Raw genomic sequence first — 57,671 nt, forward strand, 5'->3', positions numbered from 1 at the left:
GTCTGACAGGAAAACCCGCGAGCCGACGGAAGTCGATGAAAAATTCCGCCTGTGGACAGTGCTGTGGATAACTCCGCCGTCGGCGGAGAAGTCGCGTCCCATTCAGATTCGAAGCGTCCGGTACTGGCCACGATGGCAACGACACCGGGACCGCAATGTGCGCCGATGGCGGCACCGACTTCCACAATGTCGACCGTGCTCACCTGTTCGGAGTAATGTTTCCTCCACCATTCGGCTAGGGCGTGCGCATTCCGTGGCGACGCCAAGTGGTGGATGGTCAACTCGGTCGGTTTTCCATCGATCGCCTTTTCCGTCAACGCCGCCAACCGCTGCAATCCACGCGACGGAGTGCGAACCTTTTCGCGCATGTAGATCGTCCCATCGGACAGTTCGAGGATGGGTTTGACCGACAGCGCCGTTCCCATCAGGGCTCGGGCCGTACCGATCCGCCCGCCTCGACGGAGATGCTCCAATGTGCTGAGATAGAAGTAGGTGTGCAGACCGGGAATCGTCTGCAGCGCGGCCCGTTCCACCTCCGCTTGACTACCGCCCTGAGCCGCTTCGGTGGCCGCGGCACGAGCGGGATATCCTTGCGCCATCGCCGCGCCCTGCGAATCGACGACGGTGACCCGGCCGTTGAAATCGGCGGCCGCCGTACGCGCCGCCGATACCGTCCCGGACAGCTTCCCCGACAGGTGCACCGACACGATTCCATCCGCACCCTCCGATAGCAGCCGGTCGAAAGTGCGCCGGAAGACCTCGGTGGGAACCTGCGAGGTGGTGACCTTCTCGCCGGACCGCATCGCCTCGGCGATATCGTCCGCACCGACCTCCAGTCCCTCGCGGTACTCACGGTCTCCGATACGAACGGTCAGAGGCAGCACCACCAGTTCGGTATCGCCGTCTGCCAGAGCGGAACCGGAATCTGTCACAACACGAATAGCCACGTCATCACGTTACCTTGAACGCCTGTACCTCTCGCACCGGTTGACGATGGTGCGAACGGTTCCCGTCGCGACAAAGAAGCGGCCCGCACTACAACGAGTCGGGCCGCTTCCTACAGTCGGTCTTACTTGTTCTCGGCGTCGGTGATCACGAAGGGCGTCCCTTGCTGACACGTTCCGAAGATGCCCTTGTCGACGTGCCCAGAGAGCGTCACTTCCGCACCGGCGTAAACGACTGATTCGTCCTTCTCGCCGTAGAGGCCGTAGGTCGTGCCGTCGTGGGTCAGCACGAGGCAACCGGCTTCGACTCCTTCTTCGACCGTGCCGCTGATGACCATGGTGGAAGACTTGTCGCCGTCGTCGATACCGTTGGACGGATCAACTTCCGGCGCGTCACTTTCGTTCACGGATTCCTCCTCAGGCTCGTCGCCGTCGTCCTCGTCCTCTTCCCCGTCCGTAGGACTGGACATGTCGGACGTGGTTTCTTCTTCCGACGACGTCGAGGATGTGGCGTCGTCGTCACTGTCGTTGTCGCAGGCGCTCAAAGCGCCCAGCAACAGAGCCAGTGACGCCAGCATAGTCACCAAAAGACTTTTACGATAGACCTGACTGAATGTGTTCATGTCCAGTAAGACGACTCTGACACCGGTACGGTTCCTTCTCCCATAATCAAATTATTTCTGCTGTTCACGAACAATTCGGCTCATTCCCAGTTGGGAGGTGTCTTTAATACCGAGGTTGTAGCCGAACAGCCTCCAACGGCCGGACTTCATTTCCCGTATGTCCGCCCAGTGCACGTTGTCAAGCCCGGCCAGGGTTCCGGTATCCTCCTGACTCCAGTCGAGAGCTGCACCGACAATCTGTCGAGCCGTTCCGCCGTGGGTAAAGATCAGGGTCACGCCGTCACCCGACTTGAGTTCGTCGACGAGGCCGCCGGACCTCTTCCGCAAGGCCTCCCAGGTTTCGATATCGGGGTGTTTCAGTGGTTTACCGGAACGCCAACGTTCATGATCCTCGGGGTAGCGCTGCGAAATCTCAGACATTCGCAGTCCCTCCCACGGACCATAGGAGCGTTCCCGCAGGCGCTCGTCCAACTCGACTTCCACTCCGGTCACTTCCGCGACCCGTTTGGCCGTGTCGGAAGCACGTACCAGGTCACTGGAGATTATCCGGTCCGGTTGATAGGACGCCAGGGCATCGGCGGCACGAGCCGCCTGCTCCACCCCGACGTCGTCGAGGGCGATGTCCGACGCTCCTTGGATCCGACCGGTATCGTTCCATTCAGTGCGTCCGTGCCGCACGACAATCAACTGGGTCACACTGCCACCGCCTATTCCGTGGGTTTGGAATCAGTCGGAATCTCAATCTCGGGGCAGTCCTTCCACAGGCTGTCCAAGCCGTAGAACTCACGCGCCTCATGATCAAAGACGTGTACGACGATGTCGCCGTAGTCCAAAAGCACCCACTGCTCACTGGAGCCCTTGCCTTCCCGACGGCGCGGGCGCAGGTCCATACGTTTGATCAGCTCAGCCTCGACATTGTCGATGATGGCGTTGACCTGACGTTCGTTGGAGGCCGATGCGATCACAAACGCCTCGGTAATGGCCATTTGGTCGGTTACATCGCGTACGTTGACATTCTCCGCTTTACGGTCAAGCGCCGCTGCGGCGGCGATACCGGCAATGTCAATGGCATATTGATCAGCAGCCACAAAACTTCCTTTAATCACATTTCGACAATCGGCACGTGTGACCGGTACACAGCGGATCCACTTCAGGTCACCATCGCCGAGCGGCGAAGAAATCTGAATCGGATCGATTCCACCGGCACTGGAAACACGCCGTCACACACCACCCAAGTGTGCCATGCTCAGTTACGAACTCGCATCAGATATCGCCCACGGCACTATCCGGCAAGTAGAGCCCGGCGGATTCAATGAATCCTCGAACCGGTTCGGGAACCAGGTAACGAAGTGTATATCCGGCCCGCACCCGTTCCCGACAATCGCTCGACGAAATGGCGATTGCCGGCATATCCACGTAGGTAACGTCCGCGTCGCGCGGAAGCCGGGCCTCACGTCGATGCGAGCCCGGACGGTTCAAAGCGATGAGGCGAACCGCGTCCACCAGCTGCTCTACCTTGTGCCAGGTGTACAGGTTTTCAAGCGAATCGGCTCCGATAATGAAGAAAAGCTCGACGGATTCCCGATATTCGGCGGCGACGTCGGCAACCGTATCGACCGCGTATGTGGGGCCCTCTCGATCGATGTCGACGAGGCTCAGCCGAAAACGCGTGTCGCAGTTGATGGCCAATCGCGCCATTTCACCGCGCATAGCGGCCGGACTGACGTCCTGGGCCGACTTCTGCCACGGGTCACCGGTCGGCACGAAAACCACCTCGTCCAACTCGGCACGAATGTAGGCTTCGCTCGCCGCGACCAAATGCCCGAAATGGACGGGATCAAACGTTCCTCCAAGTATCCCCACGCGCTTCGAAAAACCAACAGTCACAATATGTAATACTACCGCCATCGTCGTACGAAACCCCGGCAACGGTCCTCACCTTACCGTCCGCCTTCGACCGGGTGCGAGTCCAGAGCAATCGGAGAACAGATCACATTGCTACCGACCGCGATACGGCCGGTAGCAATGGCTACGGCGTCATTGAGGTTCAACGGTACAGCACCGTAACGGTGTTCAGCGGACACATCGGACTCGCACTCCGATAACGCGACCACGTCTTGCCTCGGCGCACTACGCTCATCAACCGGAGGTGGAGGCCTGTTCCGGTTCCTTCTCTTTCTTCCATTTCTGGCGTGGTACCGACGACGAGGGCGCACTTACACCGGAGCGGCGTTTGTTCCATACATCGAATACGACCGCCGCCAGCAATACCAGACCCAGAATGTACTGCACCTGGTCTTGCCCGACACCGAGAATGGACATTCCCTGGCGCATCACACCCATCACGATTCCACCGATGACCGCGCCGATGACCGTACCGATTCCGCCGCTCATCGAAGCGCCTCCGATGAAGGCGGAGGCGATCGCATCCAGTTCGAACATCTCGCCCGCCTGCGGATTGGCATTGGCCAGACGTGCGGTGAAGACCACCGATGCCAGTCCCGCCAAGGCCCCCATGTTCACAAAGACCCAGAAACTGGTGGCTTTGGTATTGACCCCGCTCAGAGCCGCGGCCTCCCGGTTACCTCCGCCCGCATAGATATGGCGTCCGAACCGCGTCCGGTTGGTTACGAAGGTGTACACGAGCACCAGCCCGAGCAAGAGCAGCCCCACGACGGGGATGCCATGGTGCAGCGCCAACATCGTTGCGAAGGTGACGATGACCCCGGCGATGAGGACGTTCTTTATCACGAACCAGGCGATTGAGTCGACATCGAGACTGTTTCGACCCAGCTCACGACGTTGGAGTACGGCTCCGATCACCACTGCGAGCGCGGAGACGAGCCCGATCGCAATGCTGGGAAGATGTATTTCCGTTCCCGCCAGTTCGGTGCTCTGGCCCCAATACCCGGAGCCGAACATACGGTAGGTTTCATCCTGGACGGCGATACTTTTGGCATCGGTCACGGCCAGGGTCAGACCACGGAAGATCAACATGCCGGCGAGTGTCACGATGAAGGCGGGCACACCCACGTACGCGACCCACAGCCCCTGCCAGGCTCCGATCACGGCTCCGGTCACGATGGCCACCAGAACGGCGGCCCACCAAGGGAACCCCCAGGAGGCCATGGAAATGGCCGATACCGCTCCGCAGAAGGCGAGCACGCTTCCTACGGAGAGGTCGATGTGCCCGTTGATGATCACCAGCATCATACCGATGGCCAGGATAAGGATGTACGAGGTTTGGGTGATCACATTGGTCAGGTTGATGGGGGTGATGAAATTGCTGTTCTGGATGGCGACTTGCAGGATCTGGAACAGCAGTACGATACACGCGAGCGCGATGACCATTCCGTACTGGCGCAAGTCGATACGCGCGAGGGCGGTGCGGAACCCGTTCATACGGCTGAAGCCTCCTGCCGAGTCATTTGAGTCATGAGTTTTTCCTGTGTGGCATCTGAAATGTCGGATTCTCCGGTGATGCGGCCGTTTCCGACGGTGTAAATCCGGTCGCAGATTCCCAGCAGTTCGGGAAGTTCGGAGGAAATGACGAGGATGCCCTTTCCGTTTTCCGCCAATGTGAAGATGTGTTCGTAGATTTCGTACTTGGCGCCGACGTCGACTCCTCGGGTCGGTTCGTCGAGAATAAAGACGTCGGGCTCGGTGTACATCCATTTGCCCAGCAGGACTTTCTGTTGATTGCCGCCGGAAAGGTTGCCCACCGTCTGGTCGACCGAGGAGGCGACGATGCCGAGTTTTTCCCGGATTCCTTCGGATTCCAGCGCCTGTTTACCCGGTGACAGGCCGCTGGGGGTCATGATTTTCTCCAGTGCGGAGAGGGTGAGGTTCTCCTTGATGCTGTCGTCGAGATGTAGGCCGTACTTCTTGCGGTCTTCGGTGAGATAGGCGATTCCCGCGTCGATGGCCGCTTTCGTGGTTTTGGTATCCACTTCACGCCCGTCGAGGTATACCTGTCCGTCAAGATAGCGTCCCCAGTGGCGCCCAAAGAGACTCATGGCGAATTCGGTCCGCCCGGCTCCCATGAGTCCCGCCATCCCGACCACTTCGCCGGAGCGAACGTGGAGTGATATGTCGTCGATGGCATGGTGTCCTTGCCGGTGCCGATCTTCGACCGTCCAATTCGTGACTTCAAACCGGATCTCCCCCGGAACGTGAGTCCGGGGCGGATAGAGGTTGTTGAGTTCGCGGCCGACCATGTGCGTGATCATCTGCGCACTGGTGATGTCCTCACCGTGCAGCGTGGCGACGGACCGCCCGTCTCGAATGACGGTGACACTGTCACAGACGGCGCGGATCTCGTCAAGCTTGTGGGAGATGAGTACACAGGTGACGCCCTCGTCCCGCAGACCGCGCAGAAGTTGGAGCAGGCGTTGCGATTCGATCTCGTTGAGCGCGGCGGTCGGTTCGTCCAAGATGAGGAGCTTGACGTTTTTGGACAGAGCCTTGGCGATTTCCACCAACTGCTGGTGTGCTACCCCGATGTTGTCCACCGGTGTATCGGGATGGAGCGACAGACCGACGCGTTCGAGGAGTTCGGCGGCTCCGCGTTTCGTGCCGATCCAGTCCATCAGGCCCTTCCGGGTCCGTTCATTGCCCAGGAAGATGTTTTCCGCAACCGACAGTTCACCGACGAGTGCCAGTTCTTGGTGAATGATGACGATTCCGGACGTTTCCGACTGCCTGATGTTGCGGAACCGTACCGCCTCACCGTTGAATTCGATGCTGCCGTGGAATCGTCCATGCGGGTGGACACCGGAAATGATCTTCATCAGCGTCGATTTACCCGCTCCGTTTTCACCGACGACTCCGTGAATGGAGCCGGGCGCTATGTCGACGTCGACCCCGTCGAGCGCCTTCACTCCGGGGAATTCCTTGGTGATTCCCTGGAGTCGTAGTATGTTTTCCACCATGGACCGTCCTTTAATACTGACTGGGTCGGGAAGGGCGGCTTACCGCCGCCTTCCCGCGCTCGGTCGTCACGGGGCGGCACCGATGACGGAACCCGTCGACTGGGACGGGAGGTTCGGTGCGTTTGCTGTAAGCCCCCGATGCGACGAACCGACGTCATTACTCGCCCTCGAAGGTTCCTTCCGCGTAATATCCGGACTCCTCGATAAGAACCTCTTTCCAGTTGGAGGCGTCCACGCTTACCGGTTCCAGCAGGAAGGAGGGCACGACCTTGGCGCCGTTATCGTACGTTTCGGTGTCGTTGACCTCCACTTCCTCTTCGTCGAGGACGCTGGTGGTCATGTCGAACGCCTGTGACGCCAGTGCCCGTGTGTCCTTAAAGACCGTTGCCGTCTGTCGGCCGTCAATGATGTATTGAATGGAGGTCTCTTCCGCGTCCTGGCCGGTGATGACCGGGAGATCGTCGGTGGAGTAACCGGAGGACTCCAATGAGGCGATGATCCCCTGGCTGATGCCGTCGAACGGGCTCAGGATGGCGTGCACCTTGTCGTCGGTGTAGAACGTGGCGAGAAGGTCGTCCATGCGGTCTTGGGCGTTCTCGGCCAGCCAGGAGTCGGTGGCCGTCTGCTCAATGTCGACCTGTTCGGACCGGACAACCAACTTGCCGTCATCGATATACGGCTGCAGGGCGTCGATGGCGCCGTCCCAGAAATAAAAGGCGTTGTTGTCGTCAAGGCTTCCGGCGAACAGCTCGATGTTGAACGGGCCGGTTTCGTTGTCGAGATCGAGGGCGTCGACGATGTATCCGCCTTGCAGCTGCCCGACTTGATAGTTGTCAAAGGTAACGTAGTAGTCCACGTCCTTCGTGTCGCGAATGAGACGATCGTAGGAAATGACGACGATGTCTTCCTGTTTCGCCGTAGCGAGCACTCCCGACAGGGTCGATCCGTCTTTCGCGGCGATGATGAGAGTGTTGACGCCTTGGGCGATCATGTTCTCAATCTGGCTGATCTGCCTGTCGACCTTGTCTTCGGCGAAGTTGAGGATGGTGTCGAATCCAGCGTCTTCGAACTGTTTTTCGAGGTTCTCGCCGTCGGCGATCCACCGTTCCGAAGTCTTGGTCGGCATGGAAATCCCGACCTTGCCCTTGGCGCTGTCGTCACCGCCGGTCGCACAGGCGGTGAGAAATGGGGCGGAGGTCGCGGCGAGTGCACCAACGGCCATGAGGTGGCGTCGTTTCATAGTCTTCGCATCCCTGTCTTCGTCGACTTGTGGTGACCTACCAGTTGTCACCGACGGACGTCACCGAACGCGTTTCGTCAGTGTTCGACTCTGTGGCCGTCATCGTGGTACGTCTGGCAGAACGCGCTCAGTTGATCTGGTGATTTCACTATCGCTCACATTTAAACGATTATCAACATCCACTGCATGTTGTAATAAAATCTCCATGTTCTCGATATTAATATGAAATGCGCCGCAATTATCGCAAGGCCGCATCATTTTATATTAAGTGTCAATCTTTCTATATGACTATTTGCAGTGTTACAGCGGCAAATAAGCACGAAGGCCAGTCGCTAGATTCATAAACTTCCCACTCACAATGAGGGTAGTATAGAGCGGCTTGTGCGCCGCACCATCATGTCTTCTCTTGAGTGATTTTGTTTGTTAATGTGTGATAACGTGTAGTGAATTCGGATGGAGTGGCATCTGCGCCGACTGGGTTCGGCCATGGCGAGCCCTCTGCCCCTACCCTCGGAGAAGGAATATGATCGTCATGATCGCAGTATCGATCGCACCGCACCCCACATCGGTCGATACTCATGCGAACCACGGCACGCCACCGGTTCCACCGAGAGCCTGGAAAGCAGAACGAACAGACCATGTTGGCTAAACAACGACAAGCACGCATTCTAGAAATCCTTGCCGAGCAAGGCGCCATACGTGTCACCGAACTCGTGGAACGGTTCGGAGTCTCCGATATGACCATCCGACGCGACCTCGACTACCTCAGTGAACTCGGCAAACTCAATAAAGTACACGGTGGAGCCACTCGTATCGATCTGAGTTCCGCCTCTGAACCGGGATTCGAAGCCAAACAGGTTCGCGAGCTGGAGGAGAAGAGCGCCATCGCCAAGCGTGCGGCCTCGTTCGTTCATCCCGGCCAAGCCATTGCCATCTCGGCGGGCACCACCACCTGGATGATGGCACAAATGATCGCCGACCTCCCCGGGCTGACCGTAGTGACCAACTCCGTCCCCGTCGCCGACGTCTTCTATCGCCAAGGCCGTCCCGATCAGACGGTCATCCTCACCGGAGGAATCCGCACTCCTTCCGACGCCCTGGTGGGGCCCTTCGCTATACAATCCCTCCGCACCATTAACGTAGACGCGGTTTTCCTCGGGGTCCACGGTTTCAGCGCTGAGTCCGGATTTACCACCCCGAACCTCATGGAATCCGAAACCGTATCCGCCTTCGCCCACAAAGGACGCAAACTGATCGTTCTCGCCGACCACACCAAATGGGGCATCATCGGGCTCGCTTCCATCGCTGACCTGTCGGCCGCCGATACCGTCATCACCGACTCCGGAATCGACCCCGAGGCCCTGACAAGTCTTAAGGAACACGTCACCAACGTCGTCGTCGCCGAACGCAACCAGGCGGGCAGCGACTAGACGACTCAACCAGAAGGGCGGCAGCCATGCCAGATCTTCAGGAGGAAACCGCAACCCTCTTTGACGGAAGAATCCTGCGCTACTTCGACGTCGTCAACAGCGGTCGAGCGGCCGCCACCGACCAACGTCGGGCTGACAGTGGTCCCGCCCAAGGACAACAACGCTGGGATCCGCTCCGGCAAGAGTGGGTCACCGTGTCAGCGGCCCGTAACGGTCGACCACTGCTACCCGTAGACTGTCCGCTCTGTCCCACCACAACAGGGAACCCCACCGAAATACCGGCACAGGACTATTACATTGCCGTCTTCGACAATCGGTTCCCCAGTTTCACCGGCACACCGACTCGATCCGATCAATCCGCCGAACTGGGCGCCGAACGCCCCGCCAACGGCCACTGCGAGGTGGTTTGTTTCTCCGCTGACCACGCCAGCGCCTACCATCAACTCGACACAAAACGTATCGCCGACATTCTGTCCGTACAGGCCCAACGCACTGCGGAGCTGTTCGAACGCCCCGATGTGCGCGAAGTGACCTGTTTTGAAAACCGGGGAGTCGACATTGGAGTCACACTCCACCACCCGCACGGCCAAATCTACGCCTACCCAGACGTCACCCCCACCACTGCACTGCAGTACACCAATGCCCTCCGACACCGGAGAGACACCGGCAAGGACCTGTTTCAAGAGATCCTCGACTTTGAAGTCAGAGCAGGTGAACGGATCATCGCGGAAACCGACCACTGGGTCGCGTTCGTCCCGCATTCGGCCCGTTGGCCTTGTGAAATACACATATACCCCACCACGGGCCTCCGCGACCTCACCGAACTCGATGAACCCCGCATTCACGGCTTCGCACCCCTGGTGAAGTCGATCCTCGCTGCCATGACGACCGACCTGAGCGACGACGTCCCCTACATGACCGCCTGGAGGCAAGCGCCCCGCACCGCCGACGGTCGCTTCGACGGTGTCGGACGGCTGCGATTCGAGATCGTGTCGCCCCGCCGATCGGCCGGTAAACTCAAATACCTCGCCTCCTCCGAGGCGCTCATGGGCGCCTTCGTCAACGACGTGGCACCGGAATCCCTAGCGGAACACCTTCGTACCCACCTCAACACCCGGGAATCGGCATGACGACATCCCAACCGCACCACGAATACGTGTCCGAGCTCCATCGCCGGATCTATGGTTCCGAGGCAAAGACTCTAGCAGCGGCTCCAGGACGAGCCAACCTCATTGGAGAACACGTCGACTACTGCGACGGTCTGGTCATGCCATTCGCCATCGACCGCTACAGCCACGTGACCGCCTCAGCCTCACCACAATGGCACATCTATTCCACCGCCCACGCCGACGACGGAGTCATCTCCGGAAACGATCACCCCGACTGGACCCGGTACGTTCATGGAGTCCAATCGTCCCTCGCTGATTGGGGCTACCACTGCGGCGCAGCTCAAGTGGTCATCGATTCGCACGTCCCGCCGGGAGCCGGACTATCGTCGTCAGCCGCATTGACGTGCTCCGTATTGCGCGCATTGATCGCACTGTACGACCTCGACGTACCGGTCAACGAACAGATCGAGATAGCCCAACGGGTTGAAACGCATTATGTAGGAATGCCGTGCGGACCTCTCGACCAATCAGCGAGCCTGCTCTCCCGCTTCGGGCATATCCTCCTATACGACTGTCGAGACCGGTCGGTAGACTACATTCCCTTCGACCCACCCTCACACGGTTTGGAACTCATGCTCATCGACACTCGAGCACCGCACCGCCTCGTCGACGCCGAATATGCCGACCGCCGCCACAGTGCCGAAGATGCAGCACGACGATTGGGGATTCCTTCCCTGCGGTCAGCCAGAAGTGAGGCGTGGAAGGACATCGCTGACCCGATCGTCTCCCGACGAGCCCGACACGTCGTCACCGAACTGGAACGAGTTCACGCCACGATCGCAGCCCTCCGGGCGGAGGATTTCTCCACCGTCGGTAGCCTCTTGAACGCCGCCCACGATTCCCTGCGCGACGACTATGAGGTGTCGTCAATCGAGCTGGATTCCGCTCAGGAGGCGGCACATCGAGCCGGCGCACTCGGCGCTCGCATGATCGGCGGCGGATTCGGGGGAAGTGTCATCGCTCTGGTTCCCGCCGATCGCTCCGACCATGTGGCGGCTTCGGTATCCGAAGCCGCCGGCGAGCGAGGGTTGCCCGAACCGGACATCATGACGGCGGCGCCGGCTCACGGCAGCCTCCATCTCTCAACTACCTGACGCCGGCGGAATCCATAGAACGTGGTTCCTCGGAATCCGGTTCCTCTTCATCTCCACCGCGCGTCGTCAAGACCGATGTGGACGATCCGGTTCCCAGTTTAGACAGGAAACGTTGCAACAGAATGAAGGCCAACAACAACGCGCCGATAGCGATCCGCGCCCACCATGAGGAGAGGTTTCCTTGGAAGGCGATGATGGTGTCGATCAGCCCCAGGACGCTCACTCCTGCCATGGTCCCCAGTACAAAACCATATCCACCGGTCAGAAGCGTTCCGCCGATCACGACCGCCGCGATCGCGTCCAGTTCAAAGCCCACTCCCTGTAGAGGGTTGGCGGACTTTATATAAAAGGCCGTTACGACACCGCCGGTAGAGGCACAGATTCCGCTGAACGCGTAGACGCTGATCTTACTTCGCGCCACCGGCAGCCCCATGAGCGCGGCAGAGTTCTCGTTTCCTCCCACGGCATAGACGGTTCGTCCCAGCCGAGTGTAGTGGCCGAAGCAGAACGCAATAAGCACAAACCCAAAGGCAAGAAACGTGATATTGGGGATGCTGACGGAACCAAGGTCGACTCGTTCCATACCCCACTGAAAGAACTCCACGTCCCGCAGAGATATGTCATGGGTGGAAATCTGGAATGTCAGACCACGGTACAGAAACAAGCCCGCCAAGGTGGCAATGAACGGCTGTACATTGAAGTAGTGGATGACCGCACCGGTCAAAGCACCGTTGAGCCCGCCCAGCACGATGACCGCGGGAACGGCGATTTGGGCGGGAATGCCTGCCTCGATCGTCATCCAGCCCACCGCCATCGTGCTGAACGCCATGAGCGATCCGACCGATAGGTCGATTCCACCGGTGAGAATCACAAAGGTCATACCAACGGCTACAATCAACAGTCCAGCGTTGCTGATAAACAGATTCACCAACAACTGCGGGTTCGAGAAGCCGCTGTAGTTGGCGACTCCAATGAAATACAGCGCCACTATCAAACTGAGCGTGGCAACGATCGGTATATATCGTTTAACGTTGGCGTTCACTGAAAGTCTCATGCTGCGACCGCTTTCTTCTGGAAGGGCTTGGTCAGCCAGGTTCTAAATTGAGGAGATTGCAGGAGCGCGACGGCGAATACCACCAGTGCTTTGGCGGTGAACTGCCATTGCGACGACAGCCCTACATTGATAATCGTCACTTCTAGTAGCTTGATGATGACGACTCCGAACACGGTCCCCAGAAGATAAAAACGTCCTCCCGTGAGAGCCGTACCGCCAATCACCACCGCAAGAATGGCGTCGAGCTCGATCCACAGACCGCCGTTATTGGCATCCGCACCTCCGATGTTCGCCGCCGAGATGATCCCCGCCAACCCGGCCAGCAAACCACAGATCAAATACACCAATATCGTCATTTCACGCGCCCGAATTCCCGCCAGACGACTGGCTTTCGGGTTTCCACCGACTGACTCCAGCAGAACCCCGAAGGCGGTTCGTCGCGTCGCCACCATGAGAACCGCACATACCGCGACCCCTATGATGATCGGAAGCGGAATGGACAGAATCTCTCCACGACCCAAATTCACGAACGGAGAGGAGTCCGCCACATTCGGAATTTGGCCCCCGGTGATCAGCTGTGCCACACCGCGCCCGGCGATCATGAAGATGAGGGTGGCAATGATGGGTTGCACCCCAAAGACGCTCACCATCGTCCCGTTCCAAGCGCCGATCACGGCAGCCACACCCAATCCCAGGGCAATGGCCACCAGCACGCTACCGAGCGAATTCTGCGAACCGGTAGCAAGATACTGAACTGCCACTGCGGCACCAATCGCATAGACCGCACCGACCGACAGGTCGATTCCCTTCGTCGCGATCACCAACGTCATTCCGAGAGCGACCATGAGAAGGGGAACGCTGTTGCGAAGAACTGTCACGAAGGGGCCGCTCATTCGCCCATCGACGATTTCCGGCGTCAAGAATCCAAAGCCGGTAAAAGCGATGTTGACGACTATGAGAGCCACCAACACGAGCCCTGGCCACATCAGCCGACGAGCATACGTTCCAGTGAACTGCTTCAGCATGGACGTCCTCCCGCCGCGATCGTGTCTACAATGTCATCCGTCGTGGTATCGGCGGTATTGCGGAACGTGTCTATCATCTTGTGGTCTTTCAGGACCGCGATGCGATGAGACAATCGCACCACCTCCTCCAATTCAGCGGAGATGAACACGACCCCCATACCGTCAGCGGACAGTTCCGTCACCAAACGTTGAATATCGGCCTTCGCTCCCACATCGATGCCGCGGGTGGGTTCGTCGAGGACGAGCAGCCGCGGGTCCATCAAAAGCCACCGCGCCAGAATGACTTTCTGCTGATTACCACCTGACAGGTTGCGCACCGGCATGTCGGGATCGCTCGGGCGGATATCGAGCTTTTCAATGTAGTTACGAACGACTCTGTCCCGTTCGGCAGCCGGGATGCGGCGCACCCAGCCACGTGCTGCTTGCAGAGCAATAACAATGTTCTCCGCCACCGTGAGGTCGGGGATGAGGCCTTCGCCTTTACGGTCCTCCGAACAATAGGCGACGCCTTGCGCAATGGCATCACGCGGGCCGTACCCGTTCTGTTTCTTGCCGTGAACACTCAATTGGCCGTTGTCGGCATGGTCGGCTCCCGTGATGAGTCGAGCCGCTTCGGTACGACCGGCTCCTAGAAGTCCCGCCAAGCCGACGATCTCGCCCTTCTTTACTTCGAGGTCGAACGGTTCAATCGAACCGGTCCGCCCGAGATTGTCTGCCGCGACGACGGCCTCGGGTCCGACCTCATCGTTCCGGCCCTCCACACTCAGCGACGCGAGATCGGATACTTCCCGCCCAAGCATGTGTTCAATCAGTTCGTACTGCGACAGCTCAGAAGTGCCCCACTCCCCTATAAGTTCGCCACCGCGTAGAACCGTCATGCGGTCACAGACGTCATAAACCTGATCGAGAAAATGGGAGATGAACACCAGAGAGACACCCTGGTCGGCCAGGGCTCGCATAACCTTTAGGAGCAATTTAACTTCATCTTTATCCAGAGAGGAGGTCGGCTCGTCAAGGACCAAGACCTGGGCCTCCATGGTTACCGCCCGCGCGATCGCGACCAGCTGTTGCATAGCCAGGGAATAGTGTGACAACGGCGCGGTGACATCAAGGTCAAGCCCAAGATCGCGCAGTACCTGTCGCGCTTGACGCCGCATGTCGCGAAAATTGATAAAGGGACCAAAACGTTTTTCCCGTCCAGCGAAGAGGTTTTCCGCTACCGAGAGATTGTCGGTGAGATTGACTTCCTGATAGACGGTCGCTATTCCGGCGTTCTGTGCTTCACCGGGGCTCTTAAAAGTCACCGGTTTGTCGTGGAGCAGAATCTTTCCCGCGTCGTGCCGGTGCACCCCGGTCAAAGTCTTGATGAGAGTCGATTTGCCGGCTCCGTTCTCTCCCATCACAGCGTGAATTTCACCTTTTCGGAGAGTGAGATCGACGCCTTTGAGCGCATCGACTCCCGGGAAGGACTTTCGGATCCCTCGCATCTGGATAACTGTGGACATGGATCTTCCTCAAGTGCTATTGCGGCCGGGGTATCGGCCCCGGCCACGTTTAGGTCATGGCGAGTTCGACTTAGAAGGCGCGGTTATCGACTTCATCGGCAAAGTCGTCTTCCGAGAAGACCCCTTCCTCAACCGCGGTGAACTTATCCATTTCCTCGCCGTTCACTACGTCAGTGACAACATCCATCAGCTGCGGGCCGAATGCGGGGTTGCATTCCACGATGTAGTTGAGTTTTCCTTCCACCCCGGCTTGGAAACCGGCTTGTGAACCGTCGACGATAATGACTTGAATATCGTCGCCTGGAGCGACGCCGGCCTCTTCCATCGCCTGGATGGCACCCAATCCCATTTCATCGTTGTGGGCATACAGCAGATCGATCTCATCAGCGTCGTATTTTTGGAGGAACGTCTCCATAACCGCTTTACCGTCCTCCGCTTGGAAGTCGCCCGACTGACTGTCGACCAACTGGTAATCGAAGCCTTCGCCGTCCAACACGTTGAAGAAACCTTCGGCGCGGTCATTGGCCGGTGCCGAGCCGACAGACCCCTCCAGCTGCAGCAAGTTCAGACCATTGGCGTCGGCAAACTCGTCCAGAACCCATTCTCCGGCCTTTTCGCCCTCACGAACGAAATCCGAACCCAACCGGGTCACATACAGGTCGGAGTCTTCTTTCTCGATACCGCGGTCGGCGAGGATGACCGGAATGTCGTTGTCCTGCGCTTCCTGCAATACATCAGTCCAACCCGTTTCCACAATCGGCGCAACAACAATCGCGTCGACTCCCTGAGTAATGAGGTTTCGGACCCCTTTAAGCTGTTTCTCCTGCTTCTGTTGTCCATCCACGAACTTCAGCTCGGCAATACGATCATCGTCCGCGGCCGCGTCTTTCACCGATTCTGAATTGGCGGTACGCCAAGCGGATTCAGCTCCAACCTGCACGAATCCGATCGTCAACCCATCACCGTTATCGCCGCCGTCGCCGCATGCGACAGAACCAAACAACAACATGGCGGATCCCAAGCCACCTAGAAGGCGCTGTTTCATCGCGCTCCTCCCCTATGTGTTTGAAAATGTTTGCTTTAGGCCGATTCTAGGAATACAACAAACACAAGTCAACGAATACTTGACATTTATATGTAACAATTACGCCATTTTGTTGTTGCGTATTTATAACAACGAACAGAGCTACGACCCGACCATCCCATCGGCACTATTGAACGAAATGAATCTAATAGGCCATGCAACAGCAAAAATACTGAATCCCGGGATGGAATTCCCCCGAACTACTAGGCACTCCCACCCTGTGAACGGCACACATCCAAACATGAAAAGTCGACATTCGTCGGCACCCCCGCTCTAGACTTGTTTGGTTATGTGGTTTATTGTTCGTTCAGGTGATGAACATGATGAGGCTTCAAGTGTTTCGTGCGTGGTCGCAGACCCCATCTGAAGGAAGGCAAACATGACTCAAGCAGTGATCGGAATCGACTTTGGAACGCTGTCAGGGCGCGTCCTCGTCGTCGACACCACCGGTAAGGAACTTGCCAGTGTCGAACAGGTTTATAAACATGGAAGCATTGAGCAGCACCTACCTGATACCGATATACGACTCGGTTCCTCGTGGGCGCTACAGGACCCCGACGATTGGCGGGACGTCCTCAGACTCGGTGTTCCAAAGGCTCTGAAGCAAGCAGGGATTTCGGCGAATGACATCGTCGGTATCGCAACCGATTTCACCGCGTGCACAGTACTTCCGGTTACCGGTGACGGAACCCCACTGTGTGAATTGGCGGAGTTCCGAGGTCGCCCGCACGCCTGGCCGAAACTGTGGAAACACCATGCGGCGCAAGATCAGGCCGACCGCGTCTCCGAATTGGCACACGCACGCGGGGAAGACTGGATTCGCCGCTATGGCGGCAAGATCTCCTCTGAATGGGAGTTTGCCAAGGCCCTGCAGATCTTGGAGGAAGACCCCGAGATCTACCGGCGCATGGACCGGTGGATCGAAGCGGCCGACTGGATCGTCTGGCAACTGATGGGAAGCGAAAACCGAAACATTTGCACCGCAGGGTATAAGGGCCAATATCAAGACGGAGCTTGGCCCTCCAAGGATTACCTTTCTGCTTTGCATCCCGAGTTCACCGACTTTGCCAAATCCAAACTCGAGTTTCCACTGTCTCCATTGGGAAGCCGTGCCGGTGGAATCACCACGCGCGCTGCGGAATGGACTGGACTCCGCATCGGCACCCCGGTTGCGGTGGGAAACGTCGACGCACATGTTACGGCGTCCGCCGCACAGGCCGTCGACCCAGGACACCTGGTGGCCATCATGGGAACCAGTACCTGCCACGTCGTCAACGCCGAGCTCCTCTCAGAGGTTCCCGGCATGTGCGGTGTCGTTCGTGACGGTATCGTTCCCGGACTATGGGGTTTCGAGGCCGGACAATCCGGCGTCGGTGATATCTTCGCGTGGTTTGTGAAGAACGGTGTGCCCGATTCCTATACCCGCCTGGCCGAGCAACGCGGAATGTCGATACATGACTATCTAAGCAAGTTGGCCGCTGAGGAAAACGTCGGCGAACACGGTTTGATCGCTCTGGACTGGCATTCGGGAAATCGTTCCATTCTGGTCGATCACGATTTGACCGGTGTGCTCGTCGGTCTTTCCCTCCATACTCGACCCGAGCAGATATACCGGGCTCTCTTGGAATCCACTGCATTCGGAACCCGCAAGATCATTGACACCTTGACAACATTCGGTGTCCCCATAAACGAAATCACCGTTGCCGGTGGACTACTGAAGAACAAACTCCTGATGCAAATCTACGCGGACGTATTGAATCGCCCACTTAACGTGCTGACCAGTACGCAAGGGCCGGCCCTCGGTTCGGCGATCCACGCTGCCGTTGCCGCCGATGTCTATCCGGACATTCAAACCGCGTCAGCCGAAATGGGAGATGTCGAACGTGGAGTATACCGCCCTGATCCTGACAACGTGACTCTCTACGACGACCTCTACAACGAATACTGTGACCTGCACGATCACTTTGGCAGGCAGGGAAGCCGAGTTCTGCACCGCCTTCGCGAAATCAGCCGGAAAGCGAGCCAATCGTGACTAAATCAGTAATCGACGCGTACAAGGAACTTGTCTGCGAGCTGCACGCGGAACTTCCACGATGGAGTCTGGTGGCGTGGACCAGTGGCAATGTCTCGGCCCGTCTTCCCGATGAAGACCTCATGGTTATTAAACCGTCCGGAGTATCCTATGATGATCTTTCCCCGGAAAACATGGTGGTCTGTGATCTAAACGGCGTACCACTGGATAAAAACGTGAAGCCGTCATCGGACACTGGGAGTCACGCCTACGTATATCGTCATCGACCCGATGTGGGCGGAGTCGTACATACACACAGTCCTTACGCCACGGCTTGGGCGGCAGCTGGAAAACCGATACCGTGCGCCGTTACCGCTATGGCCGATGAGTTCGGCGGCGAAATCCCCGTTGGCCCGTTCGCTTTGATTGGGGACGAATCGATTGGAAAGGGAATCATCGAAACGCTCGATGCCAGCCGATCGCCGGCTGTCCTCATGCGACAACACGGGGTTTTCACCATCGGAAAGGACCCCAAATCAGCGGTCAAGGCCGCTGTCATGTGTGAGGACGTGGCGCGAACCGTCCATCTGTCACACCAACTCGGTCCAGTGGAATCCATTCCCTCGCAGGACATCGATTCCCTGTTTGACCGGTACCAAAACGCCTACGGACAGAAGAGTTGATCGTACTATGACGATTTCATTTCCTCTCAATGCTCCCAACGAACCGGAAATCTGGTTTCTCACCGGAAGCCAAGACCTCTACGGCGACGAAACCCTGCGCATCGTCGCAGAACAGTCCGCACAAATCGCCGGACACATCAATCACACCAACCCCATCAACGTGGTGTCCAAACCTACGGTTACGTCATCGGACGCCATTCGTCGTATAATCCTGGAAGCCAACGCATCAGATCAATGCATTGGTCTGATCACGTGGATGCACACCTTCAGTCCGGCTAAAATGTGGATATCCGGACTGACCAAGCTACAGAAGCCGCTTCTACATTTCCACACGCAGTTCAACCTCGATCTGCCATGGGACCGGATCGACATGGACTTCATGAACCTTAACCAAGCGGCACATGGCGATCGCGAATTCGCGCATATAGCCACCCGCTTGAACATCCCGCGTAAAACCGTGGTTGGACATTGGGAACAGGAATACGTCACCGATCAGATTGAAACCTGGAGCCGAGCGGCCGCAGGGTTCGCGGCGGCGCAGAACCTAAAAATCGCACGTTTTGGCGATAACATGCGCAATGTTGCCGTGACCGATGGCGATAAGGTCAGTGCCGAGATCGACCTCGGCCCGTCGATTAACGGCTACGGCGTCAATGAAATCGCCGCGCGTGTAGAGGCAATCCCTAATAGCGCTACAGACGATCTCATCGAGATCTACCTCAACAATTACTCCGTCTCCCCGGAGTTGCGCCCACAAGGGAATCGGCATCAGTCCCTTCGGGACGCGGCGAAGATCGAAGTCGCCTTGCGGGAGTTTCTTCGCGACGTCGGTGCGCACGGATTCACCGATACGTTCGAAGACCTTGGGACGCTTCCCCAGCTTCCAGGAATCGCAGTGCAGCGCCTCATGAACGAAGGCTTTGGATTCGGTGCCGAAGGTGATTGGAAAACCGCCATCCTGGTCCGCATCGCTAAAGTAATGGCGGCCGGGCTCGACGGTGGTACTTCGTTCATGGAAGATTACACTTACAACCTTGGAGTTGAGCACCCCCAGATTTTGGGGGCGCACATGCTCGAAGTATGTCCTTCTTTGGCCTCTGACGTACCGACCTGCGAGATCCACCCCTTGGCAATGGGGGCAAAAGCCGATCCGGTTCGACTGGTATTCACCGCACCGACCGGACCCGCGTTCAATATCGGTCTGACTGATCTGGGAGACCGTTTCCGCCTAGTCGGCAATGAAGTCGATGTTGTACCGCCGGAAGCTGAGCTACCAAACCTCCCGGTGGCACGCGCCGTATGGGAACCGAAGCCAAATCTCGCAACATCTGCGGCAGCGTGGATGCACGCAGGAGCTCCCCACCACACATTGCTGTCACAAGCAATCGGACGAGAGGTGTGGGAGGACTTCGCCAATATGGCCGGCATTGAAATGGCCGTCATCGATGAGCGAACAGACCTACGTGAGTTCAAAAAGGAGCTTGCGTGGAACAAGTCCGTATACTAATACGGCTGTAGAGCAGGGGGGCAGGCCGCGTACACACCGCACCTGCCCCCTCTTCTTCTAAACCCAAAAAACACACCCCAAGCACGCCACACCACCACCCACACGGCATCAAAAAAAAGGGGGGAGAGGCGACCGCGACCACGTCACGACCGCCTCTCCCCCACAAAGAAAAACACACAAAAAGGAGAAGGGGGAAAAGCCAGTGGCTTCTCCCCCTTCTCCTATTCACAAATAAAATTAAATTGTTTGGCAGCGACCTACTCTCCCACACCCCCACGAGTGCAGTACCATCAGCGCAGAAAGCCTTAACCACCAGGTTCGGAATGGAACTGAGTGTACCCCTCCCGCACACACCACCAAACAAAAACACACAGGCCAACACACCCAGGAACACAAACCCCAGCATGTTGCCTCAGAATCATATAATGCACGTGAGCATCAAATCTCTACCCCAACCAACCCCCAAAAAAGGGAAAATATTAGTTAAGCTCTCGGCCATTAGTACCGGTCCACTCCACAAGTCACCCTGCTTCCATACCCGGCCTATCAACCCCATCATCTCTAGGGAACCTCACCAACAAACCAATGTTGACGGAGATCTCATCTCGAAGCACGCTTCCCACTTAGATGCTTTCAGCGGTTATCGCTCCCGAACGTAGCCAACCAGCCATGCCCCTGGCGGAACAACTGGCACACCAGCGGTTCGTCCATCCCGGTCCTCTCGTACTAGGGACAGCCCCTCATCAAATCTCCAACGCGCGCGGCGGATAGGGACCGAACTGTCTCACGACGTTCTAAACCCAGCTCGCGTGCCGCTTTAATGGGCGAACAGCCCAACCCTTGGGACCAACTCCAGCCCCAGGATGCGACGAGCCGACATCGAGGTGCCAAACCATCCCGTCGATACGGACTCTTGGGGAAGATCAGCCTGTTATCCCCGGGGTACCTTTTATCCGTTGAGCGACACCACACCCGTACGTTGATGCCGGATCACTAGCCCCAACTTTCGTTCCTGCTCGACCCGTCAGTCTCACAGTCAAGCACCCTTATACGCTTACACTCACCAACTGGTTTCCAACCAGCCCGAGGGCACCATTGAACGCCTCCGTTACCATTTAGGAGGCAACCGCCCCAGTTAAACTACCCACCAGGCACTGTCCCCCAACCCGATCAGGGCCGAAGGTTAGACACACCATCAAACCAGAGCAGTATTTCACCAACGACTCCACCAACACTAGCGTGCCAGCTTCCCAGTCTCCTGCCTATCCTACACAAACCAAACAGTGCACCAATACCAAGCTATAGTAAAGGTCCCGGGGTCTTTCCGTCCTGCCGCGCGAAACGAGCATCTTTACTCGTACTACAATTTCACCGAGCCCCTCGTCGAGACAGCGCCCAAGTCGTTACGCCTTTCGTGCAGGTCGGAACTTACCCGACAAGGAATTTCGCTACCTTAGGATGGTTATAGTTACCACCGCCGTTTACTGGCGCTTCAATTCACCACGACACCCCACAGGGCTAATGGATCCTCTTAACGTTCCAGCACCGGGCAGGCGTCAGTCCATATACCTCACCTCACGGCTTCGCATGGACCTATGTTTTTAGTAAACAGTCGTTCCCCACCAGACTCTGCAACCCCCACCAGCTCACAGTCGCTTGACTACACCAGTAAGGGCCCTCCTTCTCCCGAAGTTACGGAGGCAATTTGCCGAATTCCTTAACCATACATCACTCGAACGCCTCAGTATACTCTACCTGACCACCAGTGTCGGTTTAGGGTACGGGCCGAACAACACTCGCTAGAGGCTTTTCTCGACACCACGGAATCACAGAATTCAACCCAACGGTCTACGCATCAGCGCTCACCCACACCCACTCAAGGGCCATTGCTCGGATTTACCTAAACAACGGGCTACCACCTTNCCCCGCCTCATCCACCAGACGGTACTGCTATCCCCATGCGTCACCCCATCACTACACTACCAACAGAAAGGACCCCAACCAGATCAAAACAGCCAAGAAGCAAAACCCCTCAACCATCCGTCACCAGCCGGTTAGCATAACTGCCTTCGCACAACACGCATCACTCGGGTACCGGAATATCAACCGGTCAACCATCGACTACGCCTCACGGCCTCGCCTTAGGACCCGACTAACCCAGAGCGGAACAACCGTCCTCTGGAACCCTTAGTCAAACGGCGGACTAGATTCTCACTAGCCTTACGCTACTCATGCCTGCATTCTCACTCGCACACACTCCACGGACACACCCCAACGGGCTAGCTCACGCTTCCGCTTCCCCGCATGCACGACGCTCCCCTACCCACACACAACCACCAACGTGGCCACATGCGCTACGGCTTCGGCGGTGCACTTCAGCCCCGCTACATTATCGGCGCTCAACCACTCGACCAGTGAGCTATTACGCACTCTTTCAAGGATGGCTGCTTCTAAGCCAACCTCCTGGCTGTCAACGCGATCAAACATCCTTTTCCACTCAGCACACCCTTAGGGGCCTTAGCCGGTAATCAGGGCTGTTTCCCTCTCGACCCTTGATCTTTTCACCAACAGTCTCACTGCCAACACCACACAACAGCATTCGAAGTTTAACTCGAGTCAGTAACCAACACGGCCCATTCCCGAATCAGAGCCCTACCACCATCACATGAACATGTTGACGCTGTACCTAAATACATTTCGGGGAGAACCAGCTATCACGGAGTTTGATTGGCCTTTCACCCCTACCCACACCTCATCCCCCCAATTTGCAACTTAGGTGGGTTCGGGCCTCCACACGCTCTTACACGCGCTTCACCCTGGACATGGGTAGATCACCCCGCTTCGGGTCTAAAACACACAACTCTACGCCCTCTTCAGACTCGCTTTCGCTCCGGCTACCCCACAACAGGTTAACCTCGCTGCACACCTTAACTCGCAGGCTCATTCTTCAAAAGGCACGCCATCACCCACACCCACCAAAAGACAGGCAACAGGCTCTGACGGCTTACAGGCACACGGTTTCAAGCACTCTTTCACTCCCCTCCCGGGGTACTTTTCACCATTCCCTCACGGTACTCATCCACTATCGGTCACCAAACACGTTTAGGCTTACCAGACGGTCCTGGCAGATTCACACAAGGCTCCACGAACCCCGCACTACTCGAGCATCACACCAACACATGCACACCAGCCTTCACCTACAGGACTCTCACCCACTCCGGTTGACCATCCCAAGCCATTCAGCTAACCAGCACACACACGCACGCCCCCGGTAGAAGACGACCAGCGCAACCTCACAACCCCGCAACCGCAACAGCTACCGCCTCTTCACACGATCACAGTTTAGCCTCCATCCGCTTTCGCTCGCCACTACTCACGAAATCACTATTGTTTTCTCCAACAGGTACTAAGATGTTTCACTTCCCCGCACACCACCAACTGGCCTATACATTCAACCAGCAGCAACCGACCACCAAGCCGGCTAGGTTACCCCATTCGGAAACCCTGGGATCAACGCCCTGTTGACAACTCCCCCAGGAATATCGCAGCCTCACACGTCCTTCATCGGCATCATTCGGCACCAAGGCATCCACCATGCGCCCTACACAACTTAACCAACACACACCCACACACACCACACACGACAAAGCAGCCCGCTCATGCACCACCACGAAGACACAACCCCGCAACAGCCACACCAACACACCACCCACGCGCCACAGCACATGTAGGCACAAGTCAGTCAGGATAGAAACATAAAGACACTCACGCACACTATACAAATCTCAAACAACACACCAGCCAATGCACACGCACACAACACGCACCACACCAACCAACACATCACCACCACACCATCCACAACAGACAACACAGCAGCAATCCGCCAGCCAATGCACACACGCCACACACGCTCAACATCAACCCGCTCCAAGGCCTATCGCCTCAGAACCCAAACAGGGTGCCACACCAACACCAGAACCACCAACACAGCACCCCCAGCACCACCATCAAACAACAGTGACAACAAGAAACACCACACCAGCAAACACCAGCATCAATGCGTAAATAGACAGTCAACGAGTAAACGACACACCATAAAAAACAATCAGTCCACATCCAAAACAGCACAACAACAAACGACACTCGCCGCTCGCGCCAACCAACACCACAATCAACAACCACTAACCAAACCAATGATCACCAATCATCAACTGCACACAGCATCAGCCAGACCATTCCAGACAATAAAGAAACCACCAACTACTCACCACCAGTCAGACTCAACCAACCAGCAGCACACCATCAGACACCCAAAAGCACCCAACAGCAACTTCATCAGCAATCCCTCAACAGACTCCTTAGAAAGGAGGTGATCCAGCCGCACCTTCCGGTACGGCTACCTTGTTACGACTTCGTCCTAATCGCCAGCCCCACCTTCGACCACTCCCCCCAGCAAAAACCGGTTAGGCCGCAGGCTTCGGGTGTTGCCAACTTTCATGACGTGACGGGCGGTGTGTACAAGGCCCGGGAACGCATTCACCGCAGCGTTGCTGATCTGCGATTACTAGCGACTCCACCTTCATCGAGCCGAGTTGCAGACTCGAATCCGAACCACGACCGGCTTTACAGAGATTCGCTCCACCTCACAGCTTCGCTACCCGCTGTACCGGCCAATGTAGCATGCGTGAAGCCCTGGACATAAGGGGCATGATGACTTGACCTCATCCCCACCCTCCTCCGGTTTAACACCGGCAGTCTCCCGCAAGTCCCCAGCCGAACTGCTGGCAATACAGGATAAGGGTTGCGCTCGTTGCGGGACTTAACCCAACATCTCACGACACGAGCTGACGACAGCCATGCACCACCTGTCACCCAGTCCGAAGAAACCCACATCTCTGCAGGCGTCCGGGTGATGTCAAACCCAGGTAAGGTTCTTCGCGTTGCATCGAATTAATCCGCATGCTCCGCCGCTTGTGCGGGCCCCCGTCAATTCCTTTGAGTTTTAGCCTTGCGACCGTACTCCCCAGGCGGGGCGCTTAATGCGTTAGCTACGGCACAGAACCCACAAAAGAGCCCCACACCTAGCGCCCACCGTTTACAGCATGGACTACCAGGGTATCTAATCCTGTTCGCTCCCCACGCTTTCGCTCCTCAGCGTCAGAACAAGCCCAGAGATCCGCCTTCGCCACCGGTGTTCCTCCACATATCTGCGCATTCCACCGCTACACGTAGAATTCCAATCTCCCCTACTTGCCTCAAGCCTGCCCGTATCCACCGCAAAACAATGATTAAGTCACTGCCTTTCACGACAGACGCAACAAGCCGCCTACGAGCCCTTTACGCCCAATAAATCCGGACAACGCTCGCGCCCTACGTCTTACCGCGGCTGCTGGCACGTAGTTAGCCGGCACTTATTCAAACACTACCGTCAACAGACAACAAGCCTGCCTTCGCCATGAATAAAAGGAGTTTACAATCCGAAAACCGTCATCCTCCACGCGACGTCGCTGCATCAGGGTTCCCCCCATTGTGCAATATTCCCCACTGCTGCCTCCCGTAGGAGTCTGGGCCGTATCTCAGTCCCAATGTGACCGACCGCCCTCTCAGGCCGGCTACCCGTCACCGCCTTGGTAGGCCATCACCCCACCAACAAACTGATAGGCCGCAAGCCCCTCTCCAGCCGAAAAAACTTTCCACACACCACCATGCGATGACATGTCATATCCAGTATTAGCTGCCGTTTCCAGCAGTTATCCCAAAGCCAGAGGCAGGTTACTTACGTGTTACTCACCCGTTCGCCACTCGAGTACCCAGCAAGCTGGGCCTTTCCGTTCGACTTGCATGTGTGAAGCACGCCGCCAGCGTTCGTCCTGAGCCAGGATCAAACTCTCCAACAAAAACCAAAAACAAAAATGTTAAGGCAAATGCCGAAAACTCAACCTGACCACAATAATCCAAAAAATATCGGAATAAAGAAATCAACAGTCATACAAACCAACCAAACAACACCACCACCATGCCCAAACAGACACAACAACAGCATCATCCAGCCAGCCCGCACGCTGACTATCCAAACACCCTGTTCAGTTCTCAAACAACACGCCACAACCAACAACACCACAAAACAGCATCACCAGCCGAAGCAACCCCTCAACATTACCAAACCCCACCAGAAAGTCAAGAACAACCCCCAGTAGACCGCATCACACAGACACGCCAGCAAGCCAAAGGCACCACCAACACAACCAAACAACACCCAACCCCAACAGAGCCAAGCCACCCACAACAACACAACCAAAATGTCGCATTCCTGCCGGTCTGTCCGATTGCCTCGGCGACAAGAACTAATTTACGGCACTTATCCTGACCGCTATTGCAAGCCCCCCAAGCATAGTGACTCAGCACTCCAACAGGAGGAACCTTCCCTGGTAATCCGCATAACCAGGGACGTGAGATATCCACAATTATCGACTGCACGGGAGGAGCCGTACTCCGCACGAGCCACTAACGATTACGTGCCGATGCCTTGCAGAAGTGTGTCAACGACTTTGGGTGCGAAGTCGTCTGAATTCAAGTCGGGGAAGTTCTCATAGACCCGAACGGACATGAGCGGGCTGATAAACATGACCACCGCCAGATCGAGATCGACGTCTGGACGGACCTCTCCTCGTTCAATCCCTCGTTGGAATACGTCTTTGATGAACTGGCGACGCTTTTGCATCACCCGGTCGTTGTGCTCTCGCAATTTCTCATTGCTCTTCAATTCCAGGGAAATCGCCTTAAACACCGCCAGTTCGTGCGGGCTAAGATCGGTTCTCATATTGGAAGCGAGCCGAATAAGGTCGTCGCGCACACTCGTGTGCGGCAAGTCCTGCACTACCGCTGCCTTGATGCTGTCAACCGCCGCTACGATGAGCTCTTCTTTCGAACTCCAACGCCGATAGATCGTCGCCTTCGAAACGCCGGATCGATCCGCGATCGCTTCAATGCTGATCGACCCGACGCTTCCGCGTTCCACTAGGAGGTCCAAAGCAGCCAACAGTATTGACCTACTGGCTTCGCTACTACGTGGTCTCCCCTGCTGTGCACAGGTATCGTCACACGACTGGCCTTCTCTTTGAACTCCATCCATGGCACCATCTTCTCATTGACCCGGCGTTCGGTTACGCCTTCTGTTCTGCATCCGAGGCTTGCTTCATGACCTGCCCTTTGGTCGGGAAGAACAGAGCGACCACGATTGCCGCCAAAACTCCGACACCGACCGCACACCATGCCGTCAGGTGCATGGCTTGAACGAACGATTCGTTGGCCGCCGACATGACTGATCCGGTCTGTTCCGGAGGCACCGCCCCTTCTTCGACCGCACCATAGGTGGAAGCGATCGAATCCTGTGCTTCAGCGGGCAGCTGCGGAGCATCAACGGTGACCTGGCTGCGGTAGTTCTGCGCCATTACCGTTCCGAGTACCGCCACGCCGAGGGACCCGCCGACTTGGCGCAAGGTGTTGGCGAGTGATGAAGCCACACCGGCCTTCTCCTTTGGGACCGACGACATCAAGGTGTTCATCGCCGGTGGCATGAGGTTGGACATTCCCGTGCCCTGAATGGCGAACAAAAGGACCATGACCCAGGTGGGAGTGTCCGTCTCCAGTTGCGTAGCAATGCCCAACGAGGTCATCACCAGTCCCGACCCCGCGAGTCCGACCGCCTTTGGTCCGAAACGCTCCACCATGTTGTTGGACAGGGGCGAAAAGATCATCATCGAAGCCGCGAAGGGAAGGAACAACATCCCCGCTTGGAAGGGACTGAACCCCTTGACGATCTGAATGTAGAACGTCATGAAGAAGATAACCGCCATCGACGCGAAGAAGATGAGGGCGATGATTCCCGACGAAGCGGCGAATCGCGCGTTCTTGAACAGGTTCATGTCCAAAGACGCATACGGGATTCGCTTTTCCCACAGTACGAATCCGGTGAGTACGACGATTCCAATGAGCAACGGTCCCCAAACGCTGAGCGTGCCCCACTGACCGGAGTCCCCGGCCTCAATGATCCCGTAGGTCAAGGCGACGAGACCAACGATGGTCAGAATCATTCCGACCACGTCGGTGCGCAGCTTGGGGCCCTTCGATTCGGGAGCCATGATCACGATGAGAGCCATGGCCACGATCACAATGGGTACGTTAATGAGGAAGATCGATCCCCACCAGAACCGCTCCAGCAGGACCCCGGCCAACATGGGCCCGAGTGCGCCACCGGCCCCTACGGCCGCAGTCCAAATCCCGAGAGCCTTGGGGAATTCCTTGTTCGAAAACACCGAGCGCAGCAGAGAAAGCGTCGACGGCATCATGGCCGCCGCCCCGACACCTTGAAGCGCGCGATACCAGATCAACTGTGTTGGGTTAAGGGCATAGGCCGATAGCAGGGAAGCGATACCGAACACAAGCAAGCCGATAAGCAATAGTCTCTTTCGCCCGAACTTGTCACCGATAATCCCAAAGGCGAATAGAAGACCGGCAAAAACGAGCGTATAGGAGTTGATCATCCACGCCAATTCGCTCTGGGAGGCTCCGATCCCGTCATTGGGATCGGCCAGAGTCTTCATGGCCACGTTCAGAACGGTGTTGTCCAAAACCACGATGATGAGGCTGAGAACGAGTACAGCCAGAATCCACCACCGATAGGGGTGTCCTTTGTCTGCTTCGATGTCGGAGGCGTCCGATACGGTTTCCGACGTTGATTCGCGTGTTGACATGTTTTTCACAATACCACTTCCAATACGAAACCGTATCGTATAGTAACTAACGTCACGGACGTTCAACTTCCTCATAATCAGCGATGTTTGCTTGGGGCACAGAACAATACGAAATCGAACGCAGTCCGTTCTCAGGTGCCCTGGATACAGAAAGGGCCCCGCTGGAAGCTCCAAGCGGGACCCATGTCATCTGTATCGCACCTTATCGGTTGCGTCGTGATTTGCCACGTGCCTCTTTCTCGGCACGAACTCGTTCCAACCGTTCGGCACGACGTGCGTCGTGCTCGGCGCGACGCTCTTCAGCAGACTTCCTGTCGGTCCGTTCGAACCTGATGTCCTTTCCGCGCGGGCTGACGGTCGCCAATAGTTCGGGATCGGTGGGCTCCCACTCAAATTCGTGTTCTCCGATTTTGACGATCGAACCCGGCACCGCTCCGGCCTTCACCAATTCGTCCTCGACACCGAGATTGGCCAAGCGGTCGCCCAGATAACCAATGGCTTCCTCGTTCTGGAAGTTCGTCGTCTGAATCCAACGTTCCGGTTTCTTACCCACAACCTCAAACTCGACATCCCCCTCAAACGCCGGCGTGCGGCTGTAAACCTGGAAGGCATCGCTTTCGACACCCTTCGGTTTGATGACGACTCGGGGTGCCTCCGGTTCGGGCTGCTTCGCCCGGTAGGTCTCCACGGCTTCGGCGAAGGCAAAGGACAGCTGGCGAAGACCCGTTCGCGTCACCGCGCTGACTTCATAGATGGGCCACCCGTGTTCTTCCAATCGGGGCCGCACCATCTCCGCCAAATCCTGGCCGTCGGGAACGTCGATCTTATTCAAGACAATAATGCGAGGCTTATCGTGCAGACCGCCGTATTCTTCAAGTTCGGATTCAATGACGGCGATGTCGTCAATCGGATTTCGATCGCTCTCCAAATTGGCGGTGTCGACGACGTGAGCCAGAACCGCACACCGTTCGATATGGCGCAGGAACTCCAATCCCAGCCCTTTACCACCGGCTGCCCCCGGGATGAGACCCGGCACGTCGGCGACGGTGTACGTCGTATCACCGGCGGCGACAACGCCCAAGTTCGGAGTCAGGGTGGTGAATGGATAGTCCGCGATCTTGGGCCGGGCCGCAGACATATTGGCAATCAACGACGACTTTCCGGCTGAGGGATACCCGATCAGACCAACATCGGCAACGCTCTTCAGCTCCAGCACCACGCTAAAGCTCGGTCCCGGCTCACCCAATTCGGCGAAACCGGGGGCACGCCGTCGGCGGCTGATCAGGGAAGCATTCCCCCGACCACCACGCCCGCCTCGGGCGATGGTCACTTCCGTTCCATTTCCAGTCAAATCAGCAATTTCTTCCCCGTCCGCGAAGAGGACCGTGCCGTTGGGCACAGGGACGCGCAGAGTTTCACCGCGAGCGCCGTCGCGATTGTCGCCACGTCCATGGGAACCGTTGCCGGCTTTCAGTTGTTTTTTAAAGTGCAAGTCGAGGAGGGTGTGCGCGTTCGGGTCGACGTAAAAGATCACATCGCCGCCGTGTCCGCCGTCCCCACCGTCGGGTCCGCCCAACGGTCGGAACTTCTCTCGGTGGATTGAGACGCAACCATTACCGCCTGAACCGGCACTGACCTCGAGTTTCACCCGGTCGATAAAATTAGCCACGGCTCAAGCTTAACCGCTTGGACCCCCCTCGCAATCGGTCGCCGCGACTCGTGCTAAAGTTTTATCTCGTTGCGGGAAATTCACCGGGAACGGGAGATAACCGTGTAAGCGCCGTTAGCTCAAGTGGCAGAGCAATTGACTCTTAATCAATGGGTTCGGGGTTCGAGTCCCTGACGGCGCACAATTCACAGTGAAAGGCTGGAATCTCAAGCGAGATTCCAGCCTTTTTCGTTTGTTCGAGTGATCATTGTCGAATTCCGGCGGAGCCGGGTGGTTCCCGAGTTTCCACGGTCGACTGTCTTGTACCGCTGCCGTGGGCGCCCTTTATGCGGGATAATGAGTATTACTCGAAAAGGGGGTGAAATACAATGAGCCCGGCGATGCTCACCACACATTGGGACATCCAGGTCGACTTGGAAGAGGACCAAGACTACTGCGTTGCCACCGCTCGATTGACGCGCCGTGACGGCAGCACGCATAGCTGCGTAGGCCGCGCTAGGCGCAACCCCACGGATCGCCCCATGGCGCAGATCGGGGAAGAGTTGGCGAGCGCTCGGGCGCTGGCGGAGTTGAGTCGTGTTCTGCTGAGTGACGCGTCAAAGGACGTCGAGTTTAACGTCAGACGGGGAGACCCCGAACGCTAAGCGGTTTGATACGACAGTCGGCGCCGAATGTGTCGTTGCCGCCGCCCGGCGACAGCGACACTCTTCGGACGAGTGGTCAGGTGCCGGCTCTAGGCGTTGCTTTCGCTGAGTCCGGCGTTTTTCAGGAGACGCTTACGTACCTTTTTAGGTAGTTTGTCCACGTACACCGTCCCGTTCAAGTGATCGGTTTCGTGTTGGAGACACCGTGCTAGGAAACCGGTTCCTTCCAGAGTGATGTCTTTGCCGTTTTTGTCCTTCCCCGTCACCACCGCATGGTCGGCTCGGGCGACCTCGGTGTATTCCCCTGGAACGGACAGGCAGCCCTCGTTTTCCAGAACCAGTTTGCGCTCGCCTTCCACCGCCTGGAGTTCCGGATTCACAATATGCGCCACCGTGTGTTTTCCCTCATCGTCAGGGCAGTCGATCACAAAGACTCGGGCGTTCACTCCGATTTGGTTCGCTGCCAGTCCGACACCGTCGGCTTCGTACATGCTGGCGAACATGTCGTCAACGAGCTCAGCGAGCTCTTGGTCGAATTCGGTTACCTCAGTGCAGCGCTGATGCAGGACGGGGTCGCCGTAGTGCACGATGGGGCGTACGTTGCCGGACAAGTTGACTCCTTGGGTGAAAAGACACGAGCTTGTTGCAAACTCTGTGCAATATTAACTCACCCGAGGGCGTCAACCCGCCTACCCGGTCGGAAGCACCCTGAACGGGTTCAGTCGTCCGCCGGATAGATGTCCTCTCCGTCGATTCGGATCGCGAAGGGAGCGAGATCCTCCTCGGCGGGTCCCTGGGTCACTTGGCCGGAAATATCGTACTCGGACAGGTGGTTGGGGCAGACTATGACTCCATCATCGTCCGGCGCTTGAACGATGGTGCCCTGATGGGTGCATCGAGCGTCATAAGCGGCGATATCGCCTTCCGTCGGTTGCACCAGAACGACGGTTCCGACCACGATCCCGCCACCCGTCGGGACGTCGGATGTCCGTGCCAGCGGTTCGTTTGGATCCGGCTCTTGCTGTTCGGTGGGGTTGTCATCTTGGGTCGTTCCGCATGCGGCCAAGACGCCTGCGGTCCCGATCCCCACCGCACCGCAGAGGAGCGACCGGCGCGAAGAAAGGACGGCACGCGCCGTCTCTCGACGTTTATCGTTGTGCATGTTAAAGAAATACCATACTGCGAGCCCCAAAGGCATACATGCGATTGTTATTCGTCTATGTTTTTTGGGGAGGTCGAAAAAGGAGGACCGGCCCCAGTAGGCCGATCCTCCCCGGATGATTCAACCGCATAAACCGTAGCGGCTAATGACGTCTAGCCCACGTAGAGAAGCAGGTTCGGGCTTCCCTTCGGGTCGGAGACGACACCGCTGGTGGCGTTTCCGGTAATGTGGTCATTAACCTGAGACGGCGAGGCGCTCGGGTTGCCCTCCAAGTAAAGCGCGGCACCGCCGGCTACGTGTGGTGAAGCCATCGACGTTCCGCTGATGGTATTGGTGTCGTCATCTCCCTTGTGCCAAGCGGAGGTGATGTCGACGCCGGGAGCGAAGAGGTCAACGCAGTCTCCCCAGTTGGAGAAGGAGGCCCGAGTGTCGGTGTCGTCGGTCGCGCCGACGGTGAGAGCGTCCGGCGTGCTGGCCGGAGATTTGGTGCAGGCGTCGGCGTCCTCGTTACCGGCAGCGAGCGCGTAGGTGACTCCGCTGTCGATCGAGTTGGCGACCGCGTCGTTGACCGAGTCGCTGTAGCCTCCGCCCAGGCTCATGTTGGCCACGGCGGGCTTGACGGCATTGTCGGTGACCCAGTTGATCCCGTCGATGACCGAGGCCCACGATCCACCGCCGTTGCAGCGCAAGACCTTAACCGCGACCAGATCGACGTTCTTCGCAATACCGTATTCGGCTCCCCCGACGGTGCCGGCGACGTGGGTGCCGTGTCCGTTGCAGTCCTTGTCGGGGCCACCGACGGTGTTGGTGCCCCAGGTGGCGCGACCTTCGAACTCGTTGTGCGAGATCCGAATGCCGGTGTCGATGACGTAGGCGGTGACGCCGGAGCCGGTCGCCGGGTAGTCGTAGACGCCGTCGAGCGGCAGTTCACGCTGGTCACTACGGTCGAGACCCCAGGTCGGGTCCGACTGCGCCTGCAGCTGGACGGTGGCGTTCTGCTCGACGTAGTCGACGCGTGGGTGGCCCGCGAGACGCTTGGCCTCTTTCTCCGTCATGGTGGCCTCAAAGCCGTCCAATGCGGAGTCCCAGGTCCGCTCGACTTCGGCGCCGTACTTCTGAGCCAAGCCGTGCGCGGCCCGGTCCACCTGAGGCGTGTCATTGAGAACAACGATGTAGCTGTCGTTGATCGTGTTGGCCTCGTCGGCTCCGCGAACGGTCCCCTCGGCATTCGCAGGCGAGGCGCCGGCGAACACGGCGATCGCCATCGCACCCGTCATGGCTCCCAGCGTGGCGAACGGTCGGAAGCGGTTCCGCCCACTGGATTTCATTCGAATGGATTCCATCCGAACTCTCCCTTCAGTTTTCAGGTCAGCATCGGTGAGTCTTGGCTCGCTGAATCGGGCAAGTCGGTCAGCCCGGGTTCACAAACCAATTCTCTTTAATAAAAGAAATATTCATCTTTTATTAAATGCTTCCGCTCACGCTAAAGCTAGATCCGCACAAATACAAGACCGAATTTGTCTATATATAGACCACAGTGGCACAACAAAGGTATTGCCGAAGTCACCACGAACCCTCGGAGTGAGTATTTAAGGAACTGAAGAAAAGATCCGGGCGTCGGTTACTCGGCGTTCACACAGCCTACGCCAGTGCTCAGAAGGGACAGTGAGACTCGTTCTGAAAATGTCGTACGTATGACTCTCGTCGCCATGGAAAATACTCAGGTCGATTGGTAGGACGCTTTCAGAGTGTCCGAACTACAGAGGGGTCGAAAAAATTCTAAAAACAGATCGCGCTACGACGGTGCCTACTCCCGATCCCCGATCAGATCGCCCAGCCTAACCATCCTTGGTTTCCCGCCAAGTAGGCTTACAGATAAGAATCGCTGTGGCGACCACACCTACGTCACAGCAATGTCGACGATCGGAAGCGGGCTGAGCAGTGGGAAACATCTTCCATCAACATTTGGACGACTTGAATGAACTGCTGGTCGATATGTCCCAACGAACCGGGAGCGCGATGGAGCGAGCCGGGGGCGCACTGTTGACCGGTGACGTCGAACTGGCGCAACAGGCCGTTCAGGGTGATGACACCATCAATCGCATCCAATACGAAGTTGAAGACCGGGTCGTGGAACTCATGACCCGATATCAACCCCTGGCCCACGACCTACGCTTCGTGCTGGGGTCCGCCCGCATTACGAGCGACCTCGAACGGGCCGCAGACTATGCCAAACACATCGCCACCACCGTCATCGAACGTGCTCCGTTTCCCGCCGTCCCCGAATTCCTCCACCCCCACTTCGAGACCATGGCACGGGCCGCCGCCCGCATCGGCGACAAGACCACCGAGATACTCACTTCACGGGACGTCGTCAAAGCCTCGCAGCTGTCGCTGGACGACGACGAACTGGACGCGGCGCAGGAGGCCGTCCACGACGCCTTCGCCGACTGGAACTACGGAGCACAGGCCGCCGTCGACGCCGCCCTGCTCGCCCGGTTCTTCGAAAGGTACGGGGATCATTCCGTTAAAGTGGCGCACCAAGTCGTGTATCTGGTGACCGGTGAGGTTCGCCTGGATCGTTCCTGAAAATCTCCAGCAGTCCACTGACGATCAAATACTGCGCGACGGCATAGGTGATCATGATCGCCTCCGCACGCCCGGTGAAATCGATGTCGGCCAGCTCCAAACCGATCATCAGGTCCGAAGCCACGAACATCAACGCCCCGTATCGCACTCGGGTTTCTTCCATACCGGCGGCCAAGGCGGCCATGCTGATCAAGAGCAAACTGTAGATGCCCACCGGTGCGGCGAACGCTGCGAAATCCTTCCAGAATACGACATTGAAAACCAGCCACAACAGCAGCAACGCCGCCGGCAACGGCCAACGGCGTACGGCCCCGCGAATCGCGCCCTGGGAAATGAACACCCACATGTACAGCACCTGCATGATGCCGAACAGGGCGATTCCCGCCATGAACATCAGTTCTCCATCGGGTAGCAGGGCGGCATCGGCGAGCCACGCGGCTATGAGGGCCAGAGCGATAATGCGGTGTTGGTTGCGGGTCAGGCGCGATTCCGCGATGAAGTAGACCACGAGCAATGGCATGAGCACGAGCTTGCTTACCCAGCGCACCGGTGCGATATCGAACACGATGGCGGCCACGTCCACTCCGGTGGCCAGGGCAAAAAGGCTGAGTACGACCTGCGTCATGAATATCCTTTTCGGGGGGCTCTGGGGCGGTTTCACCCATGATATCGAACGCCTATCCGACGGTGGTGAGCCGGATTTCCAAAAGTCCGATCGTCGTTCACCTTGTGTTCAACTTGCTTTCTCTCCATGTATGCCCCGAGCCTTTTTCATGGGACGTGAACGAGATAGACACCCGAAAGACAGAGAGAAAACGTGAAAATGACAATGCGCCGTCGGGCCTTCATTCCAGTCCTGGCCGCTAGCTCCTTGGCATTCAGTCTCGCCGCCTGCGGTGGAGACGAGGCGGACGAGGTGATTGGAACCGGTGCCTCCTTCCCGGACGCGTATTACCAGGCCGCCATCGCCGAGTTTAACGATGACCACGATTTCGACGTCACGTACGACGCGGTTGGATCCGGAACCGGCAAGTCCGACTTCGGAGAAGGTCTCAACGACTTCGCTGGAACCGACTCACTCGTGGGTGACGGTGACGGCCCCGAAGACGGAAGCTACCAGTACATCCCCACCGTAGCCGCCCCCATCACCATCCCGTTCAACCTCGAAGGAGTCGAGGAACTGAACCTGGGTCAGGAAACCCTGGCCAAGATCTTCCAAGGCGACATCACCAGCTGGAGCCACGATGAAATCGCCGCCGCCAACGAAGGCGTGGAACTCCCCGAGACCGACATCACCATTGCCCACCGCTCCGACGGTTCGGGAACCACGGGTAACTTCACCCGTTTCCTCGACGAGGCCACCGAATCGTGGACTCTCGGTGCGGGAGACACTGCCGAATGGCCGTCCAACGCCGTCGGTGGTGACAAGAACACCGGTGTCGCCCAGGTCGTACAGGACACCGACGGTGCGATCGGCTACGTAGACTACGCCGACGCCACCGAACTTGGACTGACCACCGCCAACGTGGAGAACAAGGACGGAAACTTCGTCGCTCCCACGCTGGAGGGCACCACCGCCGGCCTGGATGGGGCCGAGGTGAACGACGACCTGTCCTTCAACCCGCTGAACGCGGCGGGTGAGGACGCCTACCCGATCACCGCCCCCACCTACCTCCTGCTGCACACCGACCAGGACGGCGACAAAGCTGACCAGGTCAAGGAATTCGTCACCTGGCTGCTCACCGACGGTCAGCAGTACGCGGAGGAGAACGGTTACGCGGCTCTGCCCGACGGATTGGCGGAGCAGGCACTCACGGCCGTGGAAGACACCCTCGGATAACACACCAGATGTACACGGTTGACGGTTTCATCGATCGCTTCACCCTCCCAGGTGTCGCAGACCGACGCTACCCGTATAGTGCTCCAGTCAACGTCAACCGTGTCCTTTTGACAGATCGCAGCGTCCCCGGGCTTACCCCGGGGACGCTCTTTGCGTACCTACCACAAAAAGAACACGGAGAAATAGGTTGAGCACCATAGACCGGCCACCGGCAGACCTTGAGTCACGTGCCCGAACCCGATTGGCCGACAGGTCTTTCAAATGGCTCGTCACCGGAGCAGGGCTCACGGTCTTGGCGATTCTGGCCTTCATTCTGATCTCAACGACGAATCAGGCCTTTCCCGCGTTGCGGCACGCAGGTCCCATCGAATTCCTGTTCGGAAGCCGATGGGCCCCCAACGAAGAAATCTTCGGTACGCTGTCGATGCTGTACGGGACCGCCGTCACCAGCCTGATCGGCATGATCTTCGCGGTTCCCGTTTCCATTGGACTCGCCCTCTTCATCAGCGAAATCGCACCTCGCTGGGCCAAGCGCCCCATCATCACCGTCATCGACCTGTTGGCGACCATTCCGTCGGTCGTATTCGGACTTGTGGGCGTCATCGTCTTGGCACCGCATCTCGCTTCGATTTATCAGTGGTGGTCGGACCTGGTATCGCCGATTCCAATCTTGAACACCGTTTTCGGTGACGCGAACTCCGGGCGTACCTATTTCACCGCCGGAATCGTCCTGGCGGTCATGATCATTCCCATCATCACGTCCATGTCCCGAGAGGTGTTCGACACCGTCCCCGACACCGACAAGCAGGCCGCCTACGCGCTGGGTGCCACCCGTTGGGAAATGATCAAGGGTGCCATTCTCCCCCACTCCTTCGGAGGACTCGTGGGAGCCTCCATGTTGGGGCTGGGCCGTGCCATGGGTGAAACCATCGCAGTGACCCTGGTCGTCGGTGGTGCCTTCCACATCTCGGGGAACATGTTCGATTCAGGAAACACCATGGCCGCCGCCATCGCCCAGCAGTTCGGCGAGTCGTCAGGCCTTCACACCGATGCCCTGATCGGAATCGGTGTGGTGCTGTTCGCGCTGACCGTCATCGTCAACCTCCTCGCCCGCCTCGTCGTCCGTCGTGCCGAAGCCAAGTTCAAAGGAGCCAGCTAATATGTCCACCATCGCTCCGCCTCCCGAGAATCCACGACGTGATCTCAGCACGCGTTCTCTGGGGAAGATCCGCAATTTCAAAAACCGTGGCGCTACCGCCGCCATCGCGTTCTGCCTTGTGGCGGCGGCGCTTCCTCTGATCTTCGTATCATGGGAAGTCCTCAGCCGGGGCGGATCCATGTTGAGCTTGGAGTTCCTCACCTCCGACATCCCGCGTAACTACCGGTCGGTCGGTGGCGGCATGTGGCCGGCGATTATGGGAACGTTGATCATTACCGGAATGGCCGCGCTCCTGGCGTTGCCCATCGGTATCGCGGGCGCGGTATACCTGAACGAATACGGTAAGAATTCGGCGACCGCCAGGTTCATCCGTACCATGTCCGACGTCATGACCGGCGTCCCGTCGATCGTGATGGGCCTGTTCATTTACGTGGTGTGGGTGCTGACCATCGAAGAGCGCAACGGTTTCGGGGGCGCTTTGGCGCTGGCCTGCCTGATGCTTCCCATCGTGGTGCGGTCGGCCGAGGAAATGCTGAAACTCGTCCCCGAAGAATACCGGCTGGCTTCGGCGGCATTGGGGACTCCCAAATGGAAGACGATCATGACGGTCGTTCTGCCTTCCGCCTCTTCCGGTCTAACGTCGGGTTCCCTTCTGGCCATTGCCCGCGCCGCCGGGGAAACCGCTCCCATCATCGTTACCGTCGGGCTGACGTACTCCGTCAATCCCGACCTCTTCTCCGGGGGAAACACGACTCTGGCGGCCCAGATCTATCGCAATGCCGCCCAACCGTTCGACGGAGCGGTGGACCGTGCTTGGGCAGCGGCCCTGACGTTGATCGCCATCGTGTTCGTCTTTACGATCATCGCACGCGTCATCGCCGCACGGTTCTCCATCGAGTCCAAGCGGGGTTAGTGCACCTAAACGGCGGTGTCCGGATGGGCACTCCGAACACCGCCGTCAACAGCCGGGCACGTGGATTCAGCTGAAATGAATCCCTGTGGCCGGACCGGTGGGAACATCGTCCTGGTCCGCCGTTTCGTGCCGCTCGCTTCGTTTCCGGGCGTTAAAGGGCATTGACCCGGCGGGTCCTGGGGTTTTTCCCAGTATCGTCCGAGCCTGGTTCAAATACTTCAGACCGGCCAAAGCATAGGCTCTGGCCTTCTCGAACTGGGAGGTCTTTTTGGCGGTGCTCAACACCCGCTGAGCCTCAGCCAAAAGCCTCTTTGCTCGATCCACAGCAGACTTGGCCTCTTCCTTACCCGCCGTTGCCGGCAGGATGTCCACTTGACTGGAGAGAAGCGCGGTCCACGCCTCCGCGTCGGACTTGGCGCGGTCCTTACGCCTGCGGCGTGTATCAATATATGAACGCAGTCCCAATACCATGGCTGCGAGAACCACGACAGCGACAACGGCTCCGAACGAAACGAGGGCGACCATGATCGCAGTTTCCATGAGTTCACCTCCGAGACGCAGTCGTGAAAATTAATACCATTTCAATGGTAAGCCATTACCCATGGCGACCGGAAGTCCCCAATTGCGATTTCTAGCTGGGCACAAGGGCAACAGCCGCGTCCTGACGGTCAAGCGCCACCCACCGTGCCACTATTTCGATTCACTCCGAAAACCGAGTATCGGAACATGTGAGCAACGTTCAACCTCCTGAACAAAGCTCAGTTTATGAGAGATCCACAGGCTTCGGGCAGAATTTCGGGAATCCGACAGCTGCGACTCGCGGTCGCCGTCGGCATTCTCCTGACCTTGATGAGCACCATGGGGTATGTTTCACATTTCATATGCGATCATGCGCATGTTAGCATCAAAATTAGACGGCCCACCGTCGTCGACCACACTGATAAGCAACAGGGCTAGTAGAGGAGTCACCTCAGCATGGGAGCAGGACACGATCACGGCACGGGAGCGGCCTCAGCGGTTTCCCTGGGCTCGAAGCATCGCAACCGCCTTTGGATCGCCCTGGGCCTGTCGCTTACCACCATGGCCGTCGAGGCCCTCACCGCCTGGCTGACCGGCTCCTTGGCTCTGCTGTCGGACGCGGCACACGTGGGAACCGACGCCATCGGCATCGGCATGGCCCTGGCCGCCATCCTCGCGGTGCGCCACGCCTCCGCCGCCTCACATCGCACGTACGGCTTTTACCGACTCGAGGTCCTCGCGGCCCTGGCCAATACCGTCTTGCTGTTCGGGGTGGCCGTCTTTGTTTTCGTCGAAGCGGTGAAACGCTTCGGAGATCCCCCCGAGGTCCAGTCTCTCCCCATGATCCTGGCCGCCACCTGGGCACTGGCCGCCAATGTCAGCGCCTTGTTCCTGCTGCGCAGCGGGGCCAAGGAAAGCATCAACCTGCGGGGAGCCTACTTCGAGGTACTCGGCGACGCACTCTCCTCCATCGGCGTCATCGTGGCTGCGGTCATCATCCAGTTCACGCAGTGGTATTACGCCGACGCCATACTCGCCTGCGCCGTGGCGCTGTTCATTCTGCCGCGTGCGTATCGACTCGGCCGAGACGCACTGCGGATCTTGCTTGAAAGCGCACCCACACGGATGAATATTCCCGCAATGGAAAGAGAACTGAAAGCCCTTCCCGGAGTGAGAGAGGTTCACGACCTTCATGTTTGGACGCTCACCTCCGGCATGGACGCGGCCACGGTTCACCTAGTGGCCCAAGAGGATACGGAACATTCTGAGGTCCTCAAAGAGGCTAAATCCTTGCTCAACGACGGCTTTCATATTACACATAGCACTGTCCAAATCGAGCCTGATGACGATGTCTCCACGTGCGAGAACCCCAATTGGTGACTCTCGGTGTTGATGTCAATAATCCGATACTGACGTGTTCGTGACGCCATATCCATTCGCACATGCGATATGGTGGAGCAACCTGGGGACTCGAGATGTTTTCCCATATTAGGAGGAACAAATGCTGACATCAGAGTGGAAGAAGAGCGCTCGTTCGGGACACAACGGCGCGTGTGTGGAGGTTCGCGTCGCCGACAAGTCGATCCAAGTCAAGGACTCCAAACTCAACGAAAGCCCGATACTTCGGGGAGGTGCAGCCGACTGGCAGGCTATTCTGTCGTCGTAACGAACGACCAGCGATGCCTCGCCCGATAACGGCCACCTGTCAGCGCCGTCCATGCGACGCCACAGCCAGCGGCAGGCTTCGCTCCGTGGCGCTCGATGGCCGCCGGTGTGGTGGCACGGAAATCAAGGAACGACACCCTTGAACGACGTCATCGATGACCACCGGAGTACGACGACGACCGTGCCGCACAACGCTTGATACAGAGCGGACGATTCCTACCGACACAATCCCGCTCTCACACGAGCGTTGCGAGGAGTACCGACATTACAACGCGACAACACGAACGGGGCTGCCTCGAAAGCCGAGTGCAGCCCCGTTCACATGTCCTCCACCGGTGCCGACGGGTTCGACACCGCATCAGCGCCTAAAGACTTTCCAACTCCCGCATGTACTTACGAATGAACTCGCGGCTTTCGATCGGCCCCTTGGCGATAGAGCGCAAGTTGTTGAATACGCCCTGGAAGGGTCGAACCGAATCCCCTTCCTCGTATATGTCGCCGTTGTGGCTCTCCACGTATACGACTTCCGGGTGTCGATATCCGGCCGGGTCCTCACTGAATTCCATGATCGTGAACGAGCCCAGCATGCCCGGATAGGTTCCCGCCGCCAGCGGCAGAACTTGCACGTCGACTCCGGGGCGTTCGGTGATGAACAGCAGATGTTCCAGTTGCTTGAGCATGACCTGCGGGCCACCGATAACCCGGCGCAGCGCCCCTTCGTCCAGGATGTTCCACAGCTTGAGGTCGTCACCGAGGCGCTCTTGACGTTTCATGCGCAATTCAATGCGCTTCTCCATCAACTTCTTGCTCTCTTCGGTGGCCAAGGTGAACGTGGCCCGGGCATAGTCTTCGGTTTGCAGGAGCCCGTTAATGATCAATCCATCGTAGATGTTCAGGGTATTGGCCCCCGACTCCAATCCGACGTAGGTCGAATAGGCGGGCAGGATGGAATCCGAGTAGCGCGCCCACCAGCCTCGCCGACGCGATTCACCCGCGATGCGGATGATTTCCTGAACCTCGTCGGAGTCGACGTCCGCACCGTACACCTCGGCAAGCTTTCGGATGTCGCGCGGCTTGATGCCGACGTTGCCCGATTCCATGCGATAGATCGTGGAGGTCGTACATTCCAATACATCGGCCGCCTCCTGCGCGGAGCATTCCGCTTCCACGCGCATTTCGCGCAATACGACGCCGATGCGCCGACGGCGCACCGTGGGGCTGACACGTTGATCGCGGCCGGCGCTGGATTTGGAGTTCTGGCGACTCTTTGCCTTGGAGGTAGGTTCATTCGATTGAGCCATACTTTACCTAGCTTCCACCGTTTGGTTTGAACGTCTGGGGCGTGAGTGGGGGCGTACCGGTTGAACGAGGGTACCGCTTCTGGGGGTTAGTAGTCGTGTACGCTCGGGTTGCTGCGCATGACGTGCTAATTTAGCGTCTACCGCCATCTTAACGGCACCTGGCCCGGATTCACCCGCGGCGTCTCTGAGTCGTCCTCAAGTCACCCAGGGCGAAATATTTTCCACTCTATTCGGTTACATGTCTTGCATTCGAATTCTGCATGTGCAATTCTACTATGCGAGGGATTCGATAGAACCCCTCTTAAATGTATCGCCCCCAATCCCTTGGCGATACATCACGGCGCTGCTCAACGACAAATAAATAGCTGGATGAACATATCCGAACACACTATCGACGTGGTGTCGCGACGGGACCGACACCGTCCGGCACCACGTGAAAACTTAAGAGACTGGTCGGCCCCAAGAGACCGCTTGGAAGCGGAATCGGGCAGGGGCCTTCATCGGACGCGACGTCGCGGCACGGGTCATGCGATCCATACCGTGCTCGCAGCACATCGGTGCGACTGAGGACCCCAACCGACCGATCACACATTGAAAGGCACGACGTGGAAAGCCCATTCTCGCTAGACAATCCGCCGCCCGAACAACCCCCCTCCGGAGCACCGGCACCCAGCCTCTGGAGAATTCAAAGGCGCCGTTGGCAGCAGCACACACCCGCTCCCGGACAGCGTGGATCCAAGAATCCGGTATGCGCGCATTGCCATCAGACCTGGCCCTGCCATTCCTGGGCGTGTTGGGACGGCCAGATCGCGGAGGCGTATTTCCACTTCAAAGCCAAACGGAGTGCGCGTCCGTAAAGGGAGCACCGGCAGGACACCGTTATGGTTCGAACCGAAAAATCCCACCGTGGGCGTAGCTCAATACTTCCCGGCTCGTTAAGCAATTCAAGGGTCGTCGTCTGAGCCTTCAGACCACAGGCAGCCAATCCCCTCCGGTGCCGTTGAATATCAAAGCGCGCACCGCTAACGACGATCTGTGCGAGATGAATCGGTGAGCCGTGTGGAATGCACCGGATTCGAGTACGGCACTGTGGACCATACCCGTCCAACGGCCACGAATCCGTAGGTCATGAGCCAGGTCGAGGGCGACGCCCGCAACAACGCGACGCTGGCGAAGGACGTAGGCGACACCGTCCGAGCCCGAGGCCGCGAGGCCCATGAACGATTAAGCGGAGAACGCGCTGGGATGGTCACAAGCCGCAGTATAAAAGTAGGCGATGTCCTCGATAACCGGTACGAGCTGGTCAGCAGGGTGGGTGGCGGCGGTATGGGAGATGTGTGGGAATGTACCGACACGCTTCTCCGACGGAAGGTCGCCGTCAAGATTCTGCTTGCCGACCTCAGCGACGACCGAGGATTTCAAGAACGGTTTCGACGCGAAGCACGGGCCATTGCCGCCCTCAACGGCCCCGGCATTGTGGACGTCTATGACTACGGCGAACTCACCAGTGACGACGGCCGTCTGGCCTACCTGGTCATGGAGTTCATCGAAGGGAATCCGCTGTCCAGAATGCTGGGGCTATGGGGGCGGCTGCCGTACGAGGACACCATGCACATCATGGGCGGAGTCGCACGGGCGCTCGCAGAGGCTCACGACAACGGAATCGTCCATCGCGACATCAAACCGGGAAACATCCTGGTGCGCCAAGGCGGGGACGTGTGCCTGGTGGACTTCGGAATCGCCCGTGACGACACCAATCACACCATGACCACCACCGGGGTCGTCCTGGGCACGGTCACCTATATGTCGCCCGAGCAAGCGGCCGGTGAGAACCTGACACCCGCCTCCGACATCTACTCCCTGGGAGTGGTGGCACACCAATGCCTGTCCGGTTCGCCGCCTTTCAAGGCCGATACCCCGTTGGGAGTTCTCTCCGCACACTTGCGGAATCCGCCACCGCCGCTTCCAATCGACATTCCCGAAAGCGTGGAAGGAGTCATCCGTACCTGTCTCCAGAAGGAGAGGCACAGGAGATGGAGTAGTGCCGCAGAGCTGGCGGCGGCGTGCCAGCACGCCTTGGAAGGCTCGACCCGCGGTTCGACGAGTTCCCTTGGTTCAGTGCCGAACAATGCCGGTGACATGGAATGGGCTCCACCGTCCCCACAGTCCGCGGCCCATCGGTCGGCACCCCACGGTGCGGCACGATCCGACGTGCACGGAATCGATCCGGTCAACAATGTGGACCGGTCGCTACCGGACCGCTCCCCCACAACCCCCATAAGCTCGGGTTGGCCGCTACCCGAACCGAATTCCGGGCAATACGGCGGAAGTACGGTTTATGAAACCACCTCCGCACGCGCGGCCGTTCCCGTCACCCCGCCACCGAGCGGTGAATTCAACGGCCGACGACGTCGCAGAGGACTGTGGTGGTTGTTCTTCGTCGGAGTGATCACGATGTTCTTCACCGCGGGCGCCATTGCGGCGGCGACGACGTGGGAACCGAGTAACTTCCTCAGCTCCGAGCCCTCGCCGTCGATGGAGGTGCCCGGTTCACCCGTAGACAGTGAAAAACAGGGTAATGACGACGACCACGGACACGCCTCGCTGCCCTTGGGAGACGCCGACGACGAGTCCAGTCCCAGCGCCGATACCTCGCCGTCCGACGATCAGCCCGATGAAGACGAACCGTCGGACGACGAGGAGAGCCCGAGCGCAAGTCCCTCGGAATCGGAATCGCCGACCCCGCAGGAGACCCAGGTTCCCAACGTCATCGATGAAAGCCGACAACAGGCTGAGCAGCTGATATCCGATCAAGGACTGAACCCGGAGAGCGATATTCAGGGAGACGGAGACCATCAGTGTCCCGTGGAAGCTCAGCAGCCCTCCGCGGGAACGACCGTCGAGGAAGGCTCGACGGTGACGATCACTCTGCGCGCCGTAGCGGACGAGTCGGAATGCTCAGACGATTCCGGTGGAGAACAGTAACGGGACCTGACAGCACCACCGCTGCCCAACCGGACACAAAAAATGGTGGGGCTACCAAAAACGGTAGCCCCACCATTTAACCGATCACCGGTCGTTCTCCGGCGCGGCGCGACAATCGAGGTTAGGACGCCTCGTCAACGGCCCGGTCGAACTCCTTAAGAGCCTCGTCCAGTTCATTGATCGCGTCGCCCAACGCCGATAGATCACCGGCTTCACTGGCTTCCTTCACCGCCTCGGTGGCGCTGCGAACATCGTCCAGTGCGGCCTGTACCTCGGGGGTGTTCGGCACCTCGCCGCTTGTCGGCGGCTCGGTGGGCTCGTCCGGCTCGTCCGGTTCGGCTTCGGGATCCTCCGGCTCGTCGACGCCCTCTATATCCTCCGGCTCAGCACCCGAGACGTATTGCTCGACCACCTGCTCGATGGCATCGCCGAACTCTTCGGCATACCCGACGTAACCTCCGTAGTAGACCGCCACCTGTCTCAAGAGCGGCAAGGACGTCGCTCCCGCGGACGATTCACGTCTCAGGTACATGGGTTCGTAATAGAGGATTCCGTTACCGACCGGCAAGGCCAGCATGTTCCCCCACTCGACGCTCTGGTTCTGCTGTTCGTACAGCCGCAGATCCGGAGCCACCTGTTGGTTGGACGTAATCGTCTGGTGCACCTGACCTACCGATGGATTGTCACCACCGGTTATTTCGAAGACCTGCAACCGTGGCTCATTGTTCTCGTCGTAATAACCGGTCATGAACGACGACATCGCCGTTTCACGGTTTCTCGGCGTGAAGTTGGATGTGAGTTGGAAATTCTCACTCTCCTGGCCGGGGTACGTCGCGTAGACGTAATAGGCCGGTTGCGTACTCTCCGACGAAGCGGCCGGGTCGTTCGACACCGTCCACATCTCACTGCCTTCGATGAAGGTGCGAGCGTCGTTCACGTGGTAACGCTGCAGGACGTTGCGCTGCACCTTGAACATGTCCGAGGCGTAACGGAAGTGGTCGGCCAGTTCCTGCGGAGTGTCCTCCTTGGGAATCACCATGTCCTCGCCGTAGATCGCGTCCCAGGCCTTGAGGATCGGGTCTTCCTCGTCGAACTCGTAGAGGTCGACGCTACCGTCGTAGGCGTTCACGACCGCCTTGACCGACGACCGCATGTAGTTGACGTCCTCGTTTTCCATCTGGGCCACTCCGTTACCGGAGAAGGTGTCCTGCGTCGCCGCAGCCAGGTTGACCCGGTCGGAATACGGGAAGTTGTCGGACGTGGTGTAACCGTCGATGACCCAGACGATCTCTCCGTCCACCACCGCCGGATAAGGGTCGGTCCCCGCCGTCAAGAACGGGGCCACTTCCTCAACGCGCTCGCGAACGTTGCGCTTGTACAGCAGTTCCGACTCTTCATTGATCCGGTCCGACAGGAGGAAACGCGGCTCCTGGAATTCCCAGGCGTACATCATGCGACGGAACATATTGTCGATCTTGACGCCGCCGCCACCGGCATAGGTGGTACGCACCTCGTCACCGACGATCTCGGTTTCGTCCTCGTCTTCGATCTCGTCCAGTTCGTCCTCGGCCTCATCGGAACTGACGTCCGGAACCGGGCGGTCGAACTCACGCGGATCGTCGCCTTCGGGAACACCGACAATAGCGTAGTCGTTGTTCAGCATTCCGTAGTAGATCTGCGGACGGTCGGTCTTAATATAGTCCTCATTGGACTCGCAACCGCCGCTGTCCACTTCCTCGGTACGCATGATCCCGCTGACGAAGAAGGGGCCGCCTTCACAGATTTCATTGGTGGGCGCCGCGACGAAACCCCAGCCGTGGGTATACACGGTGTGCCGTACGGTCCAGTCCTGCTGTGAATCGGTGTAACGGCTCGGGTCGAGCTCACGCACTCCGACGACCATGTCCTCGGTGACGGTCTCGCCGTCTTCGTTTTCATAGGTGTAACGGTCCACGTCGAGCTTGTCGTTGAAACCGTAGAACCCACGTGGCTGCTGCCGTTGGGTGAAGGTGTCGGCCACGATGGACGGGTCCATTTGTCGGATGTTGTCCACCGTTCCGGTGTCCTCCGCCATGGCTTCGGCATCCGGACGGGAGCTGACCCCGAAGTTGGACATCTCCATGTAATGCGCCGTGAGCTCGTCGGGGACATCATCGCCCTCGTCGACTTCTTCCTCAGCCACCGCCTGCATGTCGAAGCCGTAGCGCGTGCCGTCGATGGTGTGCTGGGCGTATTCGCCTTCCTTCTGCGGCACGTTGGGATCGACCTGGAAGTTGCGCACCACCATGGGGTAAATGCCGCCCGCGGCGATCGCGGTAACCAAAACCAGAGCCAGAGCCGCTCCCGGCAGAAGCAAAGAACGGATGAATCCCCACGAGAACACCACCACGACAAGCGCTGCGATGACCGATACCCAGATCAACGCGTTCTTCGCATTCATCAAGGCCGTGATTTCGGTATAACCACCACCGACGATATCGGTGACGGGATTGTCCTGAGTGGTGAAGTCAAAGCGGTCAAAGTAGTAGGCCACGGCCTTGAGGCCGAGGAACATCGCTACCAGGAGCGACAGGTGAACCCGAGCGGCGGTGCTCATGCGGTCGCCCGCGCCGCTGAAACGCAAACCACCGTACAGGTAGTACATGGCAAAGGCGGCGATCAGCCCGATGACGACGGCGGCGAATCCCACCCCGACCAGGAAATGAATGAACGGCAACTGGAATACGTAGAAGCCGGCGTCCTTGTCCATAATCGGGTCGGTCCAGCCGAAGGTACCGCCTTCCTTGAACAGAAGCCAGTCCTGCCAGCGGCCCTGAGCGTTCATACCGGCGAAGATGCCGACGATGACACCGGCCCCAACGATCCACCAGGCGATCTTAGGAGAGATGAGCTCCCGATATTGCCGCATGTTGTCGGATGCGGCGCTGGCCATCCAGGTGTCTGGTTTGAATCGCCAGGCGAGATAGAGATTCAGTGCGGTCCAACCACCAAGTACAACCATCCCGGCGAGAAACAGCCCCAGACGGTTCCACAACATGGTCGAAAAGACATTCGAGTACCCCACCGAGTCGTACCAGAGATAGTCGGTCCGCAGACTCACCAGCCAACCCAGTGATGACAGTAGAACGATAGCCGCTACCAGGAATATCAATACATAGCGGCCTCTGCGACTTATTCGCGGTGGAGTGGGCGTCCGATTGTTCGCCACAATCTACAGCTCCTTTACTTACTGGTTTCCGGGAAAGCCGTCCCAAGACCACTCGCACTCACAGGTCGGGATGTTCGAATCGCAAACATTGACGTCAGCCCAGTCAAGGGTCTTTTCCGGCTTCGTGGACAAAAATACTAGGGATCTAGTGACACGTCATGGAACGGGGTGCCTTGTCTTTGACGATACTGAAATAAGGTTCAACACGTCTGTGGCAATTCCTCCCCGTTCGCATACGCTTCCAAGGCCTCTACCGCATCGGACAAGGTGTTCACCTTGGCCAGTTCCACGTTCGTGCCTTCAGCGGCGGGCTTCGCGTCATCGCAATTGTCAGCCGGGGTAAGGAAAAGCCCGATATCGTTCTCCTCCACGGCCTTAACCTTCTGCTGTACTCCCCCAATGGGTCCGACCTCACCGTTCGCATCGATCGTTCCCGTCCCGGCAATGGAGAAACCACCGGTCAAGTCTTCAGGCATTATACGGTCCAATATGCCCAGTGTGAACATCAATCCGGCCGACGGGCCGCCGATTTCCAGGGCCTCGGCATCGATGTCGATATTGTACGGGTCGGCATGGTCGAACTCGAGTTCAACGGCCCCAGGATCAACGTCGGTGACGGTCTCTTCCTCTCCGTCGCGTTCGACGGTGAATTCATGGTCATCGCCGGCCAACTCTTCCACCTCAGCAGCCGTAGCGATCTCGTCTCCATCGACCTCCCGAAGAACGTCACCTTCGCGCAGCGGGTCCGCGTCGTCCACTACTGTGACGGTCAAAGGTTGCCCCAGGTACTTCAAGGCGGCCTGTTCGGCGTGACTCTGGCTGGTTGCCCAGTCCTTTTCCTGCTCCTCGACGATTTCATCCCTACTCTTGCCCGGAGCGTAGACCAACTCACGCGGCACCACGGCGGCGTCGTCGGACATCCAGAGCTGAAGCGCGTCAATCACGGTCACTTTCTGCCGCACCGAAACGGTCGTTAGACGCAGCTCACCCGAGGTGGGTTGTTCCTCATCCACGGATATGATCTGGTGGTCCACACCTTCCTCATCCTCTGCCGTGCCCAAAACATCAACCGTTTGACCCGGACTCATCGCCACATAGGCGACATCCATGCCCAATACCTGCCAGGTAAAAACCGCGACCAATACGGCCCCGAATGCGACGGTGATTCCGCGACGTTTCATACCGTGAAGCCTACCGGTCAGCCATCACATGGTGTATCGCGGGAAGCGTAATTTTGGTACGCACAATGCTTTGGAAAAACCCGCCCTACTTGGCGTAGGGTTGGAATATGAACTCCGATATTCCATTTGGCTTCGGAAATTTGGGCGGCAATATGCCCGACCCAAACGACCCACGAGTGCAGCAGATGATGCAACAGCTGCAGCAAATGATGGCGCAGTCCATGTCGCAGGGCCCGGTCAACTGGGACCTCGCCAAGCAACTTGCGGAATCCGAACTTCCGTCCGAAAACACCGTCGGCCCCGTCCAACAGCAGGAAGTGACTGACGCGGTGCGACTGGCGGACTTGTGGTTGGACGGCTCCACCGCCTGGGCAACCGGAGTGACTTCCACTGACGCCTGGTCACGGAAACAGTGGATCGCTCGGACCGAGGAATCGTGGAAACAACTGGCCGAACCGCTTGCCGAACAGATGTCGGGAGCGATGGGAAGTCTGGTTCCCGAAGACATGACCGACATGCTCGGACCGATGGCCAATATGATGAAGGGTATCGGTTCAGCCCTGTTCGGAGCGCAGATGGGACAAGCCTTGTCTGCGCTCGCCCGCGAGGTCATGTCCTCCACCGAGGTGGGACTTCCTTTGGGTAAGACGGGTGGAGCGGCACTCCTACCCGCCAATATCGAAGAATATGCCAGGGGTTTGGAACTACCGGTTGACGAGGTTCGACTGTTCGTCGCACTGCGGGAAGCCGCCACGCACCGCCTCTTCACCCACGCAACTTGGCTACGTGGGCACCTGCTGAGCTTGATCGAAGCCTATGCTCGGGAGATTCATATTGACGAGTCGGCGATCGAAGAGGCGATGAGCGACGTCGACCCTTCCGATCCCGCCAGTGCACAGTCACTCGATTTGAACTCGGTTTTCAAGGCTTCGGACACCGAACAGCAGAAGGCGGCACTCAAACGTCTCGAGACGGTCATTGCCCTGATCACCGGATGGGTCAATATGGTCGTATCGGAAGCCGCCGGGGACCGCCTCCCCACCATGGATCAACTTCTAGAGTCCGCCCGACGCCGCCGTGCCAGTGGCGGTCCGACCGAACGCACCTTTGAGGCGCTCGTAGGACTGCAGCTCGAACCCGCCAAGGTGAGGGCGGCAACGCAACTGTGGGAGACCCTCGCAGAGCATCGTGGCATTGAGGGACGTGAACAGGTCTGGGCGCACCCGGACCTCATGCCGACCGCGGAAGATTTGGACAATCCAGACTCGTTCGTCGCCATATCCGACGCCATGGGCGAATTGGACGCCTCCATGTTCGACGAATTGGCGGGCAACGACCCGAACAAGAACACCGATGACGACGGAGGCAAGAGCTAGGGAACTCGCAGGACCGGGTGGAGTTCGTACCGGTCCGGTTCTCCCTACCCGTATACGGCTAAACGGGGAGTTCACCGGCTTCCAGGGCTTCGCGCGTCTGTTCCATGTCCGCGACCGCTTCCAAATAGCCTTTAGCGCGATCGGCTTTCGGATAACGGGAGACCAGGCGCCAAAAATCGGAGGAATGGTTAGCGTGCACCAAGTGAGCCAACTCGTGCAGTAGAACGTAATCGATGACCCAGCTCGGCATCATGATGATGCGATTGGTGATACGGATCGTACCGGCTTCGGGAGTGCACGAACCCCAGCGCGTATTTTGGTTGTCCACCCACCTCACGCTGCGAATCAGGTACTCAAGATGGAATTCGGGGTAGTAACGTTCGGCCAAGCGGACGGCCCGCTCGTGGAGTGCTGAATCGCCGGTGCGGCCGTCACGTTCATTGCGTTTATGAAGACGGGTCACCATATGATCGACCCATTCACGTTCTTCGGACGGACTGAAGCGGTCGGGGATCATAACCACTACTCGTCCTTGTTCTTCATATGCGGCCACCGTCTTTTTCCGTCGGCGGCTGCGCTTGACTTCAATGTCCGGGAGTACTTTCCGCGCCATAATCGCACTTTAGTCGATGGCGCCGACATTTGCATACCACAAACGTCTCGTATGTAGGGCTTATCGGGGATTTGCCCGAAAAAAAATTTTGAAGTTCTCAGATGGTGAGAGCGCAAGTCTTATCGCAGGTCACAATCCTACATTAAGTGACAATACCGATACACCTACGCGATGGCAGTGCCTCACGAACCTGGCCGTGAGACACCACCGAGCCCGCCCAAGATCCCGTCACGATCTACAAGGAGGCTTCTCCACGGCCCCAGCTAGCGCCGGATGCGTCCGGAACTACGATGCGGCCTTCCCCAGAATCCGGTTCATCTTGGTTCCACAGCGTGGGCAAAGGCCCTTGGCCATGCGACGTCCCGAATCCGAAACGACCACTTCGCCCTCGAAGTCCCGTTTATCCCGACACTTCACGCAGTAGCCATTGTAGACTTCTGTAGCTTGAGACACAATTACCCCCTTGTAACTTCGGTCAGACAGTGACCGTACGTGACTAGAATGCCATAGGTAGGGATACAGCGATGTGCGCTCGAAAAATTACGTACCCGGTCTCCGGCCGTCTCCGAAACGAGTGCCAAGCACCGAAGGAAGCGCACAAAAGCCAGAGCCGGTTAATTCTCCCGGAACACCTCGGTCAACACCCATGCAGATCGCGCCGACGCCGGCGAAGAACTCGTTGACCCTGTCGAGGGCTCCCCCGCCATGGTCGACCGCGAGGAGCCAGTCGATCGAATACTCGTTGTCGGCGATGAACCCGTCTATGCTCGCCGCCGTCGTGTACACGGTTCTACTCATCCGACCTCGAACCACGCACCGCCGACACCTTCCTACGACCAGCCTCGGCGAACCGGAGCCTCGGAGCCGGGATGCCTTCGGGCAGTGCGGGGTTGAGGACCGCCTCCCGTCGGCAGCAGTCGAGCACATAGGGCATGTCGGCCTGGCCGACCTTCACGAAGAACGTGCGTCGCAGCCCTGTCACCAGTCCGGCAAGGCCGGCGGTGGCTTCACCGCCGGATCGGCTCACCGCCACCGGTTCGCCACCGATCTCGCGGCGTACGACGTCCTTGGCCGCTCTCGGCAGCTCGTTCCAGTAGCGCCGTTCGGCGGTGGCGTCGTAGGGGACCGGAGCTTCCAGGTCGGTCATCTCTCCTCCTCGGTGGCCGGTCGGCGGGGACTCCGTCATCGAGGCGGCGGAGCATGGACAGCATTCTATGGAATCCTGCAGTCCCACGAGATTCCATTTCTATCGACCGTGGTGGCGCACACCCGTTTTACCCGTTACCCACGAGGGTGACCGAAGCATTGCGATATATTCGATCCGTGATGGCAGAAACGGAACCCCCGTCCGAACCTTCCCTGCTGGAAGCGGTCGACGTCTCCCACTCCTACGGCGACGCACCGATCCTCCACTCCGTGGGCTTCCAGGTGCGCCCCGGCCGATGCGTCGCCCTGACCGGCGACAACGGTTCGGGAAAGTCGACCCTGCTGCGCCTAGCGGCGGGCCGCGAGCACCCCACCTCCGGTGCGATCCTCTTCCGCGGTTCCCGCATGAACGGCGACCGCGCCTCCACGCGCGCGGCGATCGCCTCGGTGATGGACGCCGGCGTCTTCTACCCGGACTTGACCATGCGCGAGCACCTCATGCTGGTCGCCTTGGCCCACGGACTCGCCGGAGAGGCGGACGAGGCGGTGGACGAGGCGATGGCCGTGCACCGGATCGCGGACAAGGCCGACCTGCCGGGCACCGCCCTCTCCTCCGGGCAGCGACAGCAGATGCTGTTGGCCGCCGCCTCGGTGCGCCCCTGTGAGCTGCTGATCCTGGACGAGCCCGAGCAACGTCTGGATACCGGTGCCCGAGAAGAATTGTCCGAGCGCCTGACCCGGTTCAAGGAGAGCGGCAAGGCGATCCTCCTCGCAACGCACTGGAGTCGACTGGTGGAGGACGTGGCCGACGACGAGGTGCACCTGGTCGACGGTGTGGTCATGGACGTCGAGGACGGGCGGGATCGCGACTTTGTCCGCTGAAGCCACCGCCGCGAACACCTCCGACGTCCTGTCGTTCCTGCGGGAGGTCCGTGCCGAGCGCCGTGCCGAGAAACGCAAGAGCGCGATGTTCGCGCTGTACGTCCTGGCCCTGGTCGGTGCCGTCTGGGGTGTGCCGCTGCTGCGCGGGGCTTTGCGGATCGGGTCGGAGATCGGCCTAGGCGTGCATTCCCAGGTCCTCGTGGACGCCCTGCCGCTCTGGTCTCCGGCGCTGCTGGCCTTGGCCACCTTGCTCATCGCGCGGACCGGCGCGTGGCGCGGCCCCGTCGTCCTGGACGGGGCGAGCGTGGCCTGGATTCTGCCGCAGCCGCTCTCGCGCGGGCCTTTCCTGGTTCCCCGGTTCGTCGCCTCCGCAGGCGTCAGCGCTCTTCTCGGGACACTGTTGGGAATCGCGGGCGGTTATCTGATCGCAGCGGACTCCTCGATCTCCGTTCTGCTCGTGGCCGGTGCCGGCGCGTGGGCCGGTCTCGGAACGGCGCTCGCGGGTACGGCACTGAGCGCGTTCTGGGTGCGATTCGCGGACTTCCCCACCCTCCGCCGGATGGCCCTGCTCTGGTCCGCGGTCGCCGCCATGGGGGCCTTGCCGTTCGCCGCCCTGCTTGGGAGTCTGCCGCCATGGGTGTCCACCGTCTCAACCTGGTTGACTCCCTGGGGCTGGGCCTCTCAACCTCTCACCGCCGCCGCGACGGGCGGGGCGCCGTTGTGGCCTGTGGCCATGGGGCTGTGGACCGTCACCGTCGCGGCGGTCATCCTGATCGCAGTGCGCCTCGTTCCCGGCATCCCTCAGGAGACGTTGCGTTTGCGGGCCACTCTGGCCGAGAGTCTGAACGCGTCGATCTTCGCGATGGATCTGCGTCGCGCCCGCTCGTCCATGCGGGCTTCGCGGCGCGACGGCCTGCATTCGTCGCGGTGGCCGGCTCCGCCGCGTTCGCGTTGGCTCGTGGTGCCCTGGCGGGATCTGGTCGCCCTGCTGCGTGCGCCGGGTCGGCTCGTCTGGGGTTCGGTCTGGTGCGCGGTGAGCATCGCCGTTTCGGCACTCGCGCCGACCCGCTCGGGATACGGCCCTTTGATCCTGGCCTTCGTCGGCGTCTGCCTCCTGTACCTGGCCGCCTCCCAGCTCGTCGAGCCCGCACGTCTCGACGGCGATGACATGCGGCGCAGCGGGTTCCTGCCCTACAGTTCCGGTTCGCTCGCCCTGCGGCACGGCATCGTGCCGTTGTGCTTGCTTTTCGCTCTGTGGGTTCTCGGCGGTGCCGCGGCCATAGCACTCGGAATGGCGGCTCCGGGACTACTCGTCCTATTGACGGCTCTGCCCGGTGTCGTGGGCACCGCCCTCGTCAGCGCCTACCGCGGGCAGCCGTCCTTCGACCTACTGGTCGGGGCGGAGACGGCCATGGGCAATACCGGCCCCATGCAGGCGGCCTTCTGGTATCTGCGTGGGCCGTTGACATTGGCGCTCTTCATCGTCCCCCCGGTGGCCGTCGCCAACGCGCTGGGGTCCGTGGGCCCGTACTCCACGGCGTGGGTGCTCGGCGTCGACGCTCTCCTGCTGTTCTGGGCGTGGTGGACGGCGCGGAAGCTCTACCGGAGCTGACCGGGGGCGCCGTCGCCGGCGCCCCCGTCGGCGTCCTAATGGCCGGTGGAGAAGCGCTCCCTGTGGTGGGCCTTCTTCTCCGCTTCGTCGACGACCGCGACGGCGAAGTCCTCCGCGGAGATCTCGCTGGAGCCGTCGTCCTTGACGACCAGCTCGTCGGTGCCGGTGCGGTAACGTCCGGTGCGCTCGCCGGGCGCGATGAGGCTGGCCGGGGCGATGTAGACCCAGTCCGGACGGTCGACGCCCTCAAGCCAGCGGTACAGGTCGAGGCTGGCGAGGGCCTCGTTCTTGTAGGCGTCGGGGAAGCCCGGCTGGTCCACGTTCAGTTCGCCCGGGGCGACCTCCAGGCCGCCCGCACCGCCGACGACGAGGAGCCGTTCCACTCCTTCGTTCGCGACCGCTTCGGTGATGTTCTGGAACAGCTCCAGGTACTCGGCGCGGTGCTCCCCGCCGTCGCGGGTCGGCGGCACCGAGACGACGACGGTGTCGTAGCCCTTCACGACCTCGGCGAGCTTCGCCTTGTCACTGACGTCCGCCGCGATGCCCGCGACACCTTCCGGGGCGTTGCCGCTCCTCGATACTCCCGCGACGTCGTGTCCGCGCTCCACCGCCTCCGTCGCGATTCGCGATCCGGCCATTCCCGTCGCACCGATCACCAGCATCTTCATCTCGGTCCTCCTATTATCGTTTTCGACCTTCGAGGACTACCCTAGGTCCCACGACCCTCCTCAACGAGATTATTTCAGGACTTGCCATGGTCAAAACACGACAGATCCCGGAGCTGCAGTTCTGCGGATCGCCCGACGCCGTGCCCGGGTTCGAGGTGCTCTCCCTCGCCGAGCTGCGCTTGCGCGCCGACCCCGCCCACTTCCGGGAGATCCGCCGGACGTCGTTCCACACGATCCTGACCCTGGACTCCGGGGCGCTGCCCCTCACCGTCGACTTCGCCGACCAAGTCCTCACACCGTCCGGGACGGCGTGGATCCGGGCCGGCCAGGTCCAGCAGTGGGGCGACATCACCGGGCTCGACGGCCTCGTCCTGCTCTTCGAGGAGGGGTTCCTCCCACCCGCCGCGCATTCCCTCGCGCGGTCGACCGATCCGCACATGCCCGTCGTCCGGCCCCTGCCCGAGCCCCACCGCTCGCACCTCCGGGACGCCGCGTCGCGCCTGCTGGACCAGTACGCACTGACCGCCACGTTCGCCCCCGAGGTACGGGTCCGCATCCTCACCGACGCCGTGTCGGCCTACCTCCTCCACCTGACCGCCGTGTCCGCGCCCGCCGACCTGCCCCGGCCCTGCGACGTCTTCCTCGCCTTCGACGCCGCCGTAGAACGGGATTTCGCCCGAACCCGCCGGCTCGAGGACTACGCGAAGAGCCTGTCCTACTCCACTCGCACCCTTTCGCGCGCCACCACTTCCATGACCGGCCTGAGCGCCAAGGAGTTCATCGACCGCCGCGTCGCCCTCGAGGCGCGCCGGCTTCTGGCGCACTCGGATCAGACGGCCGCCGCCATCGCCTCCCGGCTGGGTTTCTCCAGCCCCACGAACTTCTCCAAATTCTTTGCCAAGCACACCGGGAAGACCCCGTTGGCGTTCCGCACCTCCCAGTCAGGCTGACCGCTACTCCAGATCCACGGTGAGTGCCTCGCCCGTCCACAGCCCCATCATCAGCTCTGCGTGCATGAGCATGTACACCAATCGCAGCTTAACCGGTTCTTCAAAGCCCTTGTCCGCCAAAATCTGCGCGCATTCGTCCCTCGTCAGGTGCCGGCCGGTCCGCCCGGCACTACCAGTCCCGATTCGTACGCCGCGATGACGGCCTGGGTCCTGTCCCTCAGCCCCAGTTTGAAAAGCAGCTTGGACACGTGGGTCTTGACCGTGTGCGCGCTGACGTGCTCCGCCTCAGCGATCTCCGTGTTGGACAAGCCGCGTGCGATCAGGACGAGCATCTCCCGTTCCCTGCTGGTGAGTTCCGGCAGCGCCCGCGTGTTGCCTCTCCTCGCGCGTCTGGTCACCGCATCAGTGACGAGTCGGCGGGTCACGCTGGGCGCCAAGAGTGCCTCCCCTGCCGCCACCACTCGCACCGCGTGCGACAAGTCGTCACGGCGGGCGTCTTTCAGCAGGAATCCGGCCGCCCCCGCTTCCAGCGA

At 59.0% G+C, this 57,671-nt stretch carries 47 protein-coding genes, 1 tRNA gene and 3 rRNA genes (2 of these 51 running past the window's edge); 19 read left to right on the forward strand and 32 right to left on the reverse strand.

Translation table 11 applies throughout. The annotated features are described in order from the left end of the window. The 8 genes from HALAL_RS0102040 to chvE all read right to left on the reverse strand — a co-directional run. On the reverse strand, positions 1–947 hold the 5' portion of the coding sequence (locus tag HALAL_RS0102040; RefSeq protein WP_025272408.1) for a DegV family protein. The gene continues 4 nt to the left of window position 1, outside the view; 947 of the gene's 951 nt are visible here — the first part of the coding sequence; its start codon is at positions 945–947; the stop codon falls past the left edge of the window. Positions 948–1,069: 122 nt separating this feature from the next. Next, the gene (locus HALAL_RS17250) at positions 1,070–1,528 is read right to left on the reverse strand and encodes a hypothetical protein (RefSeq protein ID WP_156937559.1); all 459 of its coding nucleotides are present in this window, start codon (positions 1,526–1,528) and stop codon (positions 1,070–1,072) included. A gap of 90 nt (positions 1,529–1,618) precedes the next feature. Next, on the reverse strand, positions 1,619–2,263 hold the full coding sequence (locus HALAL_RS0102050; RefSeq protein WP_025272410.1) for a histidine phosphatase family protein: 645 nt from the start codon (positions 2,261–2,263) through the stop codon (positions 1,619–1,621). Positions 2,264–2,274: 11 nt separating this feature from the next. Next, positions 2,275–2,655 (reverse strand): ribosome silencing factor, encoded by a 381-nt coding sequence (gene rsfS, locus HALAL_RS0102055; RefSeq protein WP_025272411.1) that lies wholly within the window; start codon positions 2,653–2,655, stop codon positions 2,275–2,277. Between the two features lie 175 nt (positions 2,656–2,830). Then, positions 2,831–3,454: a nicotinate-nucleotide adenylyltransferase gene (gene nadD, locus HALAL_RS0102060; RefSeq protein ID WP_035534315.1), complete on the reverse strand. Its 624-nt coding sequence runs from the start codon at positions 3,452–3,454 to the stop codon at positions 2,831–2,833. A gap of 252 nt (positions 3,455–3,706) precedes the next feature. Beyond that, entirely contained in the window at positions 3,707–4,969 is a 1,263-nt protein-coding gene (gene mmsB, locus HALAL_RS0102070; protein ID WP_025272413.1) for a multiple monosaccharide ABC transporter permease, read from the reverse strand. Then, entirely contained in the window at positions 4,966–6,498 is a 1,533-nt protein-coding gene (locus HALAL_RS0102075) for a sugar ABC transporter ATP-binding protein (protein WP_025272414.1), read from the reverse strand. Before HALAL_RS0102075 ends, mmsB begins: the two co-directional genes overlap by 4 nt. A gap of 157 nt (positions 6,499–6,655) precedes the next feature. Further along, a complete protein-coding gene (gene chvE, locus HALAL_RS0102080) occupies positions 6,656–7,738 on the reverse strand; it encodes a multiple monosaccharide ABC transporter substrate-binding protein (RefSeq protein WP_025272415.1) in 1,083 nt (360 codons plus the stop codon). A gap of 638 nt (positions 7,739–8,376) precedes the next feature. Here chvE and HALAL_RS0102090 point away from each other — a divergent pair. From HALAL_RS0102090 to galK, 3 genes are read left to right on the forward strand one after another with little or no spacing between them, the layout of a single operon-like run. Further along, the gene (locus HALAL_RS0102090; protein ID WP_025272416.1) at positions 8,377–9,168 is read left to right on the forward strand and encodes a DeoR/GlpR family DNA-binding transcription regulator; all 792 of its coding nucleotides are present in this window, start codon (positions 8,377–8,379) and stop codon (positions 9,166–9,168) included. 26 nt (positions 9,169–9,194) lie between these two features. Further along, on the forward strand, positions 9,195–10,298 hold the full coding sequence (gene galT / locus HALAL_RS0102095; protein WP_025272417.1) for a galactose-1-phosphate uridylyltransferase: 1,104 nt from the start codon (positions 9,195–9,197) through the stop codon (positions 10,296–10,298). Continuing rightward, on the forward strand, positions 10,295–11,431 hold the full coding sequence (gene galK / locus HALAL_RS0102100) for a galactokinase (protein WP_025272418.1): 1,137 nt from the start codon (positions 10,295–10,297) through the stop codon (positions 11,429–11,431). The genes galT and galK overlap by 4 nt, the downstream gene beginning before the upstream one ends. On the opposite strand, the gene HALAL_RS0102105 is transcribed toward galK, so the two are convergent. The 4 genes from HALAL_RS0102105 to HALAL_RS0102120 all read right to left on the reverse strand — a co-directional run bounded on the left by HALAL_RS0102105 (position 11,424) and on the right by HALAL_RS0102120 (position 16,060). After that, positions 11,424–12,485, reverse strand: a complete 1,062-nt coding sequence (locus tag HALAL_RS0102105; protein ID WP_025272419.1) for an ABC transporter permease subunit — start codon at positions 12,483–12,485, stop codon at positions 11,424–11,426. The two genes, galK and HALAL_RS0102105, sit on opposite strands and share 8 nt — an antisense overlap. After that, complete coding sequence (locus tag HALAL_RS0102110) at positions 12,482–13,510, reverse strand: ABC transporter permease (RefSeq protein WP_025272420.1); 1,029 nt, start codon at positions 13,508–13,510, stop codon at positions 12,482–12,484. The genes HALAL_RS0102105 and HALAL_RS0102110 overlap by 4 nt, the downstream gene beginning before the upstream one ends. Further along, the gene (locus HALAL_RS0102115; protein WP_025272421.1) at positions 13,504–15,015 is read right to left on the reverse strand and encodes a sugar ABC transporter ATP-binding protein; all 1,512 of its coding nucleotides are present in this window, start codon (positions 15,013–15,015) and stop codon (positions 13,504–13,506) included. The genes HALAL_RS0102110 and HALAL_RS0102115 overlap by 7 nt, the downstream gene beginning before the upstream one ends. A 70-nt stretch (positions 15,016–15,085) precedes the next feature. Beyond that, positions 15,086–16,060 (reverse strand): ABC transporter substrate-binding protein, encoded by a 975-nt coding sequence (locus tag HALAL_RS0102120; protein WP_025272422.1) that lies wholly within the window; start codon positions 16,058–16,060, stop codon positions 15,086–15,088. A 418-nt stretch (positions 16,061–16,478) separates the two neighbouring features. Between HALAL_RS0102120 and araB the strand changes: the two genes are divergently transcribed. From araB to araA, 3 genes are read left to right on the forward strand one after another with little or no spacing between them, the layout of a single operon-like run. Next, positions 16,479–18,131 (forward strand): ribulokinase, encoded by a 1,653-nt coding sequence (gene araB, locus HALAL_RS0102125; RefSeq protein ID WP_029767220.1) that lies wholly within the window; start codon positions 16,479–16,481, stop codon positions 18,129–18,131. Further along, positions 18,128–18,793 (forward strand): L-ribulose-5-phosphate 4-epimerase, encoded by a 666-nt coding sequence (locus HALAL_RS0102130; RefSeq protein ID WP_025272424.1) that lies wholly within the window; start codon positions 18,128–18,130, stop codon positions 18,791–18,793. Before araB ends, HALAL_RS0102130 begins: the two co-directional genes overlap by 4 nt. 7 nt (positions 18,794–18,800) lie before the next feature. Continuing rightward, a complete protein-coding gene (araA, locus tag HALAL_RS0102135) occupies positions 18,801–20,300 on the forward strand; it encodes an L-arabinose isomerase (RefSeq protein ID WP_025272425.1) in 1,500 nt (499 codons plus the stop codon). A 244-nt stretch (positions 20,301–20,544) separates the two neighbouring features. Here araA and rrf read toward each other — a convergent pair. From rrf to obgE, 6 genes are all read right to left on the reverse strand, one after another. Continuing rightward, positions 20,545–20,661 (reverse strand): 5S ribosomal RNA (gene rrf, locus HALAL_RS0102140). A gap of 118 nt (positions 20,662–20,779) precedes the next feature. Further along, positions 20,780–23,916 (reverse strand): 23S ribosomal RNA (locus HALAL_RS0102145). Positions 23,917–24,665: 749 nt separating this feature from the next. Continuing rightward, positions 24,666–26,200 (reverse strand): 16S ribosomal RNA (locus tag HALAL_RS0102150). The 16S, 23S and 5S rRNA genes sit together here, the layout of an rRNA operon. A gap of 614 nt (positions 26,201–26,814) precedes the next feature. Beyond that, positions 26,815–27,435, reverse strand: a complete 621-nt coding sequence (locus HALAL_RS0102155; RefSeq protein WP_025272426.1) for a TetR/AcrR family transcriptional regulator — start codon at positions 27,433–27,435, stop codon at positions 26,815–26,817. A gap of 31 nt (positions 27,436–27,466) precedes the next feature. Continuing rightward, on the reverse strand, positions 27,467–29,056 hold the full coding sequence (locus tag HALAL_RS0102160) for an MFS transporter (protein ID WP_051463034.1): 1,590 nt from the start codon (positions 29,054–29,056) through the stop codon (positions 27,467–27,469). A 202-nt stretch (positions 29,057–29,258) separates the two neighbouring features. Next, complete coding sequence (gene obgE, locus HALAL_RS0102165; protein ID WP_025272428.1) at positions 29,259–30,725, reverse strand: GTPase ObgE; 1,467 nt, start codon at positions 30,723–30,725, stop codon at positions 29,259–29,261. A gap of 108 nt (positions 30,726–30,833) precedes the next feature. Here obgE and HALAL_RS0102170 point away from each other — a divergent pair. Then, positions 30,834–30,906, forward strand: a tRNA-Lys gene (locus HALAL_RS0102170). 199 nt (positions 30,907–31,105) lie between these two features. Next, positions 31,106–31,369, forward strand: a complete 264-nt coding sequence (locus HALAL_RS0102175; protein WP_025272429.1) for a dsRBD fold-containing protein — start codon at positions 31,106–31,108, stop codon at positions 31,367–31,369. A gap of 89 nt (positions 31,370–31,458) precedes the next feature. Here the strand turns inward: HALAL_RS0102175 and def are convergent, their stop codons facing one another. The 3 genes from def to HALAL_RS0102190 form a co-directional block, all read right to left on the reverse strand. Continuing rightward, a complete protein-coding gene (gene def / locus HALAL_RS0102180; RefSeq protein ID WP_025272430.1) occupies positions 31,459–31,980 on the reverse strand; it encodes a peptide deformylase in 522 nt (173 codons plus the stop codon). A gap of 107 nt (positions 31,981–32,087) precedes the next feature. Next, positions 32,088–32,531, reverse strand: coding sequence for a QcrA and Rieske domain-containing protein (locus HALAL_RS17255; protein WP_025272431.1), 444 nt, complete (start codon positions 32,529–32,531; stop codon positions 32,088–32,090). A gap of 152 nt (positions 32,532–32,683) precedes the next feature. Beyond that, positions 32,684–33,874, reverse strand: a complete 1,191-nt coding sequence (locus HALAL_RS0102190) for a S8 family peptidase (RefSeq protein ID WP_211240414.1) — start codon at positions 33,872–33,874, stop codon at positions 32,684–32,686. A 622-nt stretch (positions 33,875–34,496) separates the two neighbouring features. Between HALAL_RS0102190 and phoU the strand changes: the two genes are divergently transcribed. Then, on the forward strand, positions 34,497–35,120 hold the full coding sequence (gene phoU, locus HALAL_RS0102195) for a phosphate signaling complex protein PhoU (protein ID WP_156937560.1): 624 nt from the start codon (positions 34,497–34,499) through the stop codon (positions 35,118–35,120). On the opposite strand, the gene HALAL_RS0102200 is transcribed toward phoU, so the two are convergent. After that, entirely contained in the window at positions 35,059–35,745 is a 687-nt protein-coding gene (locus HALAL_RS0102200; RefSeq protein WP_025272434.1) for a lysoplasmalogenase family protein, read from the reverse strand. The genes phoU and HALAL_RS0102200 overlap by 62 nt on opposite strands. 198 nt (positions 35,746–35,943) lie before the next feature. Here HALAL_RS0102200 and pstS point away from each other — a divergent pair, with 198 nt between their 5' ends. The 3 genes from pstS (at position 35,944) to pstA (ending at position 39,032) form a co-directional block, all read left to right on the forward strand. Then, a complete protein-coding gene (pstS, locus tag HALAL_RS0102205) occupies positions 35,944–36,960 on the forward strand; it encodes a phosphate ABC transporter substrate-binding protein PstS (protein WP_029767226.1) in 1,017 nt (338 codons plus the stop codon). A 187-nt stretch (positions 36,961–37,147) separates the two neighbouring features. Next, entirely contained in the window at positions 37,148–38,119 is a 972-nt protein-coding gene (pstC, locus tag HALAL_RS0102210; RefSeq protein WP_029767227.1) for a phosphate ABC transporter permease subunit PstC, read from the forward strand. A 1-nt stretch (position 38,120) separates the two neighbouring features. Next, positions 38,121–39,032 (forward strand): phosphate ABC transporter permease PstA, encoded by a 912-nt coding sequence (pstA, locus tag HALAL_RS0102215; protein WP_025272437.1) that lies wholly within the window; start codon positions 38,121–38,123, stop codon positions 39,030–39,032. A gap of 66 nt (positions 39,033–39,098) precedes the next feature. Here pstA and HALAL_RS0102220 read toward each other — a convergent pair whose 3' ends face one another. Further along, positions 39,099–39,572, reverse strand: coding sequence for a hypothetical protein (locus tag HALAL_RS0102220; protein WP_025272438.1), 474 nt, complete (start codon positions 39,570–39,572; stop codon positions 39,099–39,101). Between the two features lie 435 nt (positions 39,573–40,007). Here HALAL_RS0102220 and HALAL_RS0102225 point away from each other — a divergent pair, with 435 nt between their 5' ends. Further along, positions 40,008–40,931: a cation diffusion facilitator family transporter gene (locus HALAL_RS0102225; protein ID WP_025272439.1), complete on the forward strand. Its 924-nt coding sequence runs from the start codon at positions 40,008–40,010 to the stop codon at positions 40,929–40,931. Positions 40,932–41,052: 121 nt separating this feature from the next. Further along, entirely contained in the window at positions 41,053–41,217 is a 165-nt protein-coding gene (locus HALAL_RS17935; protein WP_084471815.1) for a DUF397 domain-containing protein, read from the forward strand. Positions 41,218–41,581: 364 nt separating this feature from the next. Here HALAL_RS17935 and HALAL_RS0102235 read toward each other — a convergent pair whose 3' ends face one another. Continuing rightward, the gene (locus HALAL_RS0102235; RefSeq protein ID WP_025272440.1) at positions 41,582–42,517 is read right to left on the reverse strand and encodes a helix-turn-helix domain-containing protein; all 936 of its coding nucleotides are present in this window, start codon (positions 42,515–42,517) and stop codon (positions 41,582–41,584) included. A 1,128-nt stretch (positions 42,518–43,645) separates the two neighbouring features. On the opposite strand from HALAL_RS0102235, the gene HALAL_RS17265 reads away from it, so the two are divergent. Further along, complete coding sequence (locus HALAL_RS17265; RefSeq protein WP_084471816.1) at positions 43,646–45,502, forward strand: serine/threonine-protein kinase; 1,857 nt, start codon at positions 43,646–43,648, stop codon at positions 45,500–45,502. 121 nt (positions 45,503–45,623) lie between these two features. Here the strand turns inward: HALAL_RS17265 and HALAL_RS0102250 are convergent, their stop codons facing one another. After that, positions 45,624–48,710 (reverse strand): UPF0182 family membrane protein, encoded by a 3,087-nt coding sequence (locus HALAL_RS0102250; protein ID WP_169732389.1) that lies wholly within the window; start codon positions 48,708–48,710, stop codon positions 45,624–45,626. 200 nt (positions 48,711–48,910) lie between these two features. Continuing rightward, positions 48,911–49,891, reverse strand: a complete 981-nt coding sequence (locus HALAL_RS0102255) for a YlbL family protein (RefSeq protein ID WP_025272444.1) — start codon at positions 49,889–49,891, stop codon at positions 48,911–48,913. Positions 49,892–50,043: 152 nt separating this feature from the next. On the opposite strand from HALAL_RS0102255, the gene HALAL_RS0102260 reads away from it, so the two are divergent. Continuing rightward, entirely contained in the window at positions 50,044–51,267 is a 1,224-nt protein-coding gene (locus HALAL_RS0102260; protein WP_084472064.1) for a zinc-dependent metalloprotease, read from the forward strand. A gap of 58 nt (positions 51,268–51,325) precedes the next feature. Here HALAL_RS0102260 and HALAL_RS0102265 read toward each other — a convergent pair whose 3' ends face one another. The 4 genes from HALAL_RS0102265 to HALAL_RS0102275 form a co-directional block, all read right to left on the reverse strand. Next, positions 51,326–51,880, reverse strand: a complete 555-nt coding sequence (locus HALAL_RS0102265; RefSeq protein ID WP_025272445.1) for a M48 metallopeptidase family protein — start codon at positions 51,878–51,880, stop codon at positions 51,326–51,328. Positions 51,881–52,165: 285 nt separating this feature from the next. Then, positions 52,166–52,333, reverse strand: a complete 168-nt coding sequence (locus HALAL_RS18775) for a DUF5679 domain-containing protein (RefSeq protein ID WP_169732390.1) — start codon at positions 52,331–52,333, stop codon at positions 52,166–52,168. A gap of 87 nt (positions 52,334–52,420) precedes the next feature. Next, positions 52,421–52,666, reverse strand: coding sequence for a dihydrofolate reductase family protein (locus HALAL_RS0102270; RefSeq protein WP_156937561.1), 246 nt, complete (start codon positions 52,664–52,666; stop codon positions 52,421–52,423). A gap of 4 nt (positions 52,667–52,670) precedes the next feature. Further along, positions 52,671–53,027: a hypothetical protein gene (locus HALAL_RS0102275; RefSeq protein ID WP_025272447.1), complete on the reverse strand. Its 357-nt coding sequence runs from the start codon at positions 53,025–53,027 to the stop codon at positions 52,671–52,673. Positions 53,028–53,206: 179 nt separating this feature from the next. Between HALAL_RS0102275 and HALAL_RS0102280 the strand changes: the two genes are divergently transcribed. Beyond that, entirely contained in the window at positions 53,207–53,908 is a 702-nt protein-coding gene (locus tag HALAL_RS0102280) for an ABC transporter ATP-binding protein (protein WP_025272448.1), read from the forward strand. Beyond that, positions 53,898–55,520 carry a DUF6297 family protein gene (locus HALAL_RS0102285; protein WP_025272449.1) on the forward strand — a complete coding sequence of 541 codons (1,623 nt, stop codon included), beginning with the start codon at positions 53,898–53,900 and terminating at the stop codon, positions 55,518–55,520. Before HALAL_RS0102280 ends, HALAL_RS0102285 begins: the two co-directional genes overlap by 11 nt. A 35-nt stretch (positions 55,521–55,555) precedes the next feature. Here HALAL_RS0102285 and HALAL_RS0102290 read toward each other — a convergent pair whose 3' ends face one another. Beyond that, the gene (locus tag HALAL_RS0102290; RefSeq protein ID WP_025272450.1) at positions 55,556–56,188 is read right to left on the reverse strand and encodes an NAD(P)-dependent oxidoreductase; all 633 of its coding nucleotides are present in this window, start codon (positions 56,186–56,188) and stop codon (positions 55,556–55,558) included. 86 nt (positions 56,189–56,274) lie between these two features. Here HALAL_RS0102290 and HALAL_RS0102295 point away from each other — a divergent pair, with 86 nt between their 5' ends. Next, positions 56,275–57,138 carry a helix-turn-helix domain-containing protein gene (locus HALAL_RS0102295; RefSeq protein WP_025272451.1) on the forward strand — a complete coding sequence of 288 codons (864 nt, stop codon included), beginning with the start codon at positions 56,275–56,277 and terminating at the stop codon, positions 57,136–57,138. Positions 57,139–57,281: 143 nt separating this feature from the next. Here HALAL_RS0102295 and HALAL_RS0102305 read toward each other — a convergent pair whose 3' ends face one another. After that, positions 57,282–57,671, reverse strand: partial view of a response regulator gene (locus HALAL_RS0102305; RefSeq protein ID WP_025272452.1) — the 3' portion only. It continues 276 nt past the right edge of the window; the window shows 390 of its 666 coding nt (coding positions 277–666); the start codon falls outside the window, past its right edge; its stop codon occupies positions 57,282–57,284.

Source organism: Haloglycomyces albus DSM 45210 (genome assembly GCF_000527155.1).
GTDB lineage: Bacteria > Actinomycetota > Actinomycetes > Mycobacteriales > Micromonosporaceae > Haloglycomyces > Haloglycomyces albus.

Excerpts from the sequence above, each read along its gene's own strand:
- HALAL_RS0102295 (WP_025272451.1), top strand. The coding sequence starts at position 56,275 with ATGGTCAAAACACGACAGATCCCGGAGCTGCAGTTCTGCGGATCGCCC.
- galK (WP_025272418.1), top strand. The coding sequence starts at position 10,295 with ATGACGACATCCCAACCGCACCACGAATACGTGTCCGAGCTCCATCGC.
- HALAL_RS0102175 (WP_025272429.1), top strand. The coding sequence starts at position 31,106 with ATGCTCACCACACATTGGGACATCCAGGTCGACTTGGAAGAGGACCAA.
- HALAL_RS0102225 (WP_025272439.1), top strand. The coding sequence starts at position 40,008 with ATGGGAGCAGGACACGATCACGGCACGGGAGCGGCCTCAGCGGTTTCC.
- HALAL_RS0102220 (WP_025272438.1), bottom strand. The coding sequence starts at position 39,572 with ATGGAAACTGCGATCATGGTCGCCCTCGTTTCGTTCGGAGCCGTTGTC.
- HALAL_RS0102290 (WP_025272450.1), bottom strand. The coding sequence starts at position 56,188 with ATGAAGATGCTGGTGATCGGTGCGACGGGAATGGCCGGATCGCGAATC.
- araA (WP_025272425.1), top strand. The coding sequence starts at position 18,801 with ATGACGATTTCATTTCCTCTCAATGCTCCCAACGAACCGGAAATCTGG.
- HALAL_RS0102280 (WP_025272448.1), top strand. The coding sequence starts at position 53,207 with ATGGCAGAAACGGAACCCCCGTCCGAACCTTCCCTGCTGGAAGCGGTC.
- HALAL_RS0102190 (WP_211240414.1), bottom strand. The coding sequence starts at position 33,874 with ATGGAATCCATTCGAATGAAATCCAGTGGGCGGAACCGCTTCCGACCG.
- chvE (WP_025272415.1), bottom strand. The coding sequence starts at position 7,738 with ATGAAACGACGCCACCTCATGGCCGTTGGTGCACTCGCCGCGACCTCC.
- HALAL_RS17935 (WP_084471815.1), top strand. The coding sequence starts at position 41,053 with ATGCTGACATCAGAGTGGAAGAAGAGCGCTCGTTCGGGACACAACGGC.
- HALAL_RS17255 (WP_025272431.1), bottom strand. The coding sequence starts at position 32,531 with ATGCACAACGATAAACGTCGAGAGACGGCGCGTGCCGTCCTTTCTTCG.
- HALAL_RS0102275 (WP_025272447.1), bottom strand. The coding sequence starts at position 53,027 with ATGACCGACCTGGAAGCTCCGGTCCCCTACGACGCCACCGCCGAACGG.
- HALAL_RS0102115 (WP_025272421.1), bottom strand. The coding sequence starts at position 15,015 with ATGTCCACAGTTATCCAGATGCGAGGGATCCGAAAGTCCTTCCCGGGA.
- HALAL_RS0102090 (WP_025272416.1), top strand. The coding sequence starts at position 8,377 with ATGTTGGCTAAACAACGACAAGCACGCATTCTAGAAATCCTTGCCGAG.
- HALAL_RS0102110 (WP_025272420.1), bottom strand. The coding sequence starts at position 13,510 with ATGCTGAAGCAGTTCACTGGAACGTATGCTCGTCGGCTGATGTGGCCA.
- pstS (WP_029767226.1), top strand. The coding sequence starts at position 35,944 with ATGACAATGCGCCGTCGGGCCTTCATTCCAGTCCTGGCCGCTAGCTCC.
- HALAL_RS0102155 (WP_025272426.1), bottom strand. The coding sequence starts at position 27,435 with ATGGATGGAGTTCAAAGAGAAGGCCAGTCGTGTGACGATACCTGTGCA.
- HALAL_RS0102120 (WP_025272422.1), bottom strand. The coding sequence starts at position 16,060 with ATGAAACAGCGCCTTCTAGGTGGCTTGGGATCCGCCATGTTGTTGTTT.
- HALAL_RS0102255 (WP_025272444.1), bottom strand. The coding sequence starts at position 49,891 with ATGAAACGTCGCGGAATCACCGTCGCATTCGGGGCCGTATTGGTCGCG.
- HALAL_RS0102200 (WP_025272434.1), bottom strand. The coding sequence starts at position 35,745 with ATGACGCAGGTCGTACTCAGCCTTTTTGCCCTGGCCACCGGAGTGGAC.
- pstA (WP_025272437.1), top strand. The coding sequence starts at position 38,121 with ATGTCCACCATCGCTCCGCCTCCCGAGAATCCACGACGTGATCTCAGC.
- HALAL_RS0102260 (WP_084472064.1), top strand. The coding sequence starts at position 50,044 with ATGCCCGACCCAAACGACCCACGAGTGCAGCAGATGATGCAACAGCTG.
- HALAL_RS0102235 (WP_025272440.1), bottom strand. The coding sequence starts at position 42,517 with ATGGCTCAATCGAATGAACCTACCTCCAAGGCAAAGAGTCGCCAGAAC.
- HALAL_RS0102265 (WP_025272445.1), bottom strand. The coding sequence starts at position 51,880 with ATGGCGCGGAAAGTACTCCCGGACATTGAAGTCAAGCGCAGCCGCCGA.
- HALAL_RS0102075 (WP_025272414.1), bottom strand. The coding sequence starts at position 6,498 with ATGGTGGAAAACATACTACGACTCCAGGGAATCACCAAGGAATTCCCC.
- araB (WP_029767220.1), top strand. The coding sequence starts at position 16,479 with ATGACTCAAGCAGTGATCGGAATCGACTTTGGAACGCTGTCAGGGCGC.
- galT (WP_025272417.1), top strand. The coding sequence starts at position 9,195 with ATGCCAGATCTTCAGGAGGAAACCGCAACCCTCTTTGACGGAAGAATC.
- HALAL_RS0102160 (WP_051463034.1), bottom strand. The coding sequence starts at position 29,056 with ATGTCAACACGCGAATCAACGTCGGAAACCGTATCGGACGCCTCCGAC.
- HALAL_RS0102105 (WP_025272419.1), bottom strand. The coding sequence starts at position 12,485 with ATGAGACTTTCAGTGAACGCCAACGTTAAACGATATATACCGATCGTT.
- mmsB (WP_025272413.1), bottom strand. The coding sequence starts at position 4,969 with ATGAACGGGTTCCGCACCGCCCTCGCGCGTATCGACTTGCGCCAGTAC.
- HALAL_RS17265 (WP_084471816.1), top strand. The coding sequence starts at position 43,646 with ATGAGCCAGGTCGAGGGCGACGCCCGCAACAACGCGACGCTGGCGAAG.